We start from the raw sequence: 50,590 nt of genomic DNA, 5'->3' as shown, positions 1-50,590 counted from the left end.
GGCACCACAAGTCCATGATCGACGAGGTTGGGGGGTGGGGGGTGGGGGTGGGGGTTAGGAGGCGGGTTGGGCGACCTCGCCGCCGGCGGTCTCCGCGAGGATCCGCTCGGCGACCTCCTTCATGGTCATCCGGTGGTCCATGGCGGTGCGCTGGATCCACTTGAACGCCTGCGGCTCGGTCATTCCGTACGTGGTCATCAGCGCGCCCTTGGCCCGCTCGACGGTCTTGCGGATCTCCAGCCGGTCGGTCAGGCCGGCCACCTCCGACTCCAGCGCGGCGATCTCGGAGTAGCGCGACAGCGCGATCTCCACGGCCGGCACCAGGTCGCTCTTCTGGAACGGCTTGACCAGGTACGCCATCGCGCCGGCCGCCCGCGCCCGCTCCACCAGGTCACGCTGGCTGAACGCGGTCAGGATGATCACCGGGGCGATGCGCGCGCCGGCGATCCGCTCGGCGGCGGCCAGCCCGTCCATGATCGGCATCTTGATGTCGAGGATGACCAGATCCGGCTTGAGCTCCTCGGCGAGCTTGACGGCGGTCTCACCGTCACCGGCCTCGCCGACCACCTCGTAGCCCTCTTCGACCAGCATCTCGGCCAGGTCCAGCCGGATGAGCGCCTCGTCCTCGGCGATCAGAACGCGCTTGCGCTCGGCGTCCGCCTGCATCTCGCCCACGAGCCACTCCCACCGGTTCGAACCCGACACCCGCCGTGCCGGGTGTCGCCGCCCCTAGCGTAGTAGGTAACCTATGGCACGACGCGAGAGCGTCGCGCGAGCCTGTCCCCGTATTCCAACCGGTAGAGAAGCGGAGCTCAAACCTCCGACAGTGTGGGTTCGAATCCCACCGGGGACACCGAGAATGTCGTACGGGCGTTCGAAGATGTCCTCGTGCACCCACCCGAGATACGCGCCCGAGCACGTCAGGCCTTTCTGTCCGGGGCCACGGTCGCGGAGGCGGCCCGCGCTGTGGGCCTCAACTACCGCACCGTGTGGCACTGGTGCAGAGACCGCCCGACCCCTGCGGTTCTAGGCACCGCACTGCGGTGTTTCCGCTGCCGTGAGGGTGTCCGCGTGCCGACAGATCCGGCCGCCTACGCCTATCTCCTCGGCCTCTATCTGGGCGACGGGCATCTCGTGACCAAAGCGCGGGTGCCGGTGCTCCGGATCTCTTGCAGCGACAGTTGGCCGGGACTGATCGAGGCATGCGACGAGGCCATGCGCAGGGTCCTGGCGGAGAAGGTCCAGCGCGTCCAGCATCCAGGCTGCGTCGCCGTGCAGAGCTACGGCAAGCACTGGCCGTGCCTGTTCCCGCAGCACGGGCCGGGCAAGAAGCACCAGCGTCCGATCGTCCTGGCGGACTGGCAGCGCACCCTCGTCGAGGCGCACCCGGGCGACTTCCTGCGCGGTCTCTTCCACTCCGACGGGTGCCGCTTCGCCAACCAGGTCGTCGTCCGAGGGAAGAAGTACGTCTATCCCCGTTACATGTTCCACAACGAGTCGACCGACATCATGGGTCTCTGCCAGTGGGCGCTCGACCTGCTCGGCATCGCCTGGCGGATGAACCGCCGCAACTCGCTGTCCGTGGCCCGCCGGGAGGCGGTCGCCGCGCTGGACCGGCACGTCGGCCCGAAATTCTGACCGGACCCGGACCCACCGGCCCGCAGAGCGCGCGTCAGATCCGCGACAACGCCCGCGCCAGATCCGCCCGCAGGTCCTCCGGGTCCTCCAGCCCGACGGAGATCCGCAGCAGCCCGCCGCCGGGCTTCGCGTCGCCCTCGACCGGCCGGTGGGTGAGCGAGGCCGGGTGCTGGATCAGCGTGTCCACGCCGCCGAGCGACACCGCGTGGGTGATCAGCTCGCAGGCGCCGGCGACCGCGGCCGCGGCGGGCGCGCCGCCGCGTACCTCGAAGGCGAGCAGGCTGCCGGTGCCGGACAGCTGGCGGCCGACCAGGCCGGCCGGGTCGTGCCGCGACGGGTGGTGGACCCGCTCGACGGCCGGGTGGCCGGCGAGCCAGCCGGCGAGCTTCTCGGCGCCGGCCTGCTGGGCGCGGACCCGCAGCGGCAGGGTCTGCAGGCCGCGGTGCAGCAGGTACGCGCCGAGCGGGTGCAGGATGGCGCCGGTGACGGCGCGGACCTGGCGCAGCCGGGTGGCCCAGCTGGGGTCGCAGGCGACGACGCCGGCGAGGACGTCGCCGTGCCCGCCGATGCTCTTGGTGGCGCTGTGCAGGACGAGCGCGGCGCCGTGCCGGGCGGGCTGCTGGAGCACCGGGGTGGCGACGGTGTTGTCGACCAGCAAGGGGACGTCGCCGGCGGCGGTGGCCAGGGCGGCGATGTCGACCAGGTCGAGGGTGGGGTTGGCCGGGGTCTCGACCACGACCAGCGCGGTGTCCGGTCGGATCGCGGCGGCCACCTCGTCGGGTCGGGCCCAGCTGACCTCGGTGCCGAGCAGGCCGGTGGCGAGGACGTGGTCGGTGCCGCCGTAGAGGGGGCGGACGGCGACGACGTGCCGCTTCCCGTCGCGGGTGGCGGCGAGCAGGGTGGCGGTGAGGGCGGCCATGCCGCTGGCGAAGGCGACGGCCTCGGCGGTGCCCTCGAGTTCGGCGAGGGCGGTCTCGAAGCGGGCCACGGTGGGGTTCCAGAGCCGCTGGTAGACGGCGCTGGCGCCGGCCGGGAGGAGGCCACCGGTGGCGAGCGCCTCGTACGCGTCGCCGCCGCCCTCGACCGAGGGCAGCGGGTTGGTGGTGGAGAGGTCGATCGGCGGCACGTGGACGCCGAGGCCGGCGAGGTCGTCGCGCCCGGCGTGCACGGCTCTGGTGTCCACGGCGGTCATGGCCGGAAGCGTCGAACATCAGCCGCGTCGAGGGCAAGAGCAGCGAAGAAGATTCTGTGAAATGCTCTTTCGATGCAGCGAAGTTCGACGGATGATGCTCGCATGCCCCTCGCACCGAATGATGTACGGCCGCCGTTCGCGGCCCTCGACGACGTGGACCGCGCGATCCTGACCGAGTTGGCGGCGGACGGCCGGCTGCCGAACAACGCCCTGGCCGAGCGGGTCGGGGTGGCCCCGTCGACGTGCCTGACCCGGACCCGGGCGCTGCGCGAGTGCGGGGCGATCCGCGGGTTCCACGCGGAGGTCGACCCGGCCGCGGTGGGCCTGCCGTTGCAGGCGCTGGTGTCGGTGCGGCTGACCGCGCACGAACGGGCGGCGGTGGACGCGTTCCGGGCCCGCTCGGTACGCCTGCCGGGCGTGGTGTCGGTGTTCCACGTGGCCGGCGCGGAGGACTACGTGCTGCACGTGCGGGCGGCCTCGGGGGACGCGCTGCGGGACTTCGTGCTGGACCACCTGGCGGTGGATCCCGCCGTGCAGCACACCCAGACGAGTTTGATCTTCGAGCAGGCGCGCGGTATGGGTTAGGCCACCGGCCGGAACAAATCCGGCGGCCCGGGCGTTGACCCGAGCCGTGATCGACGTACCCCTGTCTGTTCTTGATCTTGCCCCGGTGGCCGCGAGCGGCAGCGCCGGCGAGGCCCTGCGGCACACCACCGAGCTGGCCCGCCGCACCGAGGAGCTGGGCTACCGCCGGTTCTGGGTGGCCGAGCACCACAACATGCCGGCGATCGCCAGCTCCGCCCCGGCGGTGCTGCTCGCCCACCTGGCGGCGCACACCTCGACGATCCGGCTCGGTTCCGGCGGGGTGATGCTGCCCAACCACGCGCCGCTGGTGGTGGCGGAGCAGTTCGGCACCCTGGAGGCGCTGCACCCGGGCCGGATCGACCTGGGCATCGGTCGGGCGCCCGGCACCGACCAGGTGACCGCGCTGGCGCTGCGCCGCACCATGGAGGGCTTGTCCGCCGAGCACTTCCCGCGCGAGCTGGCCGACCTGATGAACTACTTCAGCGGCGCCGAGCCCGGTCCGATCACCGCCACCCCCGGCAAGGGGCAGTCACCGCAGGTCTGGCTGCTCGGCTCCAGCGGCTTCAGCGCCCAGCTCGCCGGCCTGCTCGGGCTGCCGTTCTCGTTCGCGCACCACTTCAGCGCGCAGAACACCATCCCCGCGCTGCAGCTCTACCGGCAGCACTTCCGGCCGTCGCAGTGGCTCGATCGGCCGTACGCCATGGTGGCCGTCAACGCGGTCTGCGCGGAGACCGACGAGCGGGCCGAGTGGCTGGCCGGGCCGGCCGGGCTGTCGTTCCTGAAGCTGCGCTCGGGGCGCCCGGAGCCGCTCGTCTCGCCCGAGGAGGCGGCGGCCTACCCGTACTCGGAGTTCGAGCGGGAGTTCGTCGCGCAGCGGCGGGAGGGGCAGGCGACCGGCTCGCCGGAGACGGTGGCCCGGCAGCTCGGGGCGCTGCTGGAGCGCACCGGCGCGGACGAGTTGATGCTCACCACGATGGTGTACGACGTCGCCGACCGGGTCCACTCGTTCGAGCTGATCGCCGAGCAGGTCGCCGGTGGCCTGCGCCAGGGCCGCTGAAACACGCTCTTCATAGCCACGTCACCCCAGCGTCGCGGAGCCGGCCTAACGTGGTGTCCGGTGGTGGTACGGCATTCCCGGTCGGGACGGGTCGGGAATGCCGCGGTGTGGTGCACCGGGCCGCCGGTCGCGGATTCCGCGGCCGGCGGCCCGGTGCCTGCCGTTGTGGCCCGGCACCGCCAAGGTGGGCCGGGCCGTCAAGCCGGTTGTGGCCCGGCGCCGTCAACCCGGGCCGGGCCGTCGAGCCGGACGCTCAGCGCAGGTAGATGTTCGGCGCGGGCGGGGTCGCCATGCCGTCGCCGAGGTGGAACCCGGGGTGCGGCGGCTGGTTGTAGGCGGTGTTCTGCCAGGCGATGGCGACCCGGTACTGCGGGTCGTGCATGAGGGTGGGCAGCCGCACGCCGGTCGGGGTGGGCGTGCTGTAGATGCGGAGCGCGCTGCTGTCGCTGGTGCGCCAGATGACCTCCTCGCGCCAGTCGCCGAGGATGTCGCCGGAGAGCGCCGGGGTGGACTTGGTGCCATTGTTGGACGCCACCCCGCTGCCGGTGAGCAGCCGGGTCTCGCCGCCGGTGCCGTACTTGTCGATCTTGGTGGCGTCGAGCAGTTCGCGGACCGGGTCGCCGTCCCACCAGACCAGGAAGTTGGCCGAGGAAGGCTTGCGGGCGACGTTCTGGCCCCGGGTGTTGAGCAGGCCGTCGACGGCGGAGGACCAGGACTCGGCCCCCGGGCTGCCGGCCCAGACGTCGTCGGAGACGCCCCGGCCGTTGTCGCCGTTCGGCGCGGTCTGCCAGAGGATCTGGCCGGTACGCGCGTCGGCCATCCACGAGCTGGGCTTGCTGCCGTCCTCGTCGACCTTGAAGACCTCCAGCCCGGCGCGGGCCGGGTCGAGGTCGCCGACGTGCATGGCGTCGCCGTGGCCGTTGCCGGTCGACCAGAGGATCCGGCCGGTGTCGTCGATGGCGACCGCGCCGTACACGATCTCCTGCCGGCCGTCGTTGTCGACGTCGGCGACGGACAGGTTGTGGTTGCCCTGGCCGGCGGCGGCGCCGTTGCCGCTGGCGTTGGAGTCGAACGTCCACCGCTTGCGCAGCGTGCCGTCGCGGAAGTCCCAGGCGGCGATGACCGCGCGGGTGTAGTACCCGCGCGCCATGATCAGCGAGGGGCGCTGACCGTCCAGGTACGCGGTGGCGGCCAGGAACCGGTCGACCCGGTTGCCGTACGAGTCGCCCCAGGACGAGACGGTGCCGCGCGGCGGGTCGTAGTCGACGGTGGAAAGGGCCGCGCCGGTGCGGCCGTCGAACATGGTCAGGTACTCGGGGCCGGCGAGCACGTAGCCGCTGGAGTTGCGGTAGTCGGCGGAGGACGAGCCGATCACCTGGCCGGTGCCGGAGCGGGTGCCGTCGGCGGTCTTCATGGCCACCTCGGCGTCGCCGTCGCCGTCGTAGTCGTACACCTGGAACTGGGTGTAGTGGGCGCCGGCGCGGATGTTGCGGCCGAGGTCGATCCGCCACAGCCGGGCGCCGGTGAGGGTGTACGCGTCGACGTAGACGTTGCCGGTGTAGCCGGACTGGGAGTTGTCCTTGGCGTTGGACGGGTCCCACTTGAGCACGATCTCGTAGCGCCCGTCGCCGTCGAGGTCGCCGACGCTGGCGTCGTTCGCCGAGTAGCTGTAACCCTCCCCGGCCGGTGTGGTGCCCCCGGGCGGGGCCTGGATCGGCACGTCCAGGTAGCCGTTGGTGAACTGCAACGCCGGGGCGGACGCCGCCTGCTCGGCGCCGTCGACCACCGGCCGGACGGTGTACGCCGTGCCGGCGGCGGCACCGCTGTCGAGGTAGCTGGTGGCGCCGGTGATCGGGCTGCTGTTGACCTTCGTGGCGCCGCGGTAGAGGTTGAACGACACCCCGGCGGTCTCCGTGCCGAGCAGCCGCCAGGAGACCAGGTTGCCGCTGCCGGAGCGGACACTGATCAGCCCCCGGTCGAGCTTCTCCATCTGCTTGGCGCCCGCCGGCGGCGTGGTCGGCGGCGGCGTGGTCGGTGGCGGGGTGGTCGGCGGCGGCGTGGTGGGTGGCGGGGTGGTCGGCGGGGCGGAGGTGGGCGGCGCGCTGGTCGGTGTGGTCCCGCCGGTGCAGGTGGTGCCGTTGAGCGCGAAGCTCGCCGGGGCCGGGTTGCTGGCGTTGTTCCAGGAGGCGTTGAAGCCGAAGTTCGCGGTGCCGCCGGTGCCGATCGTGGCGTTGTAGCCGGCGTCGCGGGCGGAGACCTGGCCGCCGGACTGGCTGACGGTGGCGTTCCAGGCCTGGCCGACCTGCTGGCCGGCGGTGAAGGACCAGGTGAGCGTCCAGCCGTTCACCGGGTCGCCGAGGTTGGTGATGGTGACGTCGGCGCCGAAGCCGCCGCCCCACTGGTTGGTGACCCGGTAGTCGACCCGGCAACCGGCGGCGGCGGCCGAGGCGGCCACCGTGGTGAGAACGCCGGTGACGAGGGCGGTCGCCGCGGCCGCGGCGAGCAGCGCGGTCCGGCGACGGGGTGTGATGGGGTGCACGGGGATGCCTTTCGCGGAGATCGAGCCCGCGACGCAGCGCGCCGGCCTGCCCGGGCCGGCGGGAGCGGTGCGTCGCGCTGACGGGACGCCACTGATCGACGTCGGTGATTCGACTCCGCGCGGGGACAGCCTAGGACAACGTTTTCCGGCCGCACAACCGGCCCGGCCCGGCCCCCGTGACCGAGCGGGGTCCGGATGCGGCGCATGAGCGCCGGCGGATCTGGGTAGAAGGACATCACTACGTACGGGGCCGCCGGGGCGACGTCGCCCCCCGACCGGCCGGGACGCGCACGCCGCGCCGCCGCCGGCGCGGACCCGCCAGCCGAGCCGGAGGGAGGCCGGTCATGCTGTTCCGGAATGGAGTCGATCGTCGACGGGCGGCCGGCGCTGAGCCCGGCGTCCGGGCCCGCACCGCGGTTCGGGTCGGGTGATCGCCATGCCTGTGCTCCCCGCGCCCCGCACCGCGCCCGCCGACCCGCCGCCGATCCCCCGCGAGTACGTGCGCTACCTGCGCAACCGGCTCCTGGAGGCGGAGGCCGGCCTGACCGCGATGACCGACCGGTACGAGCGGACCAAGGCGAGGTTCGACCGCTGCTACGCGCGGCAGGGCATCACCCCGGACACCGACATCGTCAACTACCTCAACGCCAAGGCGATGAACCCGGAGCTGCGGTTCTGGTACGCCAAGGTGGAGCACTTCCAGCGCGAGCTCAGCGCCTACGGCGCCGCGCTGACCGGGCTGGAGGCGGCGCACCGGATGCTCGCCCCGGACGGCCGCCCGTCGCCGGTGGAGCCGCAGCGGGTCCGCACCGCCCGGCGCGGCCTGAACCGCGCCGGCTGACCGCGCACCGAGCCGGTCAGCCCTCGACGGCGGCGGCCAGCGACCGCGACCCGGCGCCCCCCGCCGCCGGATCGGCGACGGCCCTCCCGGCGGCCGGCTCGCGTGCGGCGCTCACCGCAGCTGGCCCGGATGCGGCGCTCACCGCGGCGCGTGCGGCGGCCGGGCCGGTGCCGGCCTCGTCGGCGGGAGCCGGCGCGGCGGCGGCGACGACGGCTCTGGCCCGGCGGGTCCGGCGCAGTGCCCGGGCCGCCAGCGCCAGCGCGGTCAGCCAGCCGGCGCCGAGCACCGCGTAGACCAGCGCCGGCGCGGGACCGCCCAGGTCGCCGGCGCGCAGCAGGGTCCGGGCGTTGGTCAGCACGATCACCCCGCCGATGGTGGCGCCGAGCAGCTGCGCGGGGACGATGCGGACCAGCCAGGCGGCGATCGGGGCGGCGATCAGGCCGCCGATCAGCAGCGCCGCCACGGTGGGCAGCAGGAAGCCCTCGGTGCCGAGACCGATGAGGAACCCGGCGCTGGCCGCACCGGCGACCACGAACTCCGCGGTGTCCACCGAGCCGATCACCGTGCGCGGGGCCAGCCGGCCGGAGACCAGCAGCGCCGGGGTGGCGACCGGGCCCCAGCCCCCGCCGCCGGTGGCGTCGACGAAGCCGGCGACCAGCCCGAGCGGGGCGAGGAAGCGGCCCCGCAGCCGGCCGGCCGCCCGGTGCGGCCGCAGCGGCCGGGCGAAGCGGACCAGCAGGTAGCCGCCGAGCGTGCACAGGATGGCGGCCATCCAGGGCGCGGCGGCCTCGGTCGAGACGGAGCTGAGCACGGTGGCGCCGGCGAACGCGCCGGCCGCTCCGGGCAGCGCGATCCGGCCGACCACCCGCCAGTCGACGTTGCCGAACCGCCAGTGCGAGATTCCGGCCGCGAGGGTGGTGCCGATCTCGGCCAGGTGCACCGAGGCGGACGCGGCGGCCGGCGCGACCCCGGCGAAGAGCAGCAGCGTCGAGGAGGTCAGCCCGTACGCCATGCCGAGCGCGCCGTCGACCAGCTGCGCGGCGAGCCCGACCAGGGCGAGGATCAGCAGCTTACGCACCGGTGTCCCCCGAACTTTCGGTATCTCCTATCGACTTGGTCGACAATGCGGCACGGGGGCGCTCCGGTCAAGTACCCGATCGGTGGGTGGGACGGGTTGGGCCGGTCAGCTCCAGGCGGCCGGGTCGGCGGCCAGCTCGGTCACCCGGGCCGGCAGCGTGCCGGCGGCCACGTCGGCGAGCGTGACCAGCTCCAGGATCTCCCGCTCGCTGGCCCGCAGCGCGATCCACACGTCCTGCAGCGAACGGGCCGCGCCGTGGTAGCCGAGCTGCTCCGGGCGCTGGCCGCGGATGTGCGCGAGCGGGCCGTCGATCACCCGGATCACCTCGGCCAGGGAGATCTCCGCCGCCGGCCGGGCCAGCCAGTAGCCGCCCTCGGGGCCGCGCTGCGCGTGCACGATCCCGCCGCGGCGCAGCTGCAACAGGATGCTCTCGAGGAACTTCGGCGGGATGTCCTGGGCGCGGGCGATCTGCTCGGCCGTCACCGGTCGGCGTCGTCCGGTCGCCGCCCCCTCGGCCGTCGAGGCCAGCTCGGCAGCCGCGCGGAGGGCGTAGTCGACCCGGGCGGAGAGACGCATGCCGGACAGGTTAGTCGGCTGATCGTCCGGCCGGTGCCGCGGCCCTCGACCGAACGGCCACGGCCCGACCGGGCCGGGCGGTCAGGCGCCCACCCGGCGCAGCAGCCCTTCCTGCACGGCGCTGGCGATGTGCCGGCCGTCGGTGGTGAACATCCGGCCGGTGGCCAGGCCACGCGCGCCGGAGGCGGACGGGCTCCAGCAGTCGTAGAGGAACCACTCGTCGGCGCGGAAGGACCGGTGGAACCAGAGCGCGTGGTCCAGGCTCGCGCCGACCACGCCGCCGGGGCCCCAGACCTCGCCGTGCACCGACAGCACCGAGTCGAGCAGGGTGAGGTCGGAGGCGTACGCCAGGGCGCAGGCGTGCAGCAGCGGATCGTCGGGCAGCTTGCCGTCGAGGCGCATCCAGACCCGCTGGTGCGGCTCGGCGGGCCGGTCGCCGGGGCGTACCCAGCCGGGCTCGCCGACGTAGCGCACGTCGATCGGGCGCGGGATCTGGCCCCAGATGCCGAGCCGCTCCGGATAGCGGGCGAGCCGGTCGGCCATGGTGGGGACCTCGTCCGGGGCCGGCACGTCCGGCGGCACCGGCGCGTGGTGGTCCAGCCCCTCCTCCTGCCGCTGGAACGAGGCCGACATGAAGAAGATCGGCTTGTCGTGCTGGAGGGCGACCGAGCGGCGCACCGAGAAGGAGCGGCCGTCCCGGACGTTCTCCACCTGGTACTCGATCGGCTCGGTGGGGTCGCCGGGGCGGACGAAGTAGCCGTGCAGCGAGTGCACGAAGCGCTCCGGCTCGACGGTCCGCCCGGCGGCGACCAGGGCCTGGCCGGCGACCTGACCGCCGTACACCCGCTGCGGACCGACCGGGGGGCTCATCCCCCGGAAGGTCATCTCGCCGGTGTTCGCGAGGTCCAGCACCTCCAGCAGCTGGTCGACCGCGGCCTGGCCGGTCGCCACCCGGCGTTCGCTCACCGCGCCACCCCGGGTCGCGGGCGCGCGGCCCGCCCGGCCGGCCGGCTGCCCGCGCTCACTGCAGCGCCCGCGCCGAGGCGGCGTCGACCAGCGAGCCGAGCTGGTGCACGCGCAGCGTGTTGGTGGAGCCGGGGGTGCCGGGCGGGCTGCCCGCCACGATCACCACGTAGTCACCGGGGTTGGCCCGGTTCAGCCCGAGCAGCGCCTGGTCGACCTGGCGGAACATGTCGTCGGTGTGCTCGACGAACGGCATCAGGAACGTCTCCACGCCCCAGGAGAGAGCGAGCTGGCTACGCACCTCGGGCACCGGGGTGAAGGCCAGCAGCGGCAGGTCGCAGTGCAGCCGGGCGAGCCGCTTGACGGTGTCACCGGTCTGCGAGAAGGCGACCATGGCCTTCGCGCCGATGGCCCGGGCGATCGAGGAGGCGGCGACGGTGAGCGCGCCGCCGTGCGTACGCGGGTCGTGCTGCAGCCGGGGCACGCCGATCGAGCCGGACTCGGTGGTCTGGATGATCTTCGCCATGGTGCTGACGGTGAGCACCGGGTACTTGCCGACGCTGGTCTCGCCGGAGAGCATCAGGGCATCGGCGCCGTCGAGCACCGCGTTGGCCACGTCGGAGGCCTCGGCGCGGGTCGGCCGCGAGTTCTCGATCATCGAGTCGAGCATCTGGGTGGCCACGATGACCGGCTTGGCGTTCTCCCGGCACAGTTGCACGGCGCGCTTCTGCACCAGCGGCACCTGGTCCAGCGGCAGCTCGACGCCGAGGTCGCCGCGGGCGACCATGACCCCGTCGAAGGCGAGCACGATCGCCTCCAGGTGGTCGACCGCCTCGGGCTTCTCGACCTTGGCCAGCACCGGGCGCTGCACGCCCTCCTCGGCCATGATCGAGTGCACCAGCTTGATGTCTTCGGCCGAGCGGACGAAGGACAGGGCGATCAGGTCCACTCCCAGGCCGAGGGCGAAGCGCAGGTCCTCGGCGTCCTTGTCCGACATCGCCGGGACGCTGACCGCCACGTTCGGCAGCGAGACGCCCTTGTTGTTGGAGACCGGGCCGCCCTCGGTGACCAGGACCCGGATGTCGTTGCCGGTGACGTCGCTGACCTCGACGGCGACCCGGCCGTCGTCGATCAGCAGCCGGTCACCCGGCTTCACCTCCTGCGGCAGCTTCCGGTAGGTGCAGGAGACCCGCTCCTTGCTGCCCAGGATGTCGTCGCCGGTGATCACCACGGAGTCGCCGGTACGCCACTCGTGCGGGCCGTCGGCGAACCGGCCGAGACGGATCTTGGGGCCCTGCAGGTCGGCGAGCACCGCCACCGGCTGCCCGGCGGCGTCGGCCGCCTCGCGCACCAGCCGGTACACCGCCTCGTGGTCGGCGTGACTGCCGTGGCTGAAGTTGAGCCTCGCTACGTTCATGCCCGCCTCGACCAGGCCCCGGATGCGCTCCGGGGACGAGGTGGCGGGACCGAGGGTGCAGACGATCTTCGCGCGGCGTGTCACGCCCATCAGGCTAGTCTCTCCTCCGGATCGACCCGGCGGCCGACCCCTTTCGGACTGCGGAACAGTTGTCCGACGACGCGCGACTCGCGCGCGGTGGGCGGTGAACAACCGCACCGGAACGTCGTGTGGGTGGCGGGCATCGGCGACCGCGCGGCGGAAATCGTACCGCCCGCCGTCAGGTCCCCGGCCGGGTGCTCCCGATGGTCGCCCGCGGCCCGGGAGGCCGGGTCCGGCGGCGCGGACGGGCCGGCCGGCTGTCGAGCCGGCGGGCCGAGCGGGCCGAGCGGGCCGGGCCGGGCCAGCGGGCCGTGGGCGGGCCGGCGCTCAGCGTTGCTTCGCCGCCAGCGGGAACTCCAGCGAGCCGGCCGGGCAGAGGAAGGTCAGCACGTCCACCCGGTAGAGCCCGGCCTGCACGGCCGGGTCGGCCTCCATCACGCTGCGGACGTCGTCCACCGAGCCGGTGCGGGCCAGGCCGAAGCCGATCGGCGGGTCCGGCTCCCGGGCCGGCCCGTCGACTGAGCCGTCGACCAGGATGAAGCCGCGCCGTTGCAGCGCCTGCATGTGGTGCAGATGCTCGGCCTGCAGCCGCTGCACGGTCTCCTCGGGCAGCGCCCGCCCGGACGGCCCCGGATAGAGCACGATGCACTCGTAGGTGTCGAGCGCGAAGTCGACCTGCGGCGTCGCGGCCATGGGCACCCCCTTCACGTCCGTCCCGCCTCCGGCACAGCGTCGCACGGCGCGCGCCGCCCCCGGGGTCGCTCGGCCCAACTGCCCCGCCGCCGGCCCAACTGCCCCGCGCCAGCTCGACCGGCCGGACCGCCGACCCGCCGGACCGGCGGACCGGCGGACCGGCGGACGTACGCGGGCCGCCCGCCGGTCCGGGATCGATCAGAGGGCGAAGCAGTTGGGACGGATCGCGGCGCCGGCGAGCGCCTGCCGGACGATCGAGTACGTGGTGCCGTCGAGGACCAGGCCGAGGTGGCCGACGACCCGCAGCGGGCACCAGCCCTGCACCAGCACGTTGGTCGCGCCGTCGAGGAGGGTGGCGTTGTTGATCGGCAGCACCAGTTCGTCCTGCCACGTCCGCACGGTGGTCCAGCGGACCGCGCCCGGGGTGTCGTCGCCGGCGTTCAGCTCGGCCAGGAACGACGACCCGGCACTCATCTGCTGGCAGGCGACGATGCCGACGCAGCTGCCCAGGCCGAGGAAGTTGATGATGTTGGCGACGTAGGTGCCCCGCTGCGGGCTGCCCAGGCTGATGTAGCGGTCGACCTTGTCGGCGCCGCCGAGGAACTTGATGTACCAGCGGCTGACCAGGCCGCCCTCCGAGTGGGTCACCAGGTCCACCTTGGCGGCCCCGGTGGCGGCCCGGACCTGGTCCAGGTAGGACGACAGGGCGCGGGCGGACTCGCGGATGTCGCCGAAGCCGAGGTTCGGCAACTGGTAGATCGACACCCGGTAGCCGTCGGCGCGCAGCCGGGCGGCGATCGGCTCGTACGCGATGGAGACCCCGATCAGGCCGCCGACCACGACGACCGGATTGGCGCCGGCCGCGGCGAGCGGCAGGTCGGCGGGATCGGCCGCGGCGGGGGCGGCGGTCGTGGCGGCGGCGGTGCGCTGGGGCGACGCGGCCTGGGCGGCAGCGGCCGGGACCAGCAGGGCGGTGACGGCGGTGGTGGCGGCGAGGATCGTTCGGAGCAGCATGGCTGCACCTCCGAGGGGAGGCACCCGGGTTGGCCGGGAGGGGACGGGTGGGATCCGATCGATCGTGGGAACGATGATGCGTGTCCGATTTCACACACGTCAATGAAAAGTTACGCGCTGGTAACCCGTTGTCGCACGGGAGGCACAAACCGGCGAATCGGCACGGCGCCCGGCGCGCCCCCGGCACCGCGGCACCGCGGGCCCCCGGGCCCCGGCGGGTGGTCAGGCGGGCGGGTCGTCCCCGTCCTGGCCGGCCCGGGGCAGCGCGCGGGTCGCCTGCTCCAGCAGCTTCCCGGCATCGGTGCGGCCGTTGACCTGCAGCTCCACCTCGGCGTCGCCCACCCGCAGGCGCACGCTGACCTCGGTGCGCTGCTGGTCGACCCAGGACTGGAGCAGGTTGAACAGCCCCGGCAGCAGGCCCTGGGCCACCACCGCGATGATCACCGCATCGCTGAACCCCGGGCGGCCGCCCCGGCCCGCCCCCGCGTCCCGTACCGCCGCGCGGAACTCCGGGCGGCGGTGCAGCCAGGCCAGCAGCGGCACCGTCGGCGGGCGGCCGGCGCGGGGCGCCAGCAGCAGGCGGACCGGCTCTCCGGGGCGGGGCGACGATCCGGTCACCGGTCTCCTCTCCTCGGTCATCCGGCGTCCGGACGGAACGTCGGCTTTCCGTCCACCAGGGTCAGCACGCCCCGGACCCGGAAGGTCACCGTCTCGGCGAAGGGGCGGTTGCTGGTGAAGTAGTCCTCCTCCACCCCGGTCGCCCGGGCCGAGCCCTGCCCGCCGTCCACCGTGGATACCACGGCCACCGGCGCACCGCCCTCGTCGGAGAGCTCGACCTGGAGCTCCGGCACCTTCTCGATCTTCCAGGCGATCCGCTTCACGGTGCTGCCGCTGTAGTACGTGAAGGGGCAGCCGGTCGGGTTGGCCACCCGCTGCGCGGCGCAGCCGTCCAGCCAGGTCCGCACGCCCTCCTCGGCGGCCGCCTGCGCGCCCGGCGCGAGGGTCGGCCGCAGCAGGTCCGCGCCGGCCACCTGCTCCGCACCGGGCAGCGCCAGGACGACCTGCGGCGGGATCTCGGTCAGCGCGTTACGCGGGCCGGCGACCGAGTAGCTCCCGGGCAGCAGCGCCACTCCGCCGTCCTCCGGGCCGACGACCGCCGGCACCCCGCCGACGGTCAGCCCGGCCGGTCCGCCCGGCACGGAGAGCCGGGCCGGCGCGGCGGCGACCCGCCAGCGGTGGAACAACCCGAGGGTGGCCCGGTCGTCGCGGCGCAGCCGCAGTTCCGCGGTCGCCCGCGTGCCGGCCAGGACATAGGAGACCGTGGCGGTCGCCTCGTCGCCGTCGCGCTCGACCGCGGTCACCCGGACGTCGGTCGGTGGCTGGTAGTCCTTCGCCCCGACCATCCGGGCCAGCTGTTCCTCGTCGCCGACCCCCGCGCGGGCGTCCTCGGTCAGCAACCCCAGGGCGTCCCGGGCATCACGGTCGCCGAGGGCGTCGAAGTAGCCGTCGACCGCCGCTTCCGGCCGGTAGAACACCCACTGGGCGGCCGTGAGCGCGCCACCGCCGAGGCAGCTCACCACCACGAGCGCCGCCGCCACCAGCCAGGCCCGCCGCGGTCCCGGCGACGCCGGCGCCCCGAACAGCTCGCGGCGTCGGGCCGCGGCGTCGTCGGCCGCCGCCTCGCCGGCCGCGTCCGGGCCGGTCAGCTGCTCCAGCCGGTCCAGGCGCAGCTCGGCCGGGGGGTGGGTGGCACAGACCGCCTCGTCCCAGCCGCTGCGTCCGGTCTCGAAGGAGCGGCGCCGCTCCAGCAGGGCCCGCATGCCGGTGGCGTGGCCGGCGAGCACGGCGCCCTCGTCGGCGCGGTACTCGGCCGCCCGGACGTCGCGCCGGTGGGCGGGCAACACCAGGAACCGCATGGTCACCAGGACCGGCCAGAAGACCAGGAAGACCACGAAGTCGGTGGCCGGATGCGGGAACCGCCGCATCAGCCAGCTGGGGATCGCGTGCACCAGCACCAGCGGCAGCCCGACCCCCCGGATGAACGCGCCGGTCACCTCGTCTCCGGTCCGCCAGTGCACCAGTTCGTGGCTGAGCAGCGCCGCGATGTTCTCGTCCGGTTCGTCGAGCAGGGCGGTGCTCACCACCACGTGCCGGGCGTACGCCCGGGCATTGGTCAGCACCGGGTCGTCCTCGATCAGCAGGCGGGGCACGTTGGGCAGGTCGAGCCGGCGGGCGCAGTCCGCGAGGAGGGGTCGCAGCCGGTCGGCCTCCCGGCGGCTGAGCCGGCGGGCGCCGGACACGGCCAGGAACCGCGGCTCGAGGACCACCCGGGCCAGGGTGTAGAGGAGGCCGACCAGCGCGGCGGCCAGCACCACCCCGGCCAGCCCGGTCAGCAGGTTGGCCGGCTCGTCGAACGCGCCGCGCCAGGGCAGCACCAGCACGGCCAGGAAACCGACCAGGAAGCCCAGCAGGAAGCAGAGGAAACCGCCGGTCAGCCCGCCCGAGCGGGTGAGGAAGGCGTCGAGCAGCGGACCGACCAGCGGCGCGTCGCGCAGCACCGCCGGCACCTGGTCGCCGGCCTGGCCACCGCCGACGAAGAGCCCCGCCAGGCCGCCCGCGATGCCGAGCCAGACGGCGGCGAGCAGGGCCAGCGGCACGTAGAACCAGGTGGCCACGAACGCGCCGAGCACCCCGCGCCAGTCCCGCAGCATGCCGGCGCGCAGCCAGACCAGCGCGTTGGGATAGCCGAGCGGACGGTCGGCGAACCGCCTCTCCCACCCGGGGGTCTCCGGTTCGCCGGTGTCCGGCACATCCGGCGGCCGGTGCTGCGGCGCGTCCTCTGTGGACACTGCGGCTCCTCTCGTACCGCTTGCGCGGTGCGGCGGGCGTGGTGCGGGAACGGTGGATCCGACAGACGGCAGGCCGCCCCGTCGGGAGGATGCGATCGCGACAGCGGGCCGAACAGCGGACGGCGGTTTCGACGACGCAGCACATTACCGTCCGCGAATGTGTGCCGCCACCACGTTCCCCTCCGGGTGGCGCGTCGCGGCAGGTCCGACCGCACGGGTGTCGGATTGTTGTCTGCCGGTCGCCGGGCGCGTGGCCGGCGCCCGGCCGGTCAGCTGCCCAGCGCGCGCACCCGGGCGATGGTCTCCTGGAGATGCTGGCGGGCCGGCTCGCCGCCCTGCGCGGCCTGCGCGAGCGCCTGCCGGTAGGCGTCGATGACGCCGATCAGCGGGCCGGCCGCCACCCCTTCCAGGGCCCCGGCGACCAGCGCCCGCGCCTCGGCGGCATCCTGCGCCGCCGCGGCGGCCTTGGCCTTCGCCTCGTCCAGCTTCTGGGCGGCCGCCGCCAGCCGCGTGATGATCTGCGCCGCGCTCACGGGCCCTCCCCTGCTCGCCTGCCCCGCAGCCTACGCGAGCCGGTCGGCGGCCCCTCGACACGAGCGGACCGGCACGGGTCAGCCCAACACGCGGAAGGCCACCAGGTAGAGGCAGAACAGGCCGGAGGAGAGCAGGGCACAGAGGACGAAACCGAGCGGCACGTACCGCGCCGGCGGGGGGTCACCGCCGAGCACCGGCCGGCCCCACCGGGCCAGCACGAGCTGTCCGATGAGGAAGGACAGCAGCGGCACCCCGGCGCACGCGCCGGCGGCCACCAGGTCCAGCCCGCTCACCGGCAGCGGCGAGCCGACCAGGGTGGCGAGCATCAGCACCGAGCCGGTCAGCGCGCAGGCGACGTACACCCCGACGGCCCGGCCGAGCGGCGACCAGGTGGGCAGCAGCACGGGCCGGTGGGCCAGGGCCTCGGCCTGCTGGCCGTACCGGTCGGCCTCGTCGGCGAGCTGCCGGGCCGCCATCAGCTCCGTCGCCGCGTCACCCGCCCGCGGCCCGGGCACCGACCCCTGGGGGTACGCCCCGACCCCCGGCCGCCCCGGCCCGGCGGCTGCGCCGCCGGTCGCCCCCGCCCCGGTCACGGGCGGTTCGGCGGGGAGCCCGGGCGCGCCGGCCGACCCCGCGGGCGGGGCGGCCACCGGGGCGGGCCGGTCCACCGGCTCCGGCGCGCCAGTCGGCGGCGGGGCCACCCCGATGGCCCGGCCGAGCTGGTCGAGGCGCTGGCCCTGGGCGGCGAGCCGGTGGCCGAGCTGGTCGAGGCCGGCCCGCAGGGTGCGCCGCTGCTCCGCCTCGGCGGCGATCGCCTGTTCCCCGCCGCGCTGCCGGGCGGCCAGCTCCCGGGCCAGGGCCGCGTACTCCGGGTAGCTCACCGCTCGTCCCCGTCCCCGGTGAACGGCACGATCAGGGCGGTGCGCTGGTCGTGCCGGTCGACCAGCAGCGCCCGCCCGTCCCGGTGCGCGTACGCGAGATCGTGCACGCCGAGGTGGAGTCCGAGGTCGGCGCCGGGCACGTTCAGCGCGACCAGGCAGGCCACGTCGTCGCGGTGCTGGCTGCCGCCCAGGTCCTCGCCGAGCCGGCGCAGCCCGCGCCACCAGCCGAGCAGGTGCACGCCGTGCGCCGGCCCGTCGCGCAGCACGGCCCGCAGGTCGTCGTGCCCGGTCCGGAAGGTCACCGGGTCACCGGCGGCCAGCACACCCGCGGCGGCGTCCACCCCGAACACCACCAGGTAGGTCCGGGTCCCGGCCGGGTCGCCGGCGGGCGCGGCCGGGGGGCCGGACAGCTCGGCGAGCTGGGCGCGGAGCGCCGCGGCGTCCAGCCGGCGGACCGGGTGACCGGCCGCGGCCAGGGTCATCGCCAGGTCGTCGGCGGTGTCGGCGGTGCCCGGCGCCAGCGGCGCGAACAGGAAGCGCGCCGTGTTCGGGGCGTGCTGGCGGGCCAGGCCGAGGGTGGCCGAGCGGAGCACCTGCGCGCCGGTCGCGGCGGTGCCCACCACGGCGAGGTGCCGGCCGGGGGTGGCGTCCAGCCGGAACCCGGCGGGGCTGCCGGCCACGTCCACGGTCCGGCCCACCAGGGCCAGCGGCGCCCCGGCGTCCGGGCGCAGCGCCGCCCAGGCGGGGTCGTCGGCGAGCCGGGGCGACTCGTACCCCCGGAAGACCGTTGGTGGCACCGAGCCGGCCGGGCGGGCCTGGAACAGCTCGTGCCGCAGCGCGGCGAGGTCGGCCGCGGCGGCGTGCGCGTCGGGGAACCGGACCCGGGTGTTCGCGCCGGCCGCGCCACCGGCGGTGTTGACCACGGCGGTGCCGATCGGCAGCGCCCCGGCCGGGTCGCCGGTCGGGTCCAGCACGGCCGCCCCGCCGGGCAGCGCCACCCGCAGCGGGAACTGGCCGAAGATCGCCTCGGCGCGGCCGTAGAGCGCCTCGATGCCGGTGGTGCTCTGGCTCGCCAGCACCAGGTGCAGGCCGTACGAGCGGCCCTTGCGGGCCACCTCCTCGAGCAGGTCGACGGCCTGCCGGGCGAGCGCGTCGTGGCCGGCGACGAGCACCTGGAACTCGTCGATCACGGTGACGATCCGGGGTGGCCGGTGCGCGGCGGGCAGGTCCGCGAGCTTGCTGACACCGAGCCGCTTGAGCAGGTCGGCCCGCCGGGTCAGCTCGTCGCGAAGCTCGCGCAGCACGGCCACGCCGTACTCGCGGTCGGACTCGATGCCGACCGCCCGGGCGTGCGGCAGCCAGGACGGGTCGTGCCCGGTCGGCACGAACTCGGCGAAGCTGACCCCCTCCTTGAAGTCGAGCAGGAACAGTTGCAGCTCGGTGGGGGCGTAGCGGGCGGCCAGCCCGTAGAGCACGTCGAGCAGCAGCACCGTCTTGCCGGCGCCGGTACGCCCGCCGACCAGCCAGTGCGGGGTGGCGTCGTCGAAGGCCACGACGACCGGTTCCCGGCCGGCCCCCGGTGCCGCCACCGCCGGGCCGCCGGGCCCCGGCAGCCGCACCGCCCGGCCGAGCACGGTACGCAGCCCTGGGCCGGACGACTCGGCCCAGCGCCGCGCCGGCAGCAGGTCGGCGAAGGTGACCGCCTCGGCCGCCCGGGTGGCCGCCGCGAGCCGGCGGGCCAGCGCCGTGACGGTGGCGTGTGACGGGTCGCCGTCGAACACCACCGGGGCGGCCAGGCCGGTGCCGTCCACGCTGAACGGCGCGCCGGGCGGGTCGCCGACCCGCGCGTACCGCTCGCCCAGCCGCAGCTGGGTGGTGGCGCCCAGGGGCGGCGGCGCGTCGGCCGGTCCGGCGGCCGGGTACCCGGCGAGCAGCACGCAGACGGCGGCGGCCGGCCCGGCGTGGGTGAGCGCGGCGAGCCGGGCCAGCTCGCGCGGCGGCGGCGCCGACGCGGCGACCACGAGCAGCAGTTCCTGGTCGTCCCGGACGGCCTGCTGGGCGGCGCGGGCGTGCCGCTCCGCCTCGTCGAGCAGGGCGGCCATCTCGGTGACGGTGGTGGCGGTGGGGGCGAGCGCACCGGCGTCCAGCAGCGGGCGCAGCGGCAGGAAGGCGGCGCCGAACGCGGCCGGGTCGATGCCGGCGACCCGGACCGTGCCGGGCGGCGCGGCGGCGAGCAGCCGGGTCACCACGGCCCGCAGCAGCTCGCCGACGCGCGGGTCGCGGGCGTCGGCGTCGACCGCCAGGTGGGTGCCGCCGCCCAGCGGCACCAGCACCGGGAAGCCACCGTCGAAGGTGGTCGCCTCGCCGACCCGTACCGGCACCGGGATGGCGGCGGGCCGGGCGGTGGCGGGCTCGGCGGCGGCCAGGTCGGCGCCGAGCCGGGCCAGCCGGGCCACCAGCTCGGGGCTGCCGGGCGCCACCGGCGCGGCGCCCGTGACCAGCCGTCGGGCGGCCTCCCAGCGGCGCACGGCCTGCCGGTGCAGGGCCAGCGCCTGCCCGTACGCCGTCGCGAGCCTGCCCACGCCTCCGCCCTCCGACGCCGTCGCGCTTGTCGATCGAGGGGAACCCTAACGGACGCCCGCCGGCCCGGCACAGTACGCGCCCGCACGCAGCGTTGGCCCACTGTTCACCCAACGGCGGCCGTTCCCGCCGGACGCCGTTGGCCCGGCCCGGCTTGCCTGCTCAGCACAGGCAAGCGAACAGGAAGGCAAGGACGTGACCTCCTCCCCCATCTCCCGCCGCGCGGTGCTGCGCGGCGGTGCCGCCGGCGGCCTCGGCATCGTGGTGGCCGGCAGCCTGGACGCGATCGCGGGGCCGGCTGCGGCGCGCGCCGCGGTCCGCCCGGCGGTCGGCTACGGCGACCTGGTACCGGACCCGGCCGGCCTGCTGGCCCTGCCGCCCGGCTTCTCGTACAGCATCGTGGCCCAGGCGGGCGTGACCCTGCTCGAATCGGGGCAGGCGACCCCGAGCGACGCCGACGGCACCGGCTGCTTCCGCGGCCCGCACGGCTCGGTGCTGGTGAACAACCACGAGATCGGCGGCAGCGAGCCGTACCCGGTGCCGGCGCTGGCCGGGCTGACCTACGACCCGGGCGCCCGCGGCGGCACCACCACCATCGAGGTGGACGGGCAGGGCCGGCGGCTGCGCGAGTACGTCAGCGTGGCCGGCACGCACAACAACTGCGCGGGCGGCATCACCCCGTGGGGCACCTGGCTGACCTGCGAGGAGACCGAGCAGCGGGCCGGCGGCAGCTACCTGAAGGACCACGGGTACGTCTTCGAGGTGGACCCGCACGACCGGTCCGCCAACCAGAACCCGGTGCCGCTGAAGTTCCTCGGCCGCTACTCGCACGAGGCGGTGGCGGTCGACCCGTACACCCACGCGGTCTACCTGACCGAGGACGCCGGCGGCCCGACCGGCCTCTACTTCCGGTGGACCCCGCCGGCCGGTTTCCAGGGCGGCAAGGGCGCGCTGCGCGCCCTGGCCGAGCGGCCCGACGGCGACACCGCGGGCAGCCTCCAGGCGATGCGCTGCCGGCGCGGCAGCCAGCACGTCGCGGACCTGTCCGAGGCCACCACCCCGGGCACCCGGTACCAGGTGGAGTGGGTGGACGTGCCCGACCGGGACGCGCGCACCGTCTCGGTGCGCAAGCAGTTCACCGACGGGCAGGTGACCCGCAGCCGCAAGCTGGAGGGCGCCTGGTGGGCCGACGGCGGGGCGTACTTCGTGGCCAGCTTCGCCCGGCACGACGACGGCAGCGTCCACGAGCACGACGGCCAGGTCTGGTTCTACGACCCGCGCACCGAGACGGTGACGCTGAAGACCATCTTCGGGGTGAACACCGACCCGGACGCCGACCACGGCAACTTCGACGGCCCGGACAACATCACCGTGTCGCCGTACGGCGGGGTGATCCTGGCCGAGGACGGCGAGGGCGTGTCGCACCTGGTCGGCGTGACCGAGCAGGGCAAGGCGTACCCGCTGGCCCGCAACGAACTCAACGACAGCGAGTTCACCGGCCCGACGTTCAGCCCGGACGGGAAGATCCTGTTCGCCAACATCCAGTCGCCGGGCTACGTCTTCGCGATCACCGGCCCGTGGGGCCGTCCCAGCAACGCGCACAGCTGATCAGACGGCGAGCGGCCGGCGGTTCCCCCAAGGGGAGCCGCCGGCCGCCACGCGACGCCCGCGGTCCCGCCCCATCCCGCTCCCCGTTGCGACTCACCCGCAGATCTTGGAAGGGAACGGCCCCCAGGAGGGCCCTCCGCTTCCAAGATCTCGAATTCTCCGGGTCACCGCGACTCGGGGCGCTCCGCGACGAACACGCCGAGGCCGTGCCGCCCTCCACCCATCCCGGCGTCTGGAGCACGAGGATGGCCGGGCGCTCGATGAGGGGTCGGTTGGCTCAGGCCAGGGCCGAACCGCCACCACGGATCTGCTGGTGGCGGCATTCGGTCGGGTCGTACGACGGCTGAGTTGAGCCGCTGCGTGGCCGTCAGCCGGGACGGCGGCAGCCGGGGTCGGGGCCGCCGTCGGCCACCCCGCAGTGGAAGACCTCGACCGGCGCGGCGGCGACGTCGGGCACCCGGGCCACGGTGAGCAGGGCGATCCGCTTGGCCAGCGGCTCGCCGGAGTCCGGGGCGTACCGGATCAGGCCGGCCACCCCCGGGTAGCCGCCGGCGGCGTTCTGCCGCAGCACCTCGGCGTGCACCCCGGCCGGGTTGACCGAGCGGGGTTGCCAGCGGCGGCCGGTGTCGGCGTGCCGGAGCCGGGCGGCGAGGCTCTCCAGCGCCCGCACCAGCATCATCGACGCGTCGTAGGCGAGGCTCACCCGCTCGCCCACCGCCGGGCCGGCGCCGTCCCGGCAGCGCGGCGGGTCGAGCAGGTCGTCGCGGCCGATCCAGGTGAGGAAGCTGCCCCGGGCGTCGTCGCGGCGGGCCTGCGCGGCCCGCAGCGCGGCGCAGGTGGCCAGGGACGCCTTCGACACGTACGTGACCGGCAGGTTGCCGGGCGCGCTGGCCCGCAGCCCCGGATTGGCCAGGTAGCGGTTGAACGAGTCGTCGGCGAGCAGGTGCCGGGGCGGATCGGCGCCACATTCGCGCAGCGCGCGCAGGAAGCCGTCGACCTCCGACCAGCGGCCGGCGAAGATGAGCACGCCACGGTAGCCGCACTCCTGGACAAGGCGGCGGCCGGTACGCCACTCCTCGAGCCGGGTCAGCCGCGCGCCGAACCGCTCCCGCAACCGGTCGACCAGGGTGGACACGTAGAGGTCCTCGGCCAGCGAGCTGCCCTCGCCGGTGGTCCAGTAGACGTGCGCCTCGGTCACCCGCAACACCTGCCGGGCGTACGCCTCGAGCATCCGGGCCTGGTCCTGGTTGGGCGCGGAGATCTGCAGGTAGAGGCTGGAGTTGGTGTCCATCCGGTCGGCCGACAGGGTGGGCGCGAGCACCGGCAGACCGACCCGGTTGAGCTCGCGCAGCGCCGCCGCGGTGCTGGTCCGGCTGTCCACCATCCCGACCACGCCGAGCAGGGTCGGGTCGTCACGGGCCAGCCCTTCGAGCATCCGGACCGCCTCGCCGGCGTGCCGCATCTGCCGGCCGGCGTTGGCCACCACGATGTGCAGCAGCGCCGCGCCGTCCGCCGCGGCGGACTCCTTGAGCAGGGCGTACTGGGCGGTCGCCATGCCCTCCAGTTCCTCGCGCTCGGAGACGTACGACTCCTCGTCGGCGCGGGTCCGGTTGCCGGTGAGGCTGCCCAGGTAGACCAGGGTCAGGTAGGGGCGGCGCCGGTCGCTGCGCCGCCACACCTCGTGCGCGGCCCGGTTCTGCGCGAAGATCCGCCGCTGCACGGCGCGCAGCCGCTGCTGGCCGGGTTCGCTGTTGAACACCTGGCCCGCGGTGTCGCTGTAGCCGACGCACTCCCCCGCGACCACCCGCACCCGCACCTGGTCGGTGGGCCAGGGACGGCAGTCCGCCGCCCAGCGCTCGTGCGCCCACAGGCCGAGCCCGGCGAGCAGGAGCAGGGCCACCGCCGCCGGCAGGAATCGCCGGGACCACCACGGCGGGTCCGGCGCCACCAGCGCCGGCGGGGCGATGCCCGGCGGGGACGTGACGTCGTCGCCGTCGCTGCGCAGCACGACGAGCCAGGCGCCGGCCCGGCGCAGCCGGCGGATCTCCGGCAGCGCCTCGGCCCAGTCGTCGTACGCCTCCTCGGCCTCGCGCACCGGGTGCACGGCCGCCGGTTCCGGCGGCGGGACGGCGGCCACCGCCACCACCAGCAGCGGGTCGTTGCGGCCGGTCTCGTTGCGTACCTCGTCGAGCAGCCGGACCAGGGTGTGCCCGACGCCGTCGCCGGTCACCCCGTCCAGCAGCAGCACCGGGTAGGCGGTCCGCCGCCAGTCGCCGGGCCGCCAGAACCGGCGCCGGTACGCCACCCGCAGGTCCTCCAGGAAGGCATGCAGCAGCAGCTTCTCCACCTGCGCCGGATGCTCGCCGTCGCGCCAGCCGGCGGTGAGCCGCTCGGCGAAGCCGAGGAAGGTCACCGACTGCCGGGGGGCGAGATACTGCTGCCGCATGAACCAGCGGTACTGCCGACCGACCAGCGGCACCCGGCCGGAGACCGCGATCCGGAACACCACGCTCGGCATCGCCCGGCGCAGCAGCCAGAGCAGCACCTGAAGCGCGGTGCCCAGCCCGGAGTCGCCACCCACCTGCGGGTCCTCGGTGACGCCCCGGCCCCGCCAGTCGCGCAGCCGGCGGACCAGCGCGGCCCGGCCGCTCTGCTGCGCGTCCAACCCGACCGCCAGGCTCTGGTGCATCAGCCAGTCCGCCAGCGGATAGTGCCGGAACCGCAGGCGGGCCGCGCCGAAGGCCTCCACGGAGAGCTGCCGGTGCAGCTCGCGCAGCGCCGCCGGGACGTCGTCGTTGGCGGGGCGGGTGCTCAGGTCGAGCACGGCGTGCGGCACCCGCCGCCCGGCGCCCCGGCCGACGAAGCGGCGCAGCAGGGCACCCAGCGCGCCGCTGCCGTCCGGGTGGACCAGCCAGAGCAGGGGCAGCCGCCGGTCGCCGCGGCGGGGTCGCCGCAGCAGCCGGACCAGCAGGGCGAGCAGGTCGAGGCTGCCGGCCGGCAGGCGCTCGCCCGCCGGCCGGGGCCGGGACCGGGCAGCCGGTTCGCGCATGGTCACCTCCGCGTCACGCCGCGTACCGCTCCATTGTCCGCGTCGGCGCAACGCCGTGCCGGCCGCGACGATCCAGGCTGGAGGGTGGGCGGCCGCGGGTCGGCGGCGGGGCCGCACGGCGACCAGCGAAGTGCCGCCGCTTCCGGGCCGCCGGGGTGCGACCGCACGTGACCGGCGAGGGTACGGCTGCGGCCAGCGGCGCACGGCCGCGAAGCGGCCGGGGTCAGCGGGGGGCGGCGGGGTGGCGCAGCCCGTCCAGGGCGATGGCCAGCACCCGATCGCGCTGGGCCGGCTCCGGGAACTGGTACGCCATGATTCCGCTGACCAGCCGGACCACGTCGTCGAAGCTGGCGTCCGGCCGGGCCGCCCCGGCCTGCTGGGCGCGGCGCAGCAGCGGCTCGCCCGCGGCGTAGATCTCGGTGCGGCAGCTACGGAACACCTCGGAGTCGTGGACCAGCTCCTCGGCGAGGGCCCGCTTGGTGCCGACGTAGGCGACGAACCGGTGCAGCCAGCCGACCAGGGCGTCCCACGGGGACAGGTCCGCCAGGTCGGCGGCGGAGGCGCTGAGCGCGCGGACCTCCTCGACGTAGACCGCCTCGAACAGGTCCCGCCGGCTCGGGAAGTTGCGGTAGAGGGTGCCGATGCCGACCCCGGCGCGCCGGGCGATCTCCTCCAGCGACGCGCCGGCGCCGCAGTCGCCGAAGACCTGCCGGGCGGCGGCGATCAGGGCGTCGTAGTTGCGCCGGGCGTCGGCTCGCTTCGGGCGGCGCGCGAAGACCTCTCCGAGCTGGTCGGCGCTGGCCATGACGGGCGTCACCCCTCTTCCCTTGCAACCGGAGGCACCCCTCCGCTACGTTAGTGGAGGCACCCCTCCGGAACTGACCGGAGCCCTGCCTCCGGATAGCGTACCCCGGATTCCGGCCGGTCCCACCTGACGGATCGGCGCACCAGACACCGGACCCAGGAGGTCCCACCATGCCCGTTATCCGCTGATCACCGGCGATCCCGGGCCGCCACCGTCGCCAGTTCGTCCACCGCGCCACGCACGGCGCGGCGGATCCGCGCGAGCGGCCCCGGCGGGCCACTCCGGCCGCACCCCGACGGGGAGCGCCGTCGCCCGCCAGACCCTTTCCTCGTACCCGAACGGGAGCTTCTCCGTGTCCGAAACCGCCCGGCGCGACTCGCGCCGGTTGACCTTCCTCGTCCTCGCCGCCGGCGCCGGCTTCTTCGCCATGCTCCAGTCGCTGATCACGCCGGTGCTGCCCACCATCCAGCACGACCTGCACACCTCCCAGAACACCGTGACCTGGGTGCTGACCGCGTACCTGCTCTCCGCCTCGATCTTCACCCCGGTCCTCGGCCGGGTCGGCGACATGGTCGGCAAGGAGCGGACCCTGGTCGTCTCCCTCGCCGCGCTGGCGTTGGGCTGCCTGTTGGCCGCCGTGGCGCCGAGCATCGGCGTGCTCATCGCGGCCCGGGTCGTGCAGGGCATCGGCGGCGCCGTCTTCCCGCTCTCCTTCGGGATCATCCGCGACGAGTTCCCCGCCGCGCGGGTCAGCTCGGCGGTCGCCGCGATCTCGGCGATCGTCGCCGCCGGCGGCGGCCTCGGGGTCGTCCTGGCCGGTCCGATCGTCGCCACCCTCGGGTACCGCTGGCTGTTCTGGATCCCGATGGTCGTCGTCGGCCTCACCGCGCTCGCAGCCCACCGTTTCGTGCCGGAGTCGCCGGTCCGTACGCCCGGCCGGATCAACTGGCTCGGCACCCTGCTGCTCTCCGGCTGGCTGGTGGCGCTGCTGCTGCCGATCAGCAAGGGCGCGGCGTGGGGCTGGACGTCGGGCCGGGTCACCGGCCTGCTGCTGCTCGCCGCCGCCATCCTGGTCGGCTGGCTGGTCACCGAGACCCGCTCGGCGAACCCGCTGATCGACATGCGGATGATGCGCCTGCCCGCCGTCTGGACGACCAACCTGGTCGCCCTGCTCTACGGCGCCTCGATGTTCTCCGTCTACGCCTTCCTGCCGCAGTTCGTGCAGATCCCGCCCAGCGCCGGGTACGGCTTCGGCGCCAGCGTCACCCAGGCCGGGCTGCTGATGCTGCCCATGCTGGTCGGCATGTTCGTCGCCGGGCTCGTCGCCGGCCGGCTGGCCAGCCGGTTCAGCGCCAAGGCGCAGCTGGCCACCGGGGCGGTGTTCAACGTGCTCGCCGCGGCCATGCTGACCGTCGCGCACGACACCCGCTGGGAGATCGGCGTGGCCGGCGGCCTGGTGGGACTCGGCATCGGGCTGGCGTTCGCCTCGATGGCCAACCTGATCGTGGCCAACGTGCCGGCCGGCCAGACCGGCGTGGCGACCGGCATGAACGCCAACATCCGCACCATCGGCGGCGCGCTCGGCGCGGCGGTGGCCAGCAGCGTGATCACCGCACACCCGCAGGCCGGCGGTCTGCCCCGGGAGGCCGGCTTCACCACGGGCTTCCTGCTGCTCACCGGCATCTCGCTGGCCGCCGCCCTGGCCGCCCTGGCGGTCCCCGCCAAGTCGACCCCGACCCGGGACGCCGAACCAACCACCCCACCCACCGAGCCCAACCTCCCCCGCAACCTCGCCACCGCCACCCCCTAACCCCGCCCTCCTGACCCCCGCCCCCGCCCCCGCCCCCACCCCCGCCCGCGCCCCCGCCCGCGTCGATCATGGAGTTGTGGCGCCCAACTTGCGGCATTGACGGCTGTTGTCCGGTGCCACAACTCCATGATCGGCAAGGCGGGGGCGGGGTGCGCGGGGGCGGGGCAGGTGGGGTGGGGTGGGGTGGGGTGGGGTGGGGTGGGGTGGGGTGGGGTGGGGTGGGGTTAGCCGAGGGCTGCGGTGAGGGCGGGTAGGTAGCCGTAGCGGTAGCCGTCGGCGTCCGGGTGGTAGGCCTCGATGACACCGCTGATGTCGTGGATCCACGGGTCGGCCGCGCAGACGCCGTGCCCGGCGAAGAACGGCCGGGCGTCGACGAAGGTGGCGCCCGCCGCGCGGGCCCGGTCGGCGATGACCCCGTTGAGCACGTCGGCCGCCTGGTTGAGGATGGTCCGCTTGTAGGTGCTCATGGCCAGCAGGCCGCAGTAGCCGGTCTCGAACAGCCGCGGGTAGCCGAGCACCACGAGCCGGGCGGCCGGGGCCCGGTTGCGGATCGCCGCGTACGCGCTGTCGAGCCGGCCGGGCAGCGTCGCGGTGGCGAACGACCGGGAGTCGTTGACCGCACTCTCGCAACCGCTGGTGCTGCCGAAGCGGCAACTGGTCATGACGTCGGCGAAGCCGGCGTCGTTGCCACCGATGGTGATGGTGACCAGGGTCGTGCTGCTGCTCAACGAGCCGACCTGATTGTTGATCACGTCGGCGGTGACCGCGCCGCCGCAGGCCGGGAAGCGGAAGCTGGTGACCTGGTGGGCCGCGGCCCAGAGCGGGGCGTACGACTTCTGGCTGCGCAGGCAGGTGGAGAGGTCGTACGGGCCGGCGCCGACGCCGGAGGAGTACGAGTCGCCGAGGGCGACGTAGTTGACGGTGGCCGCCTGGGCGACCCCCGGGACGACGACGACGCCGAGGACGGCCGCGATCAGGGCGGCCAGGGCGGTACGGACGCGACGGGACATCACAGGACCTCCACGGGACAGGTGTGGTGGAGCCCGTTGACCGCGCGCGTGGCCAGAGGGTCGAGGCTTGTTACTAGTCGGTAATGCTATCGAAACATTCGCACGAATTGAATAGTCCGGCCCGTGACGAGAGACAGCATGTTCACAACTGTCGATTAGGTTGCCCGGTGCGTACACCCCGATGGAGGGAGTCCACCTCGTGCGACGCGTACTCGCGGCGGCCATCGCCGCCCTGACCGTCACCACCGCCGGCACGGTCGCGACCGGCGCCCCCGGCCAGGCCGCCCTACCGGGCTGGGGCCGGCCCACGCGCCCGACGGCCGCCCCGACCCCGGGCAGCGCCGGGCTCGGCGACAGCTACTACCCCGACTACGGCAACGGCGGCTACGACGTCGGCCACTACGACCTGCGGCTGCGCTACGAACCGGCCACCGACCGGCTCAGCGGGACCACCACGATCCTGGCCACCGCCACCCAGGACCTGTCCCGGTTCAACCTGGACTTCGCCCTCGACGTCGAGTCGGTACGGGTCAACGGCTGGTCGGCGGGCTTCGCCCGGGCCGGCGCGCACGAACTCGTGATCACCGCGCCCCGGCCGATCACCCGCGGCCAGCAGCTCACCGTCGTGGTCAGCCGTCGGAGACCCTGGTGAACGGCTACACCGGCTGGACCCGTACCGCCGACGGCGCGCTCGCGGTCAACGAGCCGGAGTCGGCGTGGTGGTGGTTCCCCAGCAACGACCACCCGCTCGACAAGGCCACCTTCGACATCTCCGTCTCGGTGCCCACCGGCGTCGAGGTGATCAGCAACGGCGTGCAGCCGCGGGCCCCGCTGCCCGAGGCCGGCGACCGTACCCGGTGGAGCTGGCGCAGCGCCAAGCCGGGCGCCACCTATCAGGCGTTCCTCGCCATCGGGCAGTACGACATCGTCACCGACACCGCGCCCAACGGCCAGCCGGTGGTCAACGCGTACAGCACCACGCTCGGGGACCGGGACGGCGCCGCGCGGGCTGGCATCGAACGCACCGCCGAGGTGATCGACTGGGAGAGCGGCGTGTTCGGGCCGTACCCGTTCGAGGCGCAGGGCGGCGTGGCCGGTCCGATCGACGGCATCACCTTCGCCCTGGAGACCCAGACCCGCCCGGTCTACGGGCCGGGCTTCTGGCGACGCGGCTCGGACCCGTACGTCGTCGTGCACGAGAACGCGCACCAGTGGTTCGGCGACTCGGTCTCGGTGGCGGACTGGAGCGCGATCTGGCTCAACGAGGGCTTCGCCTCGTACGCCGAATGGCTCTGGTCGGAGGAGCAGGGCGAGGGCACCGCCCAGGAGCTCTTCGACTTCACCTATGCGGCCCATCCGGCCGACGCGGAGTTCTGGCAGGTCCTCCCCGGTGACCCGGGCGCCGACCGGGTCTTCGACGACGCGGTCTACGACCGGGGCGCGATGGCGCTGCACCAGATCCGGCTGGCCGTCGGCGACGAGGCGTTCTTCCGGATCCTGCCGGCCTGGACCGCCGGGCACGCGTACGGCAACGGCACCATCGCCCAGTTCCAGGCCCTCGCCGAGCAGCTCTCCGGCCGGGACCTGGACGACGTCTTCAGCACCTGGCTGTTCACCGCCGGACGGCCCGAGGTGGCCGCGGCGGCCCGCACCTCGCTCGCGCCGGCGCAGCCCCGGTCCTGGGCGAGGATCCAGGCGGCGCACCGGTTGCTGGGCCGCTGATCCTCCCGGCCGGGATCCGCTCCTGCCCGGGGCGGGCCCCGGCCGGTCAGGCGGCCGACGGGGCCGGGAACGGCCGCACCGCGACGATCCACAGCCACCGGTGGACCCGCCGGGGGCGTACCTCGACGGCCATGTCCGCAGCCTGCCGATGATCTTCGCGCCGCCGGGACCCCTGACGTGCCCACACCGGGATGACCTCGCTCACCCGCAGGGAGCCTCAGGCGTGCGGGCAGCCTTCCTGGTGCCCGGCCCTCCGGGCGGCGCCGGTCAGCCGGGGCCGGCGCGGAGCCCGATGGGGCGCGCAGGCCGCGCAGTCCTGGGCCGCCCGGACGGCCCGGCTCGACCGGAGCCGGCCGGTGCCGGGACGGGCCACCGGGGACGGACCGGGTCCGGCCAGCGGTGACGGACCGGCCAGCGGCGCGGCGGCGGCCGCCGGCACCACGCCGGACAGCCCCGCGGGCCGCAGCACGGACGCCCGGCGCGCGGCGGCGCGGCCCACGCCCGCCGGCCAAACCACCCGGGCGGCCGTCGAGGCGACCCGGCGTACCGGGCGGCGCACCGCGGGGGCGGCCAGCACCAGGGCGAGCCGGTGGCCCAGCCGGCGCTCCCGCAGCCGGTCCAGGGTCACCCCGGCCACCGCGGTGGCCACCGCCGTGATCGTGCCGGCCAGTACGAGGGTCTGCCGGGGCCCGGCGTGTTCGGAGAGCCAGCCGAGCAGGGGCGCGCCGACGGCGGCGGAGATGGAGCCGGTGACCGCGACGGCGGCCAGCACCCGGCCCCGCATGACGTAGTCGGTGTCGAGCTGGGCACGGGTGCCGACCGTGGTGTCGATGATCACGGCGGCGGCCGCCACCGGCAGGATCACGGCGGCGAAACTGACCGGGCCCGGCGCCAGGCCGGCGACGATCTGCAGGGTGCTGGCCAGCAGGCCGGCCCCGACCAGGATGCCGTAGCCCAGCTCACGGCGGCGGGCGGCGAGCAGCGCGCCGACCACCGTGCCGACGGCGAAGACCGTGGACAGGAGGCCGTAGCCGGAGGCGCCGGCCCGCAGCGGGCCCTCGCTCATCGCCGCCATGGTCACCTGGTAGTTGCGGCCCAGGCTGCCGAGCACGAACGACAGCCCCAGCGCGACCAGCACCACCGGCTGGCCGAGCAGGTAGCGGAAGCCGGCCCGGATGCCGCCGTCCGCCCGGGCCGGGCCGGTCGCCGCCGGCTCGCCGGTGTGCCGCTCCCCCTCGCGTACGGCGAACAGGGCGACGACGACCGCGACGAAGCTGGCGGCGTTGCTCGCGAAGAGCAGCGCCGGCCCGACGGCGGCCACCACGACGGCGCCCAGGCTCATGCCGAGGATCCGGCCGGCGGAGTTGGTGAGCGAGCCGAGCGCCAGGGCGTTGCCGAGGCTCTCCCGGTCCACCAGGGTCGAGGACCAGCGGCCCGCCACCGGCCCCTCGATCGCCGAGACCGCCCCGGTGACCAGGGAGATCACGTAGATCGCCGGCAGCCCGCCGGCGCCGGTCACGGCGACCACGGCCAGCCCGGCCGCGAGGGCCGCGTGGGTCGCCTGGGCGGCGATCAGCAGCGGCTTGGCCGGCACCCGGTCGGCCAGCGCGCCGCCCCAGGCGGAGAGCACCAGGGTGGGCAGCGCCTGGAGCAGGACGGTGAGCCCCATGGAGGTCGCCGACCCGGTGGCCGACATGACGTACCAGTTGACGCCCAGCACCTGCATCCAGGTCCCGATGACCGACACGAAGCCGGCACCGGCCCAGATCCGGTAGTTGCGGTGGCGCAGCGCGGCGAACGTGGCGCCGAGGGCCATGAGGATTTCCCCGTCCAGAGATGACACGACGAAGCCGGACCCGCACGGGTCCGGCCAGCGCACAAGTCTGGCGAGGGTCAAACCTCCTGACGACAGTTGGTGAGCGGGTTCACCGGCAGGGCCGGGCGTCGGGGACGGGTCGGCACGAACCGGACCGGCCGGCCGCCGCGGACCGCCGGACGGCCCGAGCCGACCGGGCGGGTTGCGGCGATCTGGGCCCGCCCGGTCCAGCGGAAGCCACGAGTTGCCGCAACCCGGGTGGGCCACCCCGGCCCAGCCGGACGACGGCACAGCAACGGCCCGGACCCGGGGTGCGGGTCCGGGCCGTCGCTGCTGCTCGTCAGCGGGCCGCGAGCGGCTGCCGCGCCGGGTCGACCGGGGCGGGCAGGCTCCCCACCCCACCCAGGTAGCCGTGGATGGCCGCCGCGGCGGCCCGCCCCTCGGCGATCGCCCAGACGATCAGCGACGCGCCGCGGTGCATGTCACCGGCGACGAAGACCCCGTCGGTCGCGGTCTGCCAGTCCGGCTGGGCGTCGATCGCGCCCCGGCCGTTGCGGGCCACCCCGAGCTGGGTCAGCAGCGGCTGCTCCTCGGTGCCCTCGAAGCCGATGGCCAGCAGCACCAGGTCGGCCGGCAGTTCACGTTCGGAGCCGGGCAGCACGGTGACGACCCGCCGGCCGTCGACCTTCTCCACCGTCACCTCCGCGATCCGGACCGCCCGGACCTGACCGGTGCCGTCGTCGACGAACTCCTGCACCGCCACGGCGAAGACCCGCTCGCCGCCCTCCTCGTGCGCCGGGTAGGAGCGCAACACCCACGGCCAGGTCGGCCACGGATCGCGGGCGGCGTCCCGCTCGGCCGGCGGCTCCGGGTAGAGGTCCAGCTGGTGGACGCCGGCCGCGCCCTGCCGGTGCGCCACGCCGAGGCAGTCCGCCGCCGTGTCGCCACCCCCGATGATCACCACGTGCTTGCCGGCCGCGTCGATCGGGGTGGCGTCCGGCAGGGTGGCCAGCGCCGGCCGGCCCGCCCCGGCCGCCGCGACCACCCGGTTGGCCGCCACCAGGTGCGCCATGGCCTGGTGTACGCCGCGCAGCGCTCGGCCCGGTGTCGCCGGGGTGTCCCGGCCCTGCAGCGCGCCGCAGGCGAGCAGCACCGCGTCGTGCTCGGCGCGCAGCTGATCGGCGGTCACGTCCACGCCGACGTTCACCCCGGTCCGGAAGCGCACCCCCTCGGCGGCGAGCTGCGCCAGCCGCCGGTCGATGTGCTGCTTCTCCAGCTTGAAGTCGGGGATGCCGTACCGGAGCAGGCCGCCGAGGGCGTCGTCGCGCTCGTACACGGTGACGGTGTGCCCGGCGCGGGCCAGCTGCTGCGCGGCGGCCAGCCCGGCGGGGCCGGAGCCGACCACGGCGACGGACCGCCCGGTGGCGACCGGCGCCGGCCGGGGCCGCAGCCCGCCGCCGGCCACCGCCGCGTCGGCGATCTCCACCTCGACCTGCTTGATGGTGACCGGCTGCTGCCCGCCGAGGCCGAGCACGCACGCCGCCTCGCAGGGCGCCGGACAGAGCCGGCCGGTGAACTCGGGGAAGTTGTTGGTGGCGTGCAGCGACTCCACCGCCGCGTCCCAGTTGCCCGTACGGACCAGGTCGTTCCAGTCCGGGATGCGGTTGCCCAGCGGGCAGCCGTCGTGGCAGAACGGGACGCCGCAGTCCATGCAGCGGGTGGCCTGCTCGCGGATCAGCTCCTCGCCGGCCGGCGGGTACACCTCCCGCCAGTCGGAGATCCGCACCGGCACCGGCCGGCGGGCGGGCAGCCGCCGGTCGTAGCGCAGGAAACCGTTCGGGTCAGGCACGAGCCACCTCCTGGGCGACCGCCCGCGGGGCGGGCGGCACCGGCAGCGCCGGTTGGGCCGGCTCAGCCGGCGCCGTCAGTTGTTTCATGACCGCGTCGTCGACGTCGTGGCCGGCGGCTTCGGCGGCCCGCATGATCTCCAGCACCCGGCGGTAGTCCCGGGGCACCACGGCGGTGAACTCCTCCACCGCCTCCGGCCAGCGCTTGAGCAGCGCCTCGGCGACCGCCGAGTCGGTCTCGGCGAAGTGCCGCTGGACCAGCTCGTGCAGGCGGTCCCGCTCCTCCTCGCGCAGCGGCGACAGGTCGACCAGCTCGGTGTTGACCAGCCGGCGGTCCAGGTCGTGCACGAAGGCGGTCCCCCCGGACATGCCGGCGGCGAAGTTACGGCCGGTCGGGCCGAGCACCACCACCGTGCCGCCGGTCATGTACTCGCAGCCGTGGTCGCCGACGCCCTCGACGACGGCCACCGCACCGGAGTTGCGCACCGCGAACCGCTCGCCGACCCGGCCCCGCAGGAACACCTCGCCGCCGGTCGCCCCGTACAGGATGGTGTTGCCCGCGATGATCTGGTCCTCGGCCCGCTCCCCCGGCCCGGCCGCGTCGTCGACGAACGGCGCGGCGGCGTGCGGGCGCACCACGAGCCGGCCGCCGGAGAGGCCCTTGCCCACGTAGTCGTTGGCGTCGCCGTGCAGGCGCAGGGTCACCCCGCGCGGCAGGAACGCGCCGAACGACTGGCCGGCGGTGCCGCGCAGCCGGAACTCGATGGTGTCGTCGGGCAGGCCCGTCCCGCCGAACCGGCGGGTCACCTCGCCGCCGAGCATCGCGCCGACGCTGCGGTGCTCGTTGCGGACCGCCACCTCCAGCCGGACCGGGGTGCCGTCGCGCAGCGCCGGCTTGGCCAGGGCGATGAGCTGGTTGTCCAGGGCGGCCTCCAGGCCGTGGTCCTGGGCGCGGATGCCGCGCCGGGCCGCCCCCTCGGGCAGCTCGGGCAGGTGCAGCACCCGGCCGAGGTCCAGGCCGTGGCCCTTCCAGTGGTCGATCGCCTCGGTGACGTCGAGCAGCTCGGTGTGCCCGATCGCCTCCTCGATGCTGCGGAAGCCCAGCTCGGCCAGGTAGCCCCGGACCTCCTCGGCGAGGAAGAGGAAGAAGTTCTCCACGAACTCCGGCTTGCCGGTGAAGCGCTCGCGCAGCACCGGGTTCTGGGTGGCGATGCCGACCGGGCAGGTGTCCAGGTGGCAGACCCGCATCATCACGCAGCCCTCGACGATCAGCGGGGCGGTGGCGAAGCCGAACTCCTCGGCGCCGAGCAGCGCCGCGATCAGCACGTCCCGGCCGGTCTTGAGCTGGCCGTCGACCTGCACGGTGACCCGGTCGCGCAGCTTGTTCAGCAGCAGCGTCTGCTGCGCCTCGGCCAGGCCCAGCTCCCACGGGGTGCCGGCGTGCTTGAGCGAGTTGAGCGGGGACGCGCCGGTGCCGCCGTCGTGCCCGGAGATCAGGATGACGTCGGCCTTGAGCTTGGCCACGCCGGCCGCGACGGTGCCGACGCCGACCTCGCTGACCAGCTTGACGTGCACCCGGGCGGCCGGGTTGACGCACTTCAGGTCGTGGACGAGCTGGGCCAGGTCCTCGATCGAGTAGATGTCGTGGTGCGGCGGCGGGGAGATCAGGCCGACGCCCGGGGTGGCGTGCCGGGTCCGGGCGATCCACGGCCAGACCTTGTTGCCGGGCAGCTGGCCGCCCTCGCCCGGCTTGGCGCCCTGGGCCATCTTGATCTGCAGGTCGTCGGCGTTGACCAGGTATTCGCTGGTCACGCCGAACCGGCCGCTGGCGATCTGCTTGACCGCCGAGCGGCGCCGCGGGTCGTACAGCCGGTCGACGTCCTCGCCGCCCTCGCCGGTGTTGGACTTGCCACCGAGGCGGTTCATCGCGATGGCCAGGGTCTCGTGCGCCTCCGCCGAGATCGACCCGTACGACATGGCGCCCGTGGCGAACCGCTTGACGATCTCGGCGGCCGGCTCCACCTCGTCCAGCGGCACCGGCGGGCGTACGCCGGTGCGCAGGGTGAACAGGCCGCGCAGCGAGCCGGCCCGGGCGGCCAGCTCGTCGACCTTGGCGGTGTACCGCTGGAAGACGTCGTACTGCCGGCTGCGGGTGGCGTGCTGGAGCAGGAAGACCGTCTCCGGGTTGAACAGGTGCAGCTCGCCCTCGCGGCGCCACTGGTACTCGCCGCCGACGTCCAGCCGGTCGGTGACCTGCCCGCCGGGGGCCGGCCAGGCCAGCGCGTGCCGGGCGGCCACCTCGGCGTGGATCTCGGCCAGCCCGATCCCGCCGATCGTGCTCGGGGTGCCCCGGAAGTAGCGCTGGACCAGCCGGGTGTCCAGGCCGACCGCCTCGAAGACCTGCGCGCCGCAGTACGACGAGACCGTCGAGATGCCCATCTTGGACATGATCTTCAGGACGCCCTTGCCGAGCGCCTTGACGTAGTTGCGGACCGCCTTCACCCGCTCGACGCCGGCCAGCTGGCCGGTGGAGATCATGTCCTCGACCGACTCGAAGGCCAGGTACGGGTTGACCGCCGCCGCGCCGTAGCCGATCAGCACAGCCGCGTGGTGCACCTCGCGGCAGTCGCCGGACTCGACGATCAGCGCCACCTGGGTCCGCGTCTGCTCCCGGACGAGGTGCTGGTGGACCGCGGCGGTGAGCAGCAGCGACGGGATCGGGGCGAGGTCGGCGTTGGAGTCCCGGTCGGAGAGGACCAGGATGCGTACGCCATCCTCGATCGCCTCCGAGACGTGCCGGCAGATCTCGGTGAGCCGGGCTTTGATCCCGGCGCCGCCGTCGCGGATCCGGTAGAGCCCGGACACCCGGACCGCCTTGAAGCCGGGAAGGTCGCCGTCCTCGTCGATGGAGAGGATCTTCGCCAGCTCGTCGTTGTCGATCACCGGGTAGGGCAGCACGATCTGCCGACAGCTCGCCGGGCCCGGGTCGAGCAGGTTGCCCTCCGGCCCGATGGTGGACGCCAGGCTGGTCACCAGCTCCTCCCGGATGGCGTCCAGCGGCGGGTTGGTGACCTGCGCGAAGAGCTGATGGAAGTAGTCGTAGAGCAGCCTCGGCCGGGTGGACAGCGGGGCGATCGGGGTGTCGGTGCCCATCGAGCCGATCGGCTCCGCGCCGTTGCGGGCCATCGGGGCGAGCAGGATCTTCAGCTCCTCCTCGGTGTAGCCGAAGGTCTGCTGCCGGCGGCGCACCGAGTCGTGGGTGTAGACGATGTGCTCGCGCGGCGGCAGCTCGTCCAGTTCGATCAGGCCGGCGTGCAGCCACTCGTCGTACGGCCGGGCGGCGGCCAGCTCGGCCTTGATCTCGTCGTCGGAGACGATCCGGCCGTTGACCGTGTCGACCAGGAACATCCTGCCCGGCTGGAGGCGGCCCTTGGCCACCACGGCGGCCGGGTCGAGGTCGAGCACGCCCGCCTCGCTGCCGAGCACCACCAGGCCGTCGGCGGTACGCCACCAGCGGCCCGGGCGCAGCCCGTTGCGGTCCAGCACCGCGCCGACGATCTCGCCGTCGGTGAAGGCGACCGAGGCGGGGCCGTCCCACGGCTCCATCAGGCTGGCGTGGAACCGGTAGAAGGCACGCTTGTCGGCGCGCATCTGCGGGTCGTTCTCCCACGCCTCGGGGATCATCATGAGCACCGCGTGCGGCAGGCTCCGCCCGGCCAGGTGCAGCAGCTCGAGGACCTCGTCGAAGTTGGCCGAGTCGGACGCCGCCGGGGTGCACACCGGGAAGACCCGGCGGATGTTGCCGGGGATGCTCGGGCTGCGCAACAGCGCCTCCCGGGCCTGCATCCAGTTGCGGTTGCCGCGGATCGTGTTGATCTCGCCGTTGTGCGCGATGAACCGGTACGGGTGGGCCAGCGGCCAGGACGGGAAGGTGTTGGTGGAGAACCGCGAGTGCACCAGCGCGATGGCGCTTTCCACCCGCTCGTCGGTCAACTCCGGGTAGAACTCGGGAAGCTGGTCGGGGGTGAGCATGCCCTTCCAGACCATGGTCCGCCCGGACAGCGACGGGAAGTACGCCGGCACGCCCCGCTCGGCGCTCTCCCGCTCGACCTGCTTGCGCAGGCAGAACGCCACCCGGTCCAGGTCGAGCCCGGTCAGCGGCGAGCCGGCCGGGCCGGCCGGCGAGTCGGTGAGCCGGTGCGCGGCCAGGAACAGTTGCCGGACCCGGGGCAGCACCGCGACGGCGGTCTCGCCGAGCCCGGCCGGGTTGGTGGGCACCTCCCGCCAGCCGAGGATGTCGGCCCCCTCGACCAGCGCGTACTTCTCCACCACCCGGCGGGCGCGCGCCTCGGCGGCGTCGTCGTCGGGGAGGAAGACCAGGCCGGTGGCGTACTGCCCGGCGGGCGGCAGGGGGAAGTCGACGACCGCGCGGAGGAAGCCGTCCGGCACCTGGATCATGATCCCGGCGCCGTCACCGGTGTTGTGCTCCGCGCCGCGGGCGCCCCGGTGGTCCAGCCGGCAGAGCGCCCCGAGGCCGTTCGCGACGACCTCGTGCGACCGGCGTCCGTGCAGGTCGGCCACGAAGGCGACACCGCAGGCGTCGTGCTCGTACGCGGGGTCGTAGAGCCCGGCCTGTGGGGCCGACTGCGGGCTGTGAGGGTACGGAAAGGCCACCGGGCCTCCTGTCGTCACTCAGGTTGGATCATGATCGGGACGACGTCGGCCCTCTGGGGTTTTATTGAGTCTACGTTAGGGCGTTGGGCGCAAGGCCAGTTCAGATTGATCACACTTCCAGAATCTGGGACATGTAGTCTCGCGCGGTGGATGTCGTACGCGCTGACGTGCTCGACCGGTTGGAGCGGTTCTACGACGCGGTGCCCCGGGATGCGGCCCGTGCGGAGGAATACGGCCCGCTGGTGCTCTTCGTCCGGGATGGCGACGGTTGGCCGTTCTATGCCCGACCCCGACTGGACGCCACCGAGCCGCCGTCGCTCGCGGACGTGACGGCGGTCCGGGCCCGGCAGCGGGAACTGGGCCTGCCGGAGGCGTTCGAGTGGGTGCACGAGGTCACCCCGGACCTGCTCGCGGTGGCCCGCTCGGCCGGGCTGTCGGTGCTGGAGGCGCCGCTGATGGTGCTCGACCCGACGAACCTGCCCGATCCGGCCACGCTCAGCGACGTACTGGTGCGGGTCCTCGATCCGGCGGCGCCCAATTTCCCGGCCGACGTGGCGGTCCGTCGGGCCGTCGCGGCGGTGGGTTTCGCCAACGGCGGCACCACGCGCGGCGACGCCGGACCGGCCGACCGCGACGCCGCGATCGCCCACCTCGACGTGGCCGCGCTGGAGGAGGAGGCCGTCCGGATCGGCGACGGCCGGCGGATCTCGGTGCTCGCCGAGGCCCCGGAGCAGGGGGCGCTGGCCAGCGGGATGGCGATGCGGGTCGACGACGTCGCGGAGATCGCCGGGGTGGCCACCCTGCCGGCCGCCCGCCGGCGCGGCCTGGGCGCGGCGGTCACCGCCACCCTCGCCCACCGGCTCCGCGCGGCCGGCACCGACCTGGTCTTCCTCTCCGCGGGCAGCGAGGAGATCGCCCGGGTCTATCTGCGGGTCGGTTTCCGCCGGGTGGGCACCGCCTGCATCGCCGAGCCGGCCGCCGTGCTCGGCTGAACTCCCGGGTCGGGCCCTGCCGGGTCGGGCACCGCCGGGTCAGGCGACCCGGGTCAGGTCGGCCGGGTCAGGTCGGTGGCTGCCAGGAGGCCGCGGCGGAGGCGGCGGTGCTGCGCAGCCGAGGGCTGATCGTGCCGAGCGCGGCGTCGCGGGCCCGCAGCGCCAGCCGGCCGCGGGTCTGCAGCACCGCCGACATCCGGCGGGTCTGCCGGACCATGGTCGCCGCGCGGGGCCGGCGCAGCCGGTCGTACGCGGTGACCGCGTCCGGGAGTCGGGACTCGCGCAGCAGCGCGGCGAGGGTGGCCGCGTCCTCGAAGGCGAGGCAGGCGCCCTGCCCGAGGTGCGGTGGCATGGCGTGCGCGGCGTCGCCGAGCAGCACCGCCATGCCCGGCCCGGCCGGGAAGCCGTACGCCCGGGGCAGCGGGCGCAGCTCGCGGATCTCCTGCTGCACCAGGTCCGCCGGGTCGGTGGCGTCGAGCAGCTCGGCGATGGGCGCCGGCCAGTCCGCGTACCAGCGCTTGAGCAGGGACAGCTGGGTCTCCGGCGGCTCCGGGCGGGGCGCTCCCGCGGCGGTGGCCACCCAGTAGACGCCGCCGCGGCTGGAGCCGCCGGCCGCGCCGCGCTCGCCGAGGGAGGCGGCCACGAACCGGTAGCCGGCGCCGAGCACCTCCCCGCCGACCTGTTGCTCGGCGGCCAGCCGGGGCACCCGGTACCAGGGGATCACCGCCCGCCACGCGGCGCAGCCGGAGCTGACCACCTGCGCCTCGGGCGCGAGCCGGCGGCGGATCTCGCTGTCCGTGCCGTCGGCGGCGACGACCAGGTCGGCCTCGACGGTGTGCCGCCCGTCACCGACCGCGGGGCGCTCGCCGGGGGTCGCGCGGACCGTCCGCACCGTCACCCCGGTCCGCAGCTCCACCTGGTCGCCGAGCCCGGCGATGAGCGCGTCGTGCAGGTCCTCGCGGTGCACCACGACCGGCATCCGCTCGGCCGGGGCGGGGCGGGGCTGCACCAGCCAGTGCCCGTCGGGGCGGCGTACCCCGCCGTCGGGCAGCGGGGTGGCGATCGCGTCCAGCCCGGCGCCGAGCCCGAGGGCGCGCAGCGCGCGTACCCCGTTGGGCCAGAGCACCACGGCGGTCGGTTCCGGGCGGACCCGGTCGGCGCGTTCGAGGAGGGTGACCCGCCACCCGGAGCGGGCCAGCACGCCGGCGACCGCCAGCCCGCCGAGGCCGGCGCCGACCACCACCGCGGTACGCATCGTCGCCCCGCTCAGCTGTCCCGGTCGGTGGGGCGGGCACCGCCGGCGCCGGCCCGGTCACCGTCGCCCGGCGTCGCCGGGCCGTCTCCGTCGCCGACCCGTTCGCCGGCGGTCGCCCCGTCCGTCCCGTCCGCTGTGCCGGCCGCGGCGTCCGCCGACCCGCCGGCCGCGTCGGCGTCCGCCGGCTCCTCGTCGGGCAGGGCCCCGGTCTCCCGGTACGCGTCGAACTGCTCCTCGCTCACCACCCGGTAGCCCTCGGGCACGGCCGGGCGCGAGCCGGCCTCCGCGGCGGCGAGGTCGAGCTGCGACACGTCGCCACCGGCGGGCGGGACCGGAGCCGCGGGGCCGCCGATCGGGATCAGGTACTCGCGGGGCCCACGGACCCGCACGAAGTAGACCAGGGCGCCGAGGAAGACCAGCACCGCGGTCCACACGTTGAGCCGCAGGCCGAGGATGTGGTTGGCCTCGTCGGTGCGCATCAGCTCGATCCAGAACCGGCCGGCGGTGTAGCCCATCACGTACAGCGCGAACGCCCGGCCCCGGCCGAGCCGCAGCTTCCGGTCGAGGGCGAAGACCAGGACGGCGACGCCGACGTTCCAGAGCGCCTCGTAGAGGAACGTGGGGTGGTAGAGCCCCGGCTGGAGGACCGGGTTGCCGGCCTGGTCACGCAACGCGTGCCCGGGGTTGTCCGGGTCCATCACGTGCACCTCGAGCCCCCAGGGCAGGCTGGTCCGGCCGCCGTAGAGCTCGTTGTTGAACCAGTTGCCGAGCCGGCCGACCGCCTGCGCCAGCGGCATGCCGGGGGCCAGCGCGTCGGCCACCACCGACAGCGGGATGCCCAGCTGCCGGGCCGCGATCCAGGCGCCGATCGCGCCGCCGGCGACCGCGCCCCAGATGCCCAGGCCGCCCTCCCAGATGGCGAACGCCTTCAGTGGCTCCCCGTGCGCGCCGAAGTACTTCTCCGGCGAGGTGATCACGTGGTAGATGCGTGCCCCGATGATGCCGGCCGGCACCGCCCAGACCGCGATGTCGAGCACCGCGCCGGGGGCGACCCCGCGCCGGCGCAGCCGGTACTCGGTCACCACGCAGGCCACCACGATGCCGAGGATGATGCAGAGCGCGTACGCCCGGACCGGAACGGGTCCGAGCTGCCAGACGGCGGTGCTGGGGCTGGGCAGGGCCGCCAGGGGGGTCATCGGGGCGAGGGTCACGGGTGCACACGCTACCGCTGCGAGGGCCCTTGGCGGCACCCCGGTCCGGCCGGCTCCGCGAGCCGGATGACTCGGGGTTTGCACCGCCGTACGCTCTTTGTCCATGAGCGCGCTCCGTTGGGCGGTCGCCGCGGTCGTCGTCGACCAGGGCGGTCGGGTGCTGCTCTGCCGCCGGTCCGGCGCCGGCCGACGGTGGGCGCTGCCCGGCGGCCGGCCGCGCCGCGACGAGAGCCCGCTCGCCGCCGCCGTCCGGGAGATCCGGGCGGAGACCGGCTGGGAGGTCGACCTGGTCGACCTCGTCGGCCTCTACCGCCTCGGCGCCGCGGCACCCCCGCCCCCGGCCGGCCACTGCGGCGTCCCCGCGGAGGTGCTGGTCCACGTGTTCCGGGCCCGGGTCCGCACCGACCACCCGCCGGTGGCCCCGCCCGGCGGCTGCCACCTGGCCTGGCACCCGCCCGACGCGCTCCCGGCCGCGCTGACCCCGACCACCCGGGCCGCCCTCGCCGACGCCCTCGCCGGCCGCGCCGGCGTGCTCCGCGAGCCACCCCCCGAGACCGACCGCACCGCCGAGCCGGAGCCCACCACCGAGACGCAGCCAACCGCCGAGACGGACCCGACCGGCGAGACGGGGCCGAGCGGCGGGGCGGACCCGACCGGCGGGACGGGGCCGAGCGGCGGGGCGGTTCCACCTGGTCAGCGGCTCGCCGGCGACCTGCCGACCAGCAACCGCTGAGACCCCCGAGGCTGGTCACGGCGGGGAGCCAGGTGCCCCTTCAGCGCCTGTCGAGCTGATGTCAAAAACGACTCACACCCCCGCCCGTTTCGCCGCTCGACATCGCCGTCTCCTGCTCGGCCACCCCGCACACGTCCGTTGAGCTGGGGATCGACGGCACGGAGCAGCGCGGGCGCGCCGCCGAAGGCGACAGCGTCGAGCCGCGCCGGTGCTCGGCGATGTTGAAAACGACTCAACTCGAAAGGAGCCGTGCAGCGATACGCCAACCAACGGCCCGCGCCCACCGAACAGCGGCCCGCACGGATCAACCTGCGCGCGGACCACCGACCTGCACGCCAACCAACAGCCCACACACCGAACAACGGCCCCGACACGGATCAGCGCAGGGGCCACCGACCTGCACGCCAGCCAACGGCCCCCGCACGGATCAACGTGCGAGCGGATCAGAGGGCTGCGCGCGGGCCGACGGCCGTGCAGAGCAGCGGCCTGCGCCCGGGAGGGGCCGCTGAGGTGACGCCCGCGGGTGGAGGCGTCAGCGGACCGGGGTGCGGACGCCGTCGGCGAGTTCGGCGCTCAGCGTGCGCAGGGCGGCCAGGCCGGCGGACTCGTCGGAAGCGTCCAGCACGCAGCGGACCAGGGCGCTGCCCACGATCACGCCGTCGGCGTAGCCGGCGACGGTGCCGGCCTGCGTGCCGGTGCCCACGCCGAGGCCGACGCCGACCGGCAGGTCGGTGACCTCGCGGACCCGGGACACCAGGATCGGGGCGGCCTGGGAGGTCTGCGCCCGGGCACCGGTCACCCCCATCACGGCGGTGGCGTAGACGAAACCGCGGCAGTGCTCGACGGTCATCCTGAGCCGGGCGTCAGTGGAGGACGGGGAGACCAGGAAGGTGCGGTCCAGGCCGTACGCGTCGGAGGCGGCCAGCCACTCGTCGGCCTCGTCGGGGATCAGGTCCGGGGTGATCAGGCCGGTGCCCCCGGCCGCGGCCAGGTCGCGGGCGAACGCGTCCACGCCGTACTGCTCGATCGGGTTCCAGTAGGTCATGGTGACCACCTGGGCGCCGGTCGCGGCGACCGCCTCGATGATGCGCAGCGTGTCGGCGGTGCGTACGCCGCCGGCGAGCGCGATGTCGCTGGCCCGCTGGATGACCGGGCCGTCCATCACCGGATCGGAGTAGGGGATCTCCACCTCGATGACGTCCACGCCCGCCTCGACCATCGCCTTCATCGCGGCGATGCTGCCCTCGACGGTGGGGAACCCGGCCGGCATGCAGCCGACCAGGACGGCCCGCCCGTCGGCGCGGGCCTTGTCGAAGGCGACCCCGATCCGGCTCACGCCACCGCCTCGTTTCGCTCCGCGGCGGCGCGAGCCGCCAGGCTGCCGAGCTGAAGGGTTCGCTCGCTCACGCCTCACTGCTCCTTGTCGAGGATGCCGAAGTACTCGCCGGCGGTGTGCACGTCCTTGTCGCCCCGGCCGGAGAGGTTGACCACGATGACCGGCTCCCGGCCCAGCTCGGCGGCGAGCTGCGGGGCGATCCGGCGGGCACCCGCCAGGGCGTGCGCGCTCTCGATCGCCGGGATGATCCCCTCGGTGCGGCAGAGCAGCTCGAACCCGGCCATCGCCTCGTCGTCGGTGACCGGCTGGTAGGTCGCCCGGCCGCTGTCGTGCAGCCAGGCGTGCTCGGGACCGACGCCCGGGTAGTCCAGGCCGGCCGAGATCGAGTGCGACTCGATCGTCTGGCCGTCGGCGTCCTGCAACACGTACGTCCGGGTGCCGTGCAGCACCCCGGAGGAGCCGCCGGTGATGCTGGCCGCGTGCCGGCCGGTCTCGACGCCCTCGCCGCCGGCCTCGAAGCCGTACAGCCGGACCCCGGCATCGGGGACAAAGGCGTGGAAGATGCCCAGCGCGTTGGAGCCGCCGCCCACGCAGGCCGCGACCGCGTCCGGCAGGCCGCCGGTGAGGTCGAGGCACTGCTGGCGCGCCTCCACGCCGATGCCGCGTACGAAGTCCCGGACCATCTCCGGGAACGGGTGCGGGCCGGCCGCGGTGCCGATCAGGTAGTGGGTGTCGTCGACGTTGGCGACCCAGTCCCGCATCGCCTCGTTCATCGCGTCCTTCAGCGTCCGCGAGCCGGTGGTGACCGGGACCACGGTCGCGCCCAGCATCCGCATCCGGGCCACGTTGAGCGCCTGCCGCCGGGTGTCGACCTCGCCCATGTAGACCACGCACTCGAGGTCGAACAGGGCGGCCGCGGTGGCGGTGGCGACGCCGTGCTGGCCGGCGCCCGTCTCCGCGATCACCCGGGTCTTGCCCATCCGCTTGGTGAGCAGCGCCTGACCGAGCACGTTGCGCACCTTGTGCGCGCCGGTGTGGTTGAGGTCCTCCCGCTTGAGCAGGACACGCGCCCCGACCTCGGCGGAGAAGCGGCGGGCCTCGTAGAGCATCGAGGGAGTGCCGGCGTAGTCGCGCAGCAGGGCCTCGAACTCGGCGAGGAACTCCTCGTCGGTCATCGCCTTGCGGTACGCCGCGTCCAGCTCGTCGAGCGCGGCGACCAGCGCCTCGGGGACGAACCGGCCGCCGAACCGGCCGAAGTGACCGGCGGCGTCGGGAAGCTGGCCGGCCGGGGCGTCAGCGCTCATGGCGGGGTCCTCTCGCTGCGTGTCGGGCCGGAGCGTCAGCGCACCGGGCGGGGGGTGGCCGGGTGGTTCCCGGCGTTGACCAGCTCGGCGACCGCCTCGCGCGGGCTCTTCTGGGTGACCAGGCCCTCCCCGACCAGGACCGCGTCGGCGCCCGCCGAGGCGTACCGGATCAGGTCGTGCGGGCCGCGCACGCCGGACTCGGCGATCTTGACGACGCTGCTCGGCAGGCCGGGCGCGATCCGCTCGAACACCGAGCGGTCGACCTCCAGGGTACGCAGGTTGCGGGCGTTGACCCCGATCACCTGCGCGCCGGCCTCCATCGCCCGGTCCGCCTCCTCCTCGGTGTGCACCTCGACGAGCGCGCACATGCCGAGCGACTCGATCCGCTCCAGCAGCCCCATCAGGACGTTCTGTTCCAGCGCGGCGACGATCAGCAGCACCAGGTCGGCGCCGTGCGCGCGGGCCTCGTGCACCTGGTAGCTGGAGACCACGAAGTCCTTGCGGAGCACCGGGATCTGCACGGCGGCCCGCACGGCGGCCAGGTCGTCCAGCGAGCCGCCGAACCAGCGTCCCTCGGTCAGGACGCTGATCGCCCGGGCGCCGCCGGCCGCGTACTCGCCGGCCAGGTCGGCCGGGTCGGCGATCTCGGCGAGCCGCCCCTTCGACGGCGAGGAACGCTTCACCTCGGCGATCACCGCCACGCCGGGCCGGCGCAGGGCCGCGTACGCGTCCAGCGGCGGCGGCGCGGCGGCGGCCAACTCGCGGATCCGCTCCAGCGGAACCTCGGCCTGTCGCCGGGCCACGTCCTCACGGACGCCGGCCAGGATCTCGTCGAGCACGCTTGCGGACGCCGCCGACCCGGCGTCGTCCCCCTCCGCGTGCGCATGCTCAGCAGTCACCAACGGACTCCCCTCTCCGGGCGTCATGGGCCGATGCTAGGTAACGCCGCCTGACGGCAAGTCCCGGGGGTATGGCGCTCCTCACGAAATGGGCTGTGGCATGATGACCGACTTCTGGTGAACGGGTTGTCACGCAGCGCCACGCTGTGCATCGAACACCGCCCATGCCCTATCTCAGCACGGCCGCCCGGCTTCCGCAGAACCGACGTCCGTCGATGCTGTGACCAAGCTCAAGGACCATCGACCCTGCCCAGCTCGGACGGGCCGGCAGAGTGTTGACCTGTGCGTGACGACGCCGAAACGCGAGCCCGGAAGCATCCTCCTCGGGCAGACTCGACGAGGCGTCCGCCAGCGTCGCCGTACTTCGCCATCGATCACGTGCGGGGTGAGCAATGACCAGCAACGGGCCGTACCAGACTCCCGGCATCACCACCATCTCCCGGACCGTCGCCTCGCTCGCGGTGGGCGTGGTGCACACCCTCGAACGCGCCGTGGTCGGCGACGGCCGGGTCCGCACCGCGCGGGGCAACGCCTGGGAGGCGGTCTGCGCCGACCGGGCCCGGGCCGCCCAGCGCCGCGAGCTGGACCGGCTGGTGGCCGAGCTGGCCGCCGCCCGCGCCGCGGCGCGGGAGCGCCGGGACGCGCGGGACGGCCAGCCGGTCAGCTGACCGTCGGGTCCTCGCCGCGGTCGAGCGCCTCCCAGGCGTCCCGGGTGCCCCGCTCGACCGCGGGCCGCTCCGCGCCGGCCGGGGTCGCCGCCCGGGTCGGTCGCTCGTAGCGGGCGCCCATCGCCGGCCAGCCGGCGCCGCGCAGCGCGGTGAGCGCCCCGCCGGCCGCCGCGAGCAGCCCACCGACGAGCACCAGGGCCGGCCACTGCCGGCTCACCCCGGCCGCACCGAGGCCGTAGCCGCCGCCGGCCGCCACGGCCAGCCCGACCAGGGTCAGCAGCGCGCCCAGCAGCCGCCGGAGCCGGCCCCGGGTGGCCAGCACCGCGCCGCCGCCGGCCAGCCCGACCAGCGCCAGCGCGGAGACCCACGGCAGCAGGTCCGCGCCGGTGCGGGCGTGCCGCGCCGCCGGCAGCGATCCCCGCGCGGTCAGCTCGACCGACCAGGTCCGGGTCACCGCCCAGAACGCCAGGCCCGCGCCGGCCAGGCTCAGCAGCACGGCGTACGTCAGCTCGCGCCGGCCCCGGGCGGCGGGTGACCGGGTCGGGGTGGTCCCGACGGCGGGCCCGGTCATCGGGCCGGCCTGAGCGTCTCGGCGGCGGCGATGGCGGCGAGCACGGCGGCGGCCTTGTTCCGGGTCTCCTGGTCCTCGGCGGCCGGATCGGAATCGGCCACCACCCCCGCCCCGGCCTGGACGTACGCCCGGCCCTCGCGGATCAGCGCGGTCCGGATGGCGATGGCCATGTCGAGGTCGCCGCCGAAGCCGAAGTAGCCGACGGTGCCCCCGTAGAGGCCGCGCCGGACCGGCTCCAGCTCCTCGATGATCTCCATGGCCCGCACCTTGGGCGCGCCGGAGAGGGTGCCGGCCGGGAAGGTGGCGGCCAGCGCGTCGAACGCGGTCCGGTCCGCGCGCAGCTCGCCGACCACGGTGGAGACGATGTGCATGACGTGGCTGTACCGCTCGATGGTGGCGAACTCGGGCACCTCGACCGTGCCCGGCCGGCAGACCCGACCCAGGTCGTTGCGGCCCAGGTCGACCAGCATGACGTGCTCGGACCGCTCCTTCGGGTCGGCGAGCAGCTCGGCGGCGAGCCGGGCGTCGGCCTCCGGGGTGCCGCCGCGCGGGCGGGTGCCGGCGATCGGGTGCAGCAGCGCCCGGCGCCGGCCGTCGGGGCCGGTGCTCACCTTCAGGTGCGCCTCCGGGGAGGAACCGACGATGTCGAACCCGTCGAACCGCAGCAGGTACATGTAGGGGCTCGGGTTGGTGGTGCGCAGCACCCGGTAGACGTCGAGCGGGTCGGCGTGGGTCGGCCGTTCGAAGCGCTGGCTGAGCACGATCTGGAAGCACTCGCCGGCCCGGATCGCCTCCTTCGCCGCCTCCACCGCCTTCGGGTACCCGCCGTCGGGGGTCCGGCTCACCACGTCGCCGACGCCCGGCCGGGCGACCGTCGAGATCATGGGCGGAATCGGTCGGGACAGCGCCGTGGTCATCGCGTCCAACCGCCCCACCGCGTGGTGGTACGCCGCGGCCACCAGCGGCTCGCGGCCGGGCGCGTCGAGCGGGGGCAGCACCGCGTTGGCGATCAGGATCGCCGAGCCGTCGTAGTGGTCGAGCACCACCAGGTCGGTGGCGAGCATCATGCCCAGTTCGGGCACGTCCAGCTCGTCCTCGGTCAGCTCGGGCAGCCGCTCGAAGCGGCGGACCAGGTCGTAGCCGAGGTAGCCGACCATGCCGCCGGTGAGCGGCGGCATTCCGCTGGCCGGGTCCCAGGCCGGGCCGGCCAGGGCGGCGACGGTCTCCCGGAGCACCGTGACCGGGTCACCGGCGGCCGGTACGCCGGCCGGCGGCGCCCCGGTCCAGAGCGCCGTGCCGTCCCGCTCGGTCAGCGTGGCCGCGCTGCGCACCCCGATGAACGAGTAGCGGGACCAGGCCATGCCGGCCGAGCCGACGCCCTGCTCGGCGGATTCCAGCAGGAAGGTGCCGGGGCCGCCGGCGAGCTTGCGGTAGACGCCGACCGGGGTCTCCGCGTCGGCGAGCAGCCGGCGGGTGACCGGCACGACCCGCCAGCGGGCCGCCAGCTCGGCGAAGGTGTCCGGGTCGGGGCTGACGCGGCCGTCGGTCATGCCCTCGCCTCCGGGGAGCTGACCGGCAGCTCGGTGAAGAAGCAGGTGCGGTGCCCGGTGTGGCAGGCCGCGCCGACCTGGTCGACGCTGATCAGCAGGGCGTCGCCGTCGCAGTCCAGGGCGACCGAGCGGACGTACTGGTGGTGGCCGGAGGTGGCCCCCTTGACCCAGTACTCCTGCCGACTGCGCGACCAGTAGGTGGCCCGGCCGGTGGTCAGGGTGCGGTGCAGCGCCTCGTCGTCCATCCAGGCCACCATCAGCACCTCACCCGAGTCGTGCTGGCGCACCACCGCGGCCACCAGGCCGTCGGGGGTGCGGCGCAGCCGGGCCGCGATGGCCGGGTCGAGCCGGGTCGGGCGGGCCGGGCCGGGAGGCGCGGCGGGGCCGGGGCTGGCGGGAGCGCCGGTCACCGGCGCGTCAGAGGCGGGCACAGTGAACCATTGTCCCGCACGCGGCCCGGGCACCGGCGACGCGTCCCGGGTGGCGGGCGCCGGGCGGTCCAGCGCCCGGGTCAGTTGCCCCAGGTAGCGGTCCAGCCGGCCGTCGGCCAGGGCGGCGGCCAGGTCCGCGCCGGCCACCGTGGCGATCTCCTCGGCGTACGGGCGGACCAGCGGGACGATCCCGGTGACCAGCCGCCCGGCGGCGGCGGCCAGCTCGGCGGTGCCGCCGGGGCGCAGCCCGAGGCAGAGCAGCATGTCGTCGCGGAAGCCGGGCGGGGCGACCGGGAGGTCCAGCACGGCGGCCAGGGCGGCCCGGCGGGAGGCGACCCGGACCGACGGGTTGGCCAGCCGCAGCACGGACGGGCAGAGCCGGGCCAGGTCCGCGGCGGCGAGCCGGACGCCGACCGGGTCGTCGGCCCAGCGGGCGCCGGCCACCTTGCCCAGGGTGCCGATCAGCTCCTCCAGCCGGGGCTCGTCGGCGGGCTGGCAGAGCACCGGCAGGTCGATCCGGCGGCGCCACTCCGGGTCCGCCCAGAGCAGTTGGGCCGGCGCGGTGACCGGCAGCCCGAACGCCCAGTCCGCCGGCTGGCCGAGCCGGTGCACCCAGGACCGCACGTCGCGGGCGGCCACCGAGACGTGCACCAGCCGCCCGTCGAACTCGGCGAGGTAGGCCAGCCGGGCCGCGTACGCGGCGGCGCCGGCCGGCGCGGGCGGCAGCTCCGGCCGGCCGACGCGCCCCGGGACCGGCTCGGCCCGGGGCGCGTCGGCGGCC

General features: G+C 75.0%; 37 protein-coding genes, 1 tRNA gene and 2 pseudogenes. 11 read left to right on the top strand and 29 right to left on the bottom strand.

Annotation, left to right across the window (positions count from 1 at the left end; translation table 11 throughout):
- Window positions 1-54: 54 nt before the first annotated feature.
- Window positions 55-675: a response regulator gene (locus tag AB0I11_RS28030; RefSeq protein ID WP_357326946.1), complete on the bottom strand. Its 621-nt coding sequence runs from the start codon at window positions 673-675 to the stop codon at window positions 55-57.
- 104 nt (window positions 676-779) lie between these two features.
- Between AB0I11_RS28030 and AB0I11_RS28025 the strand changes: the two genes are divergently transcribed.
- Window positions 780-853, top strand: a tRNA-Leu gene (locus tag AB0I11_RS28025).
- Between the two features lie 218 nt (window positions 854-1,071).
- Window positions 1,072-1,638, top strand: coding sequence for a transcriptional regulator (locus AB0I11_RS28020; protein WP_357326943.1), 567 nt, complete (start codon window positions 1,072-1,074; stop codon window positions 1,636-1,638).
- Between the two features lie 34 nt (window positions 1,639-1,672).
- Here the strand turns inward: AB0I11_RS28020 and AB0I11_RS28015 are convergent, their stop codons facing one another.
- A complete protein-coding gene (locus tag AB0I11_RS28015; protein WP_357326940.1) occupies window positions 1,673-2,830 on the bottom strand; it encodes a PLP-dependent aspartate aminotransferase family protein in 1,158 nt (385 codons plus the stop codon).
- A gap of 102 nt (window positions 2,831-2,932) precedes the next feature.
- Between AB0I11_RS28015 and AB0I11_RS28010 the strand changes: the two genes are divergently transcribed.
- Window positions 2,933-3,415, top strand: coding sequence for an Lrp/AsnC family transcriptional regulator (locus AB0I11_RS28010; RefSeq protein WP_046569320.1), 483 nt, complete (start codon window positions 2,933-2,935; stop codon window positions 3,413-3,415).
- Between the two features lie 34 nt (window positions 3,416-3,449).
- Window positions 3,450-4,472: an LLM class flavin-dependent oxidoreductase gene (locus tag AB0I11_RS28005; RefSeq protein ID WP_357326937.1), complete on the top strand. Its 1,023-nt coding sequence runs from the start codon at window positions 3,450-3,452 to the stop codon at window positions 4,470-4,472.
- Window positions 4,473-4,725: 253 nt separating this feature from the next.
- Here AB0I11_RS28005 and AB0I11_RS28000 read toward each other — a convergent pair whose 3' ends face one another.
- Complete coding sequence (locus tag AB0I11_RS28000; protein WP_357326934.1) at window positions 4,726-7,011, bottom strand: cellulose binding domain-containing protein; 2,286 nt, start codon at window positions 7,009-7,011, stop codon at window positions 4,726-4,728.
- Between the two features lie 436 nt (window positions 7,012-7,447).
- On the opposite strand from AB0I11_RS28000, the gene AB0I11_RS27995 reads away from it, so the two are divergent.
- A complete protein-coding gene (locus AB0I11_RS27995) occupies window positions 7,448-7,852 on the top strand; it encodes a hypothetical protein (protein ID WP_357326931.1) in 405 nt (134 codons plus the stop codon).
- Between the two features lie 16 nt (window positions 7,853-7,868).
- On the opposite strand, the gene AB0I11_RS27990 is transcribed toward AB0I11_RS27995, so the two are convergent.
- From AB0I11_RS27990 to AB0I11_RS27940, 11 genes are all read right to left on the bottom strand, one after another.
- Window positions 7,869-8,930 (bottom strand): sulfite exporter TauE/SafE family protein, encoded by a 1,062-nt coding sequence (locus tag AB0I11_RS27990; protein ID WP_357326927.1) that lies wholly within the window; start codon window positions 8,928-8,930, stop codon window positions 7,869-7,871.
- A 105-nt stretch (window positions 8,931-9,035) separates the two neighbouring features.
- Window positions 9,036-9,506 carry an Rrf2 family transcriptional regulator gene (locus tag AB0I11_RS27985; RefSeq protein WP_357326924.1) on the bottom strand — a complete coding sequence of 157 codons (471 nt, stop codon included), beginning with the start codon at window positions 9,504-9,506 and terminating at the stop codon, window positions 9,036-9,038.
- Window positions 9,507-9,587: 81 nt separating this feature from the next.
- Window positions 9,588-10,472, bottom strand: a complete 885-nt coding sequence (locus tag AB0I11_RS27980) for an acyl-CoA thioesterase II (protein ID WP_357326921.1) — start codon at window positions 10,470-10,472, stop codon at window positions 9,588-9,590.
- 55 nt (window positions 10,473-10,527) lie between these two features.
- Window positions 10,528-11,976, bottom strand: a complete 1,449-nt coding sequence (gene pyk / locus AB0I11_RS27975) for a pyruvate kinase (RefSeq protein ID WP_357326918.1) — start codon at window positions 11,974-11,976, stop codon at window positions 10,528-10,530.
- Window positions 11,977-12,294: 318 nt separating this feature from the next.
- Window positions 12,295-12,660 (bottom strand): YciI family protein, encoded by a 366-nt coding sequence (locus tag AB0I11_RS27970; protein ID WP_046569310.1) that lies wholly within the window; start codon window positions 12,658-12,660, stop codon window positions 12,295-12,297.
- Window positions 12,661-12,858: 198 nt separating this feature from the next.
- A complete protein-coding gene (locus AB0I11_RS27965; RefSeq protein WP_357326915.1) occupies window positions 12,859-13,674 on the bottom strand; it encodes an alpha/beta fold hydrolase in 816 nt (271 codons plus the stop codon).
- A gap of 222 nt (window positions 13,675-13,896) precedes the next feature.
- Window positions 13,897-14,292 (bottom strand): hypothetical protein, encoded by a 396-nt coding sequence (locus AB0I11_RS27960; RefSeq protein WP_357326911.1) that lies wholly within the window; start codon window positions 14,290-14,292, stop codon window positions 13,897-13,899.
- A 17-nt stretch (window positions 14,293-14,309) separates the two neighbouring features.
- On the bottom strand, window positions 14,310-16,523 hold the full coding sequence (locus tag AB0I11_RS27955) for a M48 family metalloprotease (protein WP_357326908.1): 2,214 nt from the start codon (window positions 16,521-16,523) through the stop codon (window positions 14,310-14,312).
- A gap of 269 nt (window positions 16,524-16,792) precedes the next feature.
- On the bottom strand, window positions 16,793-17,056 hold the full coding sequence (locus tag AB0I11_RS27950) for a DUF6244 family protein (protein ID WP_046569305.1): 264 nt from the start codon (window positions 17,054-17,056) through the stop codon (window positions 16,793-16,795).
- A 78-nt stretch (window positions 17,057-17,134) separates the two neighbouring features.
- The gene (locus AB0I11_RS27945) at window positions 17,135-17,938 is read right to left on the bottom strand and encodes a hypothetical protein (protein ID WP_357326904.1); all 804 of its coding nucleotides are present in this window, start codon (window positions 17,936-17,938) and stop codon (window positions 17,135-17,137) included.
- Entirely contained in the window at window positions 17,935-20,520 is a 2,586-nt protein-coding gene (locus AB0I11_RS27940) for an FtsK/SpoIIIE domain-containing protein (protein WP_357326901.1), read from the bottom strand. The genes AB0I11_RS27945 and AB0I11_RS27940 overlap by 4 nt, the downstream gene beginning before the upstream one ends.
- 193 nt (window positions 20,521-20,713) lie before the next feature.
- Between AB0I11_RS27940 and AB0I11_RS27935 the strand changes: the two genes are divergently transcribed.
- On the top strand, window positions 20,714-22,126 hold the full coding sequence (locus AB0I11_RS27935) for an alkaline phosphatase PhoX (protein WP_357326898.1): 1,413 nt from the start codon (window positions 20,714-20,716) through the stop codon (window positions 22,124-22,126).
- Window positions 22,127-22,493: 367 nt separating this feature from the next.
- Here AB0I11_RS27935 and AB0I11_RS27930 read toward each other — a convergent pair whose 3' ends face one another.
- Window positions 22,494-25,175: a hypothetical protein gene (locus AB0I11_RS27930; RefSeq protein WP_357326895.1), complete on the bottom strand. Its 2,682-nt coding sequence runs from the start codon at window positions 25,173-25,175 to the stop codon at window positions 22,494-22,496.
- Window positions 25,176-25,398: 223 nt separating this feature from the next.
- Window positions 25,399-25,992 carry a helix-turn-helix domain-containing protein gene (locus tag AB0I11_RS27925; protein ID WP_357326892.1) on the bottom strand — a complete coding sequence of 198 codons (594 nt, stop codon included), beginning with the start codon at window positions 25,990-25,992 and terminating at the stop codon, window positions 25,399-25,401.
- Between the two features lie 340 nt (window positions 25,993-26,332).
- Between AB0I11_RS27925 and AB0I11_RS27920 the strand changes: the two genes are divergently transcribed.
- Window positions 26,333-27,790: an MFS transporter gene (locus AB0I11_RS27920; protein ID WP_357326890.1), complete on the top strand. Its 1,458-nt coding sequence runs from the start codon at window positions 26,333-26,335 to the stop codon at window positions 27,788-27,790.
- 224 nt (window positions 27,791-28,014) lie between these two features.
- Here the strand turns inward: AB0I11_RS27920 and AB0I11_RS27915 are convergent, their stop codons facing one another.
- Window positions 28,015-28,800, bottom strand: a complete 786-nt coding sequence (locus AB0I11_RS27915) for an SGNH/GDSL hydrolase family protein (RefSeq protein WP_357326887.1) — start codon at window positions 28,798-28,800, stop codon at window positions 28,015-28,017.
- A 199-nt stretch (window positions 28,801-28,999) separates the two neighbouring features.
- Here AB0I11_RS27915 and AB0I11_RS27910 point away from each other — a divergent pair.
- Window positions 29,000-30,522, top strand: a pseudogene (locus AB0I11_RS27910) (M1 family metallopeptidase).
- 217 nt (window positions 30,523-30,739) lie between these two features.
- Here AB0I11_RS27910 and AB0I11_RS27905 read toward each other — a convergent pair.
- The 3 genes from AB0I11_RS27905 to gltB form a co-directional block, all read right to left on the bottom strand.
- The gene (locus AB0I11_RS27905; protein WP_357326884.1) at window positions 30,740-32,338 is read right to left on the bottom strand and encodes an MFS transporter; all 1,599 of its coding nucleotides are present in this window, start codon (window positions 32,336-32,338) and stop codon (window positions 30,740-30,742) included.
- Window positions 32,339-32,678: 340 nt separating this feature from the next.
- A complete protein-coding gene (locus AB0I11_RS27900) occupies window positions 32,679-34,187 on the bottom strand; it encodes a glutamate synthase subunit beta (RefSeq protein ID WP_357326881.1) in 1,509 nt (502 codons plus the stop codon).
- The gene (gltB, locus tag AB0I11_RS27895; protein ID WP_357326878.1) at window positions 34,180-38,859 is read right to left on the bottom strand and encodes a glutamate synthase large subunit; all 4,680 of its coding nucleotides are present in this window, start codon (window positions 38,857-38,859) and stop codon (window positions 34,180-34,182) included. Before gltB ends, AB0I11_RS27900 begins: the two co-directional genes overlap by 8 nt.
- 146 nt (window positions 38,860-39,005) lie before the next feature.
- Here gltB and AB0I11_RS27890 point away from each other — a divergent pair, with 146 nt between their 5' ends.
- On the top strand, window positions 39,006-39,851 hold the full coding sequence (locus tag AB0I11_RS27890) for a GNAT family N-acetyltransferase (protein ID WP_357326874.1): 846 nt from the start codon (window positions 39,006-39,008) through the stop codon (window positions 39,849-39,851).
- 67 nt (window positions 39,852-39,918) lie between these two features.
- On the opposite strand, the gene AB0I11_RS27885 is transcribed toward AB0I11_RS27890, so the two are convergent.
- Together AB0I11_RS27885 and lgt are read right to left on the bottom strand one after the other, a co-directional pair.
- Window positions 39,919-41,106: an NAD(P)/FAD-dependent oxidoreductase gene (locus AB0I11_RS27885; protein WP_357326871.1), complete on the bottom strand. Its 1,188-nt coding sequence runs from the start codon at window positions 41,104-41,106 to the stop codon at window positions 39,919-39,921.
- An 11-nt stretch (window positions 41,107-41,117) separates the two neighbouring features.
- Window positions 41,118-42,317, bottom strand: coding sequence for a prolipoprotein diacylglyceryl transferase (lgt, locus tag AB0I11_RS27880; protein ID WP_357326868.1), 1,200 nt, complete (start codon window positions 42,315-42,317; stop codon window positions 41,118-41,120).
- A 103-nt stretch (window positions 42,318-42,420) separates the two neighbouring features.
- Here lgt and AB0I11_RS27875 point away from each other — a divergent pair, with 103 nt between their 5' ends.
- Window positions 42,421-43,050 (top strand): NUDIX hydrolase, encoded by a 630-nt coding sequence (locus AB0I11_RS27875; RefSeq protein WP_357326865.1) that lies wholly within the window; start codon window positions 42,421-42,423, stop codon window positions 43,048-43,050.
- 532 nt (window positions 43,051-43,582) lie between these two features.
- On the opposite strand, the gene trpA is transcribed toward AB0I11_RS27875, so the two are convergent.
- The 3 genes from trpA to trpC all read right to left on the bottom strand — a co-directional run bounded on the left by trpA (window position 43,583) and on the right by trpC (window position 46,529).
- The gene (trpA, locus tag AB0I11_RS27870; protein WP_357326862.1) at window positions 43,583-44,386 is read right to left on the bottom strand and encodes a tryptophan synthase subunit alpha; all 804 of its coding nucleotides are present in this window, start codon (window positions 44,384-44,386) and stop codon (window positions 43,583-43,585) included.
- Window positions 44,387-44,460: 74 nt separating this feature from the next.
- Window positions 44,461-45,690, bottom strand: a complete 1,230-nt coding sequence (gene trpB / locus AB0I11_RS27865) for a tryptophan synthase subunit beta (protein ID WP_357326859.1) — start codon at window positions 45,688-45,690, stop codon at window positions 44,461-44,463.
- A 35-nt stretch (window positions 45,691-45,725) separates the two neighbouring features.
- Window positions 45,726-46,529, bottom strand: a complete 804-nt coding sequence (gene trpC, locus AB0I11_RS27860) for an indole-3-glycerol phosphate synthase TrpC (RefSeq protein WP_357326952.1) — start codon at window positions 46,527-46,529, stop codon at window positions 45,726-45,728.
- A gap of 452 nt (window positions 46,530-46,981) precedes the next feature.
- Between trpC and AB0I11_RS27855 the strand changes: the two genes are divergently transcribed.
- The gene (locus AB0I11_RS27855) at window positions 46,982-47,257 is read left to right on the top strand and encodes a hypothetical protein (protein WP_357326856.1); all 276 of its coding nucleotides are present in this window, start codon (window positions 46,982-46,984) and stop codon (window positions 47,255-47,257) included.
- Here AB0I11_RS27855 and AB0I11_RS27850 read toward each other — a convergent pair.
- From AB0I11_RS27850 to AB0I11_RS27835, 4 genes and pseudogenes are all read right to left on the bottom strand, one after another.
- Window positions 47,250-47,828, bottom strand: a complete 579-nt coding sequence (locus AB0I11_RS27850) for a Trp biosynthesis-associated membrane protein (protein ID WP_357326853.1) — start codon at window positions 47,826-47,828, stop codon at window positions 47,250-47,252. The genes AB0I11_RS27855 and AB0I11_RS27850 overlap by 8 nt on opposite strands.
- On the bottom strand, window positions 47,825-49,378 hold the full coding sequence (locus tag AB0I11_RS27845; protein WP_357326850.1) for an anthranilate synthase component I: 1,554 nt from the start codon (window positions 49,376-49,378) through the stop codon (window positions 47,825-47,827). The genes AB0I11_RS27850 and AB0I11_RS27845 overlap by 4 nt, the downstream gene beginning before the upstream one ends.
- A complete protein-coding gene (gene hisI, locus AB0I11_RS27840; protein ID WP_357326949.1) occupies window positions 49,375-49,809 on the bottom strand; it encodes a phosphoribosyl-AMP cyclohydrolase in 435 nt (144 codons plus the stop codon). Before hisI ends, AB0I11_RS27845 begins: the two co-directional genes overlap by 4 nt.
- 228 nt (window positions 49,810-50,037) lie before the next feature.
- A pseudogene (locus AB0I11_RS27835) lies at window positions 50,038-50,253 on the bottom strand (phosphoribosyl-AMP cyclohydrolase); the annotation flags it as partial.
- Between the last annotated feature and the right edge of the window lie 337 nt (window positions 50,254-50,590).

The sequence above is a fragment of the Micromonospora sp. NPDC050495 genome (genome assembly GCF_040655175.1).
In the GTDB taxonomy this organism is placed as follows: Bacteria; Actinomycetota; Actinomycetes; order Mycobacteriales; family Micromonosporaceae; genus Micromonospora.
Note: the sequence above shows the minus strand (reverse complement) of the source record. Positions and strands in the feature narration are given on the sequence as shown.

What these genes read in the sequence shown, in the direction of transcription:
- AB0I11_RS27845 (WP_357326850.1), bottom strand. Translation starts at nt 49,378, where the DNA reads ATGACCGACGGCCGCGTCAGCCCCGACCCGGACACCTTCGCCGAGCTG.
- AB0I11_RS28015 (WP_357326940.1), bottom strand. Translation starts at nt 2,830, where the DNA reads ATGACCGCCGTGGACACCAGAGCCGTGCACGCCGGGCGCGACGACCTC.
- AB0I11_RS27985 (WP_357326924.1), bottom strand. Translation starts at nt 9,506, where the DNA reads ATGCGTCTCTCCGCCCGGGTCGACTACGCCCTCCGCGCGGCTGCCGAG.
- AB0I11_RS27875 (WP_357326865.1), top strand. Translation starts at nt 42,421, where the DNA reads ATGAGCGCGCTCCGTTGGGCGGTCGCCGCGGTCGTCGTCGACCAGGGC.
- trpB (WP_357326859.1), bottom strand. Translation starts at nt 45,690, where the DNA reads ATGAGCGCTGACGCCCCGGCCGGCCAGCTTCCCGACGCCGCCGGTCAC.
- AB0I11_RS27965 (WP_357326915.1), bottom strand. Translation starts at nt 13,674, where the DNA reads ATGCTGCTCCGAACGATCCTCGCCGCCACCACCGCCGTCACCGCCCTG.
- AB0I11_RS27885 (WP_357326871.1), bottom strand. Translation starts at nt 41,106, where the DNA reads ATGCGTACCGCGGTGGTGGTCGGCGCCGGCCTCGGCGGGCTGGCGGTC.
- AB0I11_RS27905 (WP_357326884.1), bottom strand. Translation starts at nt 32,338, where the DNA reads ATGGCCCTCGGCGCCACGTTCGCCGCGCTGCGCCACCGCAACTACCGG.
- AB0I11_RS27855 (WP_357326856.1), top strand. Translation starts at nt 46,982, where the DNA reads ATGACCAGCAACGGGCCGTACCAGACTCCCGGCATCACCACCATCTCC.
- AB0I11_RS27915 (WP_357326887.1), bottom strand. Translation starts at nt 28,800, where the DNA reads ATGTCCCGTCGCGTCCGTACCGCCCTGGCCGCCCTGATCGCGGCCGTC.
- AB0I11_RS27970 (WP_046569310.1), bottom strand. Translation starts at nt 12,660, where the DNA reads ATGGCCGCGACGCCGCAGGTCGACTTCGCGCTCGACACCTACGAGTGC.
- AB0I11_RS27930 (WP_357326895.1), bottom strand. Translation starts at nt 25,175, where the DNA reads ATGCGCGAACCGGCTGCCCGGTCCCGGCCCCGGCCGGCGGGCGAGCGC.
- pyk (WP_357326918.1), bottom strand. Translation starts at nt 11,976, where the DNA reads ATGGGCGTGACACGCCGCGCGAAGATCGTCTGCACCCTCGGTCCCGCC.
- AB0I11_RS27995 (WP_357326931.1), top strand. Translation starts at nt 7,448, where the DNA reads ATGCCTGTGCTCCCCGCGCCCCGCACCGCGCCCGCCGACCCGCCGCCG.
- AB0I11_RS27850 (WP_357326853.1), bottom strand. Translation starts at nt 47,828, where the DNA reads ATGACCGGGCCCGCCGTCGGGACCACCCCGACCCGGTCACCCGCCGCC.
- AB0I11_RS28010 (WP_046569320.1), top strand. Translation starts at nt 2,933, where the DNA reads ATGCCCCTCGCACCGAATGATGTACGGCCGCCGTTCGCGGCCCTCGAC.